Below are 57,671 nucleotides of genomic sequence, written 5' to 3'. Positions count from 1 at the left end.
GCCGCAAACGGAATTAAGCCGACTCCGAATATCACAGTGAATGAAGACGATGATGATATTGCAGGGTTTACGATCGTAGCCTATAATAAAATGGATGGTTCCACTTCGTTAATCCAAACTGCAAAATCAGCAACAACTGTGACCGGTTTTGCGACGGATGATAGTCATAATTTGGACCCGCAATCGTATTCCCGATGGACGATCAGATTAAGATCACAACCTCTTGCTACGGTGAATTTAAGCTTAACAACAAGTACAAGCGGAACCACTAATGATGGAACGCTAAATACCAATTCTCTCACTTTCACCACTGCCAATTGGGCCACTCCTCAAACAGTTTTTGTAACCGGCGCGTCCAATGGAGCCAATGAAGGAAACTTGGATTATTCTGTAAATGTTACGGCAACAGGTGATGATCTGTACGGAAACGGATCTTACGGATATAGAGATTCCGCACAAGTGGCACGTCCTGCATTCACTATTTACAGTTGTGATAATGATGTTGCCAACCAGATCATAGGTTGTAGACGATCCGGAACTTTCTCCACTACGGAAGGCGGAGGAACGGGGATATTTCATTTGATCACCCAATCCGATCCGGGATCGAGTGTGACTGTTCCTGTTTCCAGTAACAATCTTGCCGAAGGAACTGTTGGTTCCGCAACTGCTACGATTACAAGTGGAGGTAGCGGAAATTGGAAAACGATGACAACAAGTGCGTCCAATCAAATCACAGCAACCGGAGTTCAGGATGCCAACATTGACGGAAATATCGCATATACGATTGTTTTAGGGACTTCTTCGGGAGGTTTGACGATTGATCCTCCCGATATGACGATCTATAATATCGATGATGAATTGGTAGTGGAAGTGAGTGCGGGAAGTAATGATACTTCGGAAGACGGGACAACTGCAACCTTCGGAGTTCGTATCCGAAATACCGTGTCCCCTACAGCTAACGTGACTTTTACGATCGCATGTAAATCAGGTAGTACTGAATGTTCAAGCTTAAGCGCATCTTCTCTTACATTCACACCTGCAAATTTCAATACATACCAGACGATCACCGTGACACCAACGGACGATAGTAGAGCGGATAACACGCAAGCAGTTTGTGTACAATTCGGAACGGTGGTCAGTACGGATCTTGCTCTGAATGATTTTCAACCACCTGACAATTGTCCGATGAATAACCTCGACAATGATAAAATTATATTCGTCACAAACCAAAGTTTCAATCCGAACTTTAACGATTCGAATAACGATCTTACCGAGCAGGATGGGTTTTGCCAAACGGATACCAATAGACCTACCTGGGGAACTTACAAAGCTTTAATTTCAAATACAGTGTCGCGCGTAGCTACTACAACGGGAACGGACGCAACTGGACAAAACGCTTGGGTTTTAGCTGCAAGTAAAGGATATTATCTGGCGACAGGTTTCTCGGCGCCTTATACCAATAGGGTTTTCACTACCAATACAAATAAACTTTTTAGTTTTGGAAGTTTGACAACGGCGCTACCTGCAGGTACATATTGGACCGGTCTTAACAGCAACTGGACTACAGCCACAAACAATTGCGTAAATTGGTCTCAGAACGATCCCTCGGATCCGACTCCTGCCGGAGGTATTTATGAAACCACTTACGGATCAGGGAGCTCCACGACTTCTTCTTCCATAAGCGGCGGAGTTAGTAACTGTTTGACGACCACCACCCGCAAACTCATCTGCGTTCAACAATAAATACAATCGATGAATCTATATTCTATGCAAAACAAACTTAAAACAAAAGTAAGCTGGAAACTCGGCTTACTTTCCTTTCTTTTGATCTCAAATTGTGTTTCGGATCAAAAACCGCAATGGATGCAATCCAAAGCTTTCCAGAAGTTTTGCGGCTGTGCCGCACCCTTACCGGTTAGCAGTGCGAAGGCGGCAACCAGAGAAGAAGCGTTGGGAAGTCTTCCCGAAGGCGCCTTGGATGATATGGGCACACCCGATTATTTGGAACGGGTGTACTCCGGAATCAAAAACGATTTTGAATTCACCGGAACCCAATTCGAACAACATGTGGATGGGCTTGTGGCCAAAGGGGTGGAGCTCAAACGGATCGAAGAAGATAAAAAGTTAAGGGAGATTCTGATCGTGATAGACGGGGACGTTGCTTTTCCTTCCGGAAAATCCACAATGACTCCGAAAGCGGTAGAGATGATCGGCAAAATCTCCGATGCGGTTTCCCTCTATCCTGAAACGAATGTTAGGATCGGAGGACATACGGATTCTGCAGGTGCTTTTACCATGAACTTAAAACTCAGTAAAGCGAGAGCATTTGCGGTAAAAGCGGAGATGCAAAGAACTCACCAGATTGCAGAAGTTAGGTTTAAGGAAGTGGACGGGTATGCAGATTTAAGAAAAATCGTGGATACCATGGCGCCGGAACCGAAAAACAGACGAACAGAGGTTAGGGTAGGAACCGTTCGGATCGTATTATAACCAAATATATCTATGAATTTAAAATTATATTTCAAAAACATATCAGTCTTTGTTTTTTCTTTTTTGTTGTTTCCGGCGATTTTGTTTTCCGAAGATTTGAAAACCGATACGACCACTGAAACCGAAGTTCCCAAACAACCTTCCGTAGCGAAAGACGAACCGGTAAAACTCACTCCTATGGACAAATACGAAGGTGTCTTCGAACATAGATTGCAATTCAGAATGGGTATCGGATTCGGTAAATTATCTCCTGCTATTTTGAATGAAACAGGCCCCGCCTGGTTTATGAATTCGATTATGCGCCAAGCGAACGAGCCTACGGCGCCACTTGCCATTCCTTACAAAACCACAAAAGACCTGGACACTATCCCTCAATACAGAGATATCACTTACGGATGGAAAAACAAATTCGAAATCCAATATGCGGAAGACCGCACAATCGGAAAATACGATCGGGACAAACCTGCTTCGAATAATTTTTTCTCGCCTAGAACCAATAATTATTGGGCGTCCGCATTCGAAGGGAATCGTCTGCTTCGGTTCGAAGGAGAAAGCCAACATTTCCGGTTTTCTTACACTCATCCCATTACGGATCGTTTTATGATCGGACCTTCCATCAACTTCCACCGTTATACGGAGAAAAACAAGATCTCCTACGGATCATATTCTACAAGCAGACCCGAAGCACCGGTCCCCGACAAAGCCACCTGGTCTATCGGCGGAGACGCAAATGCGGAATATTCTATGAAAGGAATTTTGCCCGGTATTTACACTAAGGTAAAACTGAAAGATTGGTGGGAAGTAAGAGGAAGGATCGAACTACTCGATCGTAAAGGTGATTTTTCTGTTTTAGGATCTCAGATCATCCAAGAGACTTCTCAAAGTATAAATGCTTTAACTGCTGTTCTACCGGCTTACGGCGGAAAGGTGCATGACAAAGGAACTCTTTTGCAAATCGAATCGAGTTTTCGTTACTGCAGATTCAGTTTGGATATAGGAATGATCCGTCAGGATGTGCAGAGAAAATATTCCACATACTTGGGAGATACGATCGGATCCGTTGCCAAAGTGGATTATTCCGCGAGAAGCATCGGAATCGGTTTTTCGGAAATGTCCAGTAGCATCAAGCATACCGTCACTGAATTTTATATAATGCCAGGAGTATCTTTTATGTATGACCAAGAGGGCATCTATTAAAAAATAGGCCCGTATGAGTGAATCGAACCCGGAACGTCAAATTTATACTCCGCCTATGAATCCCCCCGGTCCCATACCGGGACTCGGAGAGCTTTGCCGGGAGTGGGGGGAAGAAGGGATTCGGGATTTGGTTTCCCGCTTTTACGACCGGATTCCGGATTCTAAAATCGGAAAGATGTTCCCTGAAAATCTAGATCTCGCCAAACAAAAGCAAGCTGACTTTATCATTCAGGTCACCGGTGGAAAACCTCATTATTCCCAGAACTACGGACCACCTAGGATGAGGATGCGTCATTTTCCATTCGTTATCGACGAAGAAGCGCGCCTTGAGTGGATTCGTTGTTATATGGAAGCATTGGACGAATCTGTTTTTTCCGAAGATTCCAAAAGGATCTTTTCGTCCTTTTTGGAAAGTTTCAGCAAATGGATGGTCAATTCGATTTGAATGTCCCGATCGAAAACAAAAGAAAATTTTTTTGAATCTTTATCTCAAACTATCCGCTTCTTTCGTAAGTTTTTCAATCTGATCCTGCAATTCTTTCGAATTTTCCGCAACCAACTGAATCGCCTGTTCGATCACTTGGATCGCTTTGGTGACTTCGTTGTTCCCCGATTTTTGTTCGCTTGCGACAACGGATAATTGGGAAGAAATATTTCCCAGCTCGCGTAAAGCCTCGATCATTCTGGAATTGAGTTCGTTCTGTTCCGAGACTTTCTTTTTCAATCCGTTTACATTCGAAAATATATCGTTTAACTCCCGTTCCTGGAAGGTGACCTTATCCGTTACCTGTTCCGCCGCATCATTCCCCGACTTCCTGAGCTACAACGGCGAATCCTCTTCCGTATTCACCGGCACGTGCAGCTTCAATAGATGCATTTAATGCGAGTAAGTTGGTTCTGTCCGCAATTTCTTTCATGATTTGATTGACTTCTTCCACTTTTTGAAACGAAGTTTTTACCTCGTCCATTGTCAGTTTGAGATCGACTACGGACGAAGTGACTTGGCGGGAGTAAGCGCTAGAAGTCTCGACTTGTTTTGTGATTTTATCCGTATCGTTTGCTACTTGTACTAGAATGGTTTCCAGAGTATCGCTTTCATGAATCAGTTGGCTGATGGTATTGTTTTGCGTATCCACAAGTTCGGAAGAACTATCGGTGCTTTGGGAAAGTTCCACAAGAGACGCACTGATCTCTTCAATGGAAGCTGCTTGCGTTTGTACTTGAGACGTCAATTCGTCTCCGAAACTTTTCAATCTTTCCGAACTATGAAGCAACTGTTCTCCCGTTTTCTGCATACTTTCTTTTTTTCTATCCACTTCATTGGCATGATGAATGGCTTCCTTTGCTTTTTCATCCGCAGCTTCTTTCATATCCTTGAGAAGATTTACCACCGACCCTACGATAAATGAAATGGAAATCAGGAAGATCACTTTTAAAAATTCGGTTTGGCTGCTCACATTTTCAATGACCCAACTTTCCGTATTTTTCTGTACAAAATGTACGCCAATTACATGAGCGGCGAACAAAAGCGTAATTGTATAAAGTGCCGCGGAATAAATTCCTAAAGTCAGACTGATTTTCCGGGAAATCAGAAAACCAGAATATATGATAAAAAAATAAAGTATACTGTACGTAGGCGAGGACTTGATTGCATAGGCTGCGTTGGGGACGCCCAAAATCATATTGCCCAAACTGAGAGAGAGGGTGAGTGTGACATCGCTGAAAAGAAAAAAGGGTGCGAGTCTTTCTCCCCAATGGCTTTTTTTGAATAAAAAATGTTGTAACAGGGCGAAAGCAATAAACAGAACAACTACGCTGACGTTGATTTTTAGAATCGTCGGGGTGTATGCTTTGAAGTTTCCCAATATGGAGATAAGAAAAACGGCACCTAAGCTAAAGCGGATTCGATTGATGAGTTCGGCACCTGTTTTTCTTATGTGATGGCCTTTTTTGGCTTTCGACATGTGGTTCTCCTGATTTTGGACATATAGGTTCATTCAGCATAATATTTGCTATCTTAAAATAGAATCAAAAATCTGTTCTTGACGATTCCTTATTTATCCTATAGTCTTTTAAGTCCGAACTTATGAATTTTGAACCAGAGTGGATTCCGCATAAAGGCAAACAGATTCGTTTCATCGATTATCGAAATCTTAACGAAGAAGAGATGATCGAGAGACTTCGCGCGTCTATGTCCGATTACCAGTCGGTAACTACGAAAATTTTGTGCCTTGTTGATTATTCCAATTCGTTCGTTTCTTCCAAGTATTTCAATATTTTATTATCCGAAGGTGCTGCGGAAATCCGAAAGGAAAAAATAGAAAAAACGGCACTCATCGGTCTCAATCTCGCCAAACTGGCGTACCTCGATATTTACAAAACACTTACGCATGACCAACGCATTCGCGTCTTCGAAAGAAAAGAAGAAGCTTTGGATTGGCTTACCGAATAAACGTTCGATGCTTCCGGCTCCTGTGTGCGTGACGTCCTGTCACGACACACGAGCTTCAGCCGTCCTGGCTCCGCCACCGCCGGAAGCATCTCACTTGCTTTTAAGAGTAGAATATTGAAATTTATTTCATTTATAGCTTGAATAAGGGTGGCGCCTCGGATTTGTTAGATGATAAAAATTCTTTCGAATTCCCGACCGGGCTCTTCCGCGACTTCGCCTTACGGCTTCGGTCCTTCGGACGGCGGCCTTTGGCCCCCTCGCTCCGATCCCTCGCGCGAAGAATCGATCTTAGCCGAAAATAAATTTTAAATTATCATCTCGAGATGTCGTAGTTGCAAAAAGGCGAACTTATTTGTAAAAAATTTCCGGTTAGGTGAGATTTGCTGGAAAGATCGTGCAGGATGTGCTATATAGGACTCATTGGGTGGCGGGTGGTTAACCCCACCCAATGTCGATAGGGCGGGGATGGTATACTAAAAACTTACGTCTTAAGCCTTCTCCAAAAGCTTCAATATCACCGCTTTTTGCGCATCCAATCGATTCTCGGCTTGCGTAAATATGATCGATCTTTCGTTTAACACGACTTCCCTTGTGATTTCGAAACCCGCGTGAATCGGCATATCGTGCATTACTTTTGCTTTCGTATGTTTTAGCAGTTCCGAATTGATCTGATACGGCATCATCAGTTCGATTCTTTCTTCCTTTTCCTTTTGAAACTTCGGGTCGTTGAAAAATTCCATATCCACCCAGGTGTCTGTGTAAACATAATCCGCATCCCGAACAGCGGTCTTAAGGTCTTTTTCCCAAGAAACGGTTCCTTTGGATTTTCCTCTTTCCACCACTTCCGCCACAATCGAATCGGGACTTGCAATTGGTGTTACAAGTGTTAAATGAATTCCCAGTGCAGCGGTAATCCCGATAAGAGAATTGACCACGTTATTATGGACACCTATATAACAGATTTTCGTTTTTTTCCAATCCTTCGGTCTGTCCATAACTATTGTTAGTATATCTGCGAGTGCTTGGCAGGGATGAAACAAATTGCAACAGCCGTTGATCACGGGAACTTTGGACCCGCTTTGTAAAATCAACAGATCCTCATTTCGTTTGAGCCTTGCCATAATGATGGAAACATTTCGGGAAAGATATTCCGCTTCAAAATCAATATCGGATAATAAAAAATTGGAAGACATCCAATCTAAAAAGATGGCATGACCTCCGAGTTCGGTCATCCCCGCTTCAAAGGAAACTCTGGTTCTTGTGGAAGTTTTTTGAAACAGCATTGCCATGGATCGACCGGCCATGTGACCTGAGAAAAATACTCTGTTTTGTTTTACGTATACGGCAAAGTCGATTAACTCTGCAATTTGGTCGTCAGACCAATCCTTCCAGGAAATGAGGTGGGTGAGTGTAGACATGATAATCGCCTACATTGATTATCGGTGCAAACCTTTGCAGTTTTAAAGAAAGAAAGGAAAAATTACCGGAGCTTTGATGAATCTTCCTGCTCCGGTTGCATTTTTCAATTAGGCGGCAGCCATGGAACGCGCAATCAGAACATCCGGAAGTAAAAATTCTTCTGAAAATTTCAGGCCGAATTCGGTTCCTTCGCTTGTTTCTCTGATCCAAACGATTTTGCCACTGTATTTAATCTTGGAACGAGTCAGCTCGCTTTCAATGAGACCAGTAAGGATATCTTTCTCTTTGATCTCAGATCCCATTTCTACTAGGCCGCTGACTCCGATCTCCGAGATGTCCCGGATGCTTGCAAGAAGGTACTCAGGAGTTTCGTTCTTTGAGTATACTTTTAATACGAAGTCATCCCAGGCGTTGGAAAAGATTCTTTGTTTTGCTCGAGATTCTAACATTTGATTTATCTCCTAGAATTACAATCTTACTAGTGCATAAATCGTGCCAGAACCGTGTTTAGCCAAAAGAAATCGTTACGAAACAAAAAAATCATAATCCTGACCTATTTTGCTCTTTGGTTGATCAAACTGACATAAAGCAAATTACAAAATGCTTAGAAATTAGACACTTTAGAATTATTCTAAAAATTTTCTATACGTAAGTCAACTCCTTCGAAATATGTCCTTATTACACTAACAGAGGACATGGTATGAAACAAATAAATAAAATTTATACTCCAATCGTTTTTCTTTGTTTTGCGGTCGCGGCCTGCGGTCCTTCCCAAGAAACAAAAGAACTGCAATTGAAAGCAAAAAAAATCATCGGCGCACTTCCGTCTAAAATGCCCGGATCGGAAAAAGATACACCGGAACTGGTTTCCCTTGGAAAAAAACTTTATTTCGAGAAAAAACTTTCCCAAAATAATACTCAATCTTGTAACTCTTGTCATAATATCGAAGGAAAAGGAGCCGGAGTGGATAACCTTCCTACTTCTCCCGGAGCTTTCGGCAAAAACGGAGATAGAAACTCTCCTACGGTTTTAAATGCCGGTTATCATTTTGCTCAATTCTGGGACGGACGTGCAGCGGATCTGAAAGCACAGGCCAAAGGACCCATTCTCAATCCGGTAGAGATGGCTATGCCTTCCGAAGCGGAAGTATTGAAACGATTGAATGAGGATTCCGAATACCCGGCATTATTTGCAAAAGCATTTCCTAATGAAAAGACAGCGGTAACTTATGATAACCTTGCCGAAGCAATTGCCTCATTCGAAAGAACACTTACGACTCCTTCCCGATTTGATGATTTTGTCAACGGAGATCATACCGCTTTGGCACAAGATGAACAAGACGGACTCTACACATTTATTTCCTCAGGATGTACGTCTTGCCATTCGGGAAATGCTCTTGGTGGAAATTCGTTTAGAAAACTGGGACAAGTCAATCCCTACGATACTACCGACTTCGGTCGTTTCAATGTTACTAAAAAAGCGGAGGACAAACATTTTTTCAAAGTTCCTTCTTTGCGTAACGTTAGTTTGACGGCACCGTATTTCCATGACGGAAAAGTGGCAACCTTGGAAGATGCCGTGAAAAAAATGGCATATCATCAGTTAGGTCAAAATCTTTCGGATGCCGATACGAATAAGATCGTAAAATTTTTAGGGACTCTTTCCGACAAATCCAGAACCAATTAATCCCTATTCTCTTTAAAAACCCTCGAATCTTTCTTTCGATTCCGGGGGTTTTTTTCTTTCCCCTAGACCTAGTATCCGTAATCGTTTCTAGTATGCAGACCAGTTTACGCGACCAATTGTTTCAGTGGATGAAAACCTATGCTTACAGATACTCTGAAACCGCATTTCGTTTAGCCAGCGGAATGGAATCCCATCATTATTTTAATTGTAAAGAACTCACCCTCCACCCGGAAAGATTGTCCGCACTTGCGGACTGTATGATTGAGGAACTCATTCCCAAGCTGCTCGGTGATTTTCAAGCAGTGGGAGGACTCACACTTGGTGCCGATCCGATCGCTTATGCGCTCTCTTTGGCTTATCAAAAGAAAGGTAAATTGATTTATCCTTTGGTGGTTCGCAAAGAAGCAAAAGGTCACGGAACCGGACAACAGATAGAAGGTTTTTGGAAAGACATTAAATCTTGTTTGGTGGTAGACGATGTGATCACTACGGGAGGTTCCACTTTGAAAGCCGTCGCGGCACTTAGGGAAGCGGGAATCGAAGTGACCAAAGGAATCTGCGTTTTGGACAGAGAAGAGGGCGGAAAGGAAGCTTTGGAGAAACAGGGAATCCGAATGGTTTCTTTATTCAAAAAAGCGGAGTTTATCGTATGAGTAAAAAAATCTTTTCTTATAATGTTGAATCGTTTCGAAAAAAACTAATCATTCGAACCAGTTTGGTTTTATCCATGTTCCTTTTGTTTTTGATTTATAATACGTTTCAATTGCCCGGATCGGAAAGAGGAAAGTTTCTTATGATCTTCGCTCCTTTGTTTTTTCTGCTTGTGTGGTTTATGAAAAAGAATTTCAGCAAACAAGTGGATATTCTAAAAAACGGGCGGGTGGAAATCGAAGGCGGTATGTTGAAACAATTCGATTCCGGAGGAAGTTGCGCCAGCATTCGTCTGAAAGATATTGAAAAGATCACTCACGACAAATTCAGATCTTATGATCGTTTGGTGATCGAAACCAAAGAAAAAATCTATCCAATCGTAAATATCAAAGACTTTAACGAGTTCAAAGAGACAATCGAATCAAATGCAAATTTGAAAGCGGAATTGGATGAAACGGAAATTAGTCTTTTTACAATGAGAACGGCTTTGTTTTTTGTTCCCAGTTTGGCCTTTGCCATCGTAACATATATCCCGGAACTTCGGATTCGATTTCCTTTTTTAAACAAAGAAACGGGAATGCTCTTTTTCAATGTCAATCTGATCATTTTCTTTTTGTATATGCCGGAAAAGAAAAACTATATTTTACCTGGGTTTTCCTTAAAGAGGAGGATGCTATTTATCAGTCTTATGGTATTCTTTTTTCAAGTTTACACCGCACTGAGTAAGGCGGGATTTTTCGACCGGGAGCCGAAGATTTAGTGATTTGTTTTTTGAATGATCCCTTGGCGCATCATATTCAATTTTGCCTGACAATATCTTCTTAATTCAATCATATCAGCTTCGTATCTTTTCAAAAGCCTGTCTTGGCCGGTTCTACCCTCCATCACTTGGAGGGTATCTCTTACCATTTTGATGTCTTTTTCTTCTTTCAGTTTTCCCGTCTGAATCAATTTTTTAATCACATCAAATTCATATTTGCGGAAATGCACACGAATCAAAAATTCCACGGAAAAAGCTTGTGTGGCTTTGACCCAGTTCTGATCGATCTTTTCTTTTGGTGCCTCACGAATCTGATCGATAGCACGTTTGCCCGCTTCCTGTTCTCTTGCATTCAGGTAAGGCGCCATCTCATCGACCGCGTTCATTTCATCACGATAAACTTCCTGTAACTGGTTTCTCTTCCATTGATCCGTATATTCAAAGTTAGCTGTATTTAGAATGCGGGAATATTCTTCCAACATCACGACCAAATTGATGGATCTGCCCAAAGGTGTGTTATTGTATTCCTTGATTTTAGGAAATAATTCTCTTGTGATTTGAAACGCGGATTTACGTTTGTAATTACTCGATTCATAGAGTTTCTCTAAAGTATCTTCCGCGGATTTTTTCAAATCATTGAGTATGGACAAATCGGCACAAAGATACGCTTCTTCTCCGTATACAAATAAGTTGGGATCGGGTGCTACTATATTGATGATGAAAATGTAATGGCTCTCCTTGAGAGAGTTAAGAATCTTGCGAATGTCTTCTTCCGATCTACTGAAATGTCCGGCCCAGATACGAAGGAAAGTTTCCGAAGTCGGAATTTTATCCTTTCCTTCCAAATTTTCCTTTTTAATCGCATCTGCAAGTTCGAGAGCAACTTTGATCGTTCCGGCCATGTTATCTGTTCTGGAGCAAAATCCTAATACTGTAAAGAATTATTCATAATTTAAACCCTTTCTAAGCGCCTTCCTACTGGCCTCTCTGTAGGGATAAAAGCTAACAAAAGCCGAGATCAGAGGAAGAGACAAAAATAAAATAAGAAGGGTGGAGCCGGGATAATAAAAGTCCAATACCCATCCGAATGCATTCCGGTTGATTCCATAGATTACGATGGGAGATAAGATGAAGCTGTTTACAATGCCTAAAACCGTTCCGAATCCGATCAGATAAAACGACTGGAAAAATACCATGGAAAATAATTGAAACCTACTGAGACCGATAGATCGTAAAACGGAGATTAAATGAGTTTTTTCCCTTAGATTATAAATTAGGGAAGATGTCATGGCAAGAATGGAGATAAAAACAGCCATCGATTTGAGACTGTCAAGTATGGAGAAAACGGTTTTCATTCCATTTAGATAAAGTTGTTTCAAACTGTCCTGATCCAAAACATCCAATTCTTTCGTTTCCGAGTTAAGAACGGATTTCAGAATTTTCATCTTTTTTTCATTCGTATCGTTCTCTTTGAATTTTACTCTTATTGAATTATAATTCGATACGGAAAACAATTCTTTGTACTGATCCAAATCCATCATCAATGTGCCTCTTTCCGAGAAAAAATGTTCTTTTTCTCCTTGGATACGAATTGCGATTTTTCCTTTTTTTTCGGTTAAAATTTCCAAATCGTCTCCCTTGCATAATTGTTCCAAAAAACAAAAATTGGAAGAAACCAGAACTTCTTCTTTGTTCCAATCCTTTGGAAAAGGGAAGGCATGGATGGTATAAAAATTATCACCTATTACGAATTTGGGACGAATGACAAAGGGTTGGATTTTTGAAAATAGATTTGATTCTTCTAATTTGGATTCCAAAGAGATGGGCACGCCCGGTTTGCCCATGGAAAGTTTGGAAGGATTTATGACGGAATATTCGAAATCGTTTTCTTCTTCCGTCCACCTTATCAGAGTTTTTTCATAACTTCCCGTCAGGCAAGTGAGTGTCAAAACCAAGGATACCGATAACATAACAGTAGCAGAAGTTAAACTATGTGTCCAAGGCTCCGATTTGATTTCTTCCCATGCGATCTTTAGGCTTGGAAAAAAATCAAACCGATCGATTATCCGAAAGAAAAAGGAAATCGTTTTTTGAATGAGAAAAGGAAATAAGGAAACAAAACCCAGGATGATGCATCCTATTCCCGAAATCCCTCTCCATAATGATTTGGGTGAGGAATATAAGCCTAAAAAAATACCCAAAAACACCAAAATGATTCCCGCTACCGGAATCAGATTCGTGCTTAGCAAAACCGATTTTTCGACCAGGTGCGATCTTTCCCTTAGCAGATCGATGGGGCGGATTCGATAGGATTTGAGAGAAGAAAGAATGCCTGAGACCAAAGCACCGAATACTCCTATCAATAGGGAAGTAAGAAGTATTTCATTCGGAACTTTCGTGTAACTTGTGATTTGTGAAGGGTCTGTAATCGTGCTTTTGCTTAACAGAAAGTCGGACCGGTTCAGTCCGTATCCGAATAAAATTCCAAGTAGGCTTCCTGATATTCCCAAGAGAAAAGATTGAGATAGAAAAAGAAACAGGTTTTGGAGTCGGGAGGTGCCTATGCTCAGCAAAATACCCAATTCCTTTTTGCGGGATAGATAAAGGCCGGTAAATGTATTTGCCACCATAAAAAAGGAAATGAGTACGGAGACCAAAGAAACAATCGTTAGGTTGATACGAAGGGACCCGAGCGCTTTTCCTGCCCTGTCTTTCACTTCTTCTTTGGACTCGAACACCCAACCTTTTTTTTCTATCGATTTTAATTGTTCTTTGTCCGGCCCGAAATTTTTCGGTGTGGCATTGTCTTTGAAATAAATTACGATCTGATCTATTTGTCCGGTAGCGCCGCATATCTTCTGAGCCTGAAGAATGTCCGTCAACACGAAGTTCCCTTCTTTATTGATAACGTATGTATTTTTTGCGCTCAGCTTTATCTTTTGATTGCAGAGAAAAACTTCCTTTGAGTCGTTTTCGTTTAATATTTGTTTTGCTAATGATCCGCTGACTCCGAAAGAAAAAGGACTGATCTTTCGGTTCGAATTTTTCTCCTCTGTTTTAGAGTATAAGGTAATCAGATCCTTACCTAAAAAAACGAATTGATGAAAATTATGATTTTGATCAAAATGATAACCTTCTCTTTGTATTTCGGGGTCCATTCCCAAAGAGTCGGGCAGGATTGCATTTATATCTTTCAGAATGAATTGGCTTTTTCCGCTTGATTCTCCCGAAGGAATGAAGTGTCCGTAAAAAGATTCACCGGGAAATCCCAACTGAAGATCAAGGACTGATTCTTCCGCTCTAAATGAATTAAGACTTGTAACGAAATACAGTGTGATCCCGAGAGAGATTCCCAGTAACGAAAAGAAAAATTTTGTTTTTTCTTCCTTTAGATAACCCCAAAGGAAAATCCGATAGAGTTGAATCATCTGATTTTCGTTTTACCGTCTAACATTTCTATTTGGGTGTTTCCCATTTTCCCCATTTCCGGATTATGGGTTACCATAAAAAGACTTAGTCCCAGATCTTTAACGCATTTATGAAATAATTCCATAATTTGCAGAGAGGACTTTGAATCCAGATTACCCGTCGGTTCGTCTGCTAAAACCAGTTTCGGTTTGTGAACGATTGCGCGTGCAATTGCCACTCTCTGTTTTTCTCCTCCGGAAAGTTCTTTGGGAGAAAATTTCAATCGATTCCCTAGTCCCACAAGATCCAAAACGGATTCGGCTTCTTTCTTGGCTCTCTTCTTGGACATTCCGTTTAAAAACAGAGGGAGTGCCACATTATCTGTCGCGGATAAATAGGGGAGTAAGTGAAAGAATTGAAATACGATTCCAATTGTGGTTCGTCTATATAGCGTTAGTTGATCTTCCGTTTTTCCGATCAATTCTTCTCCAAAAACCGAGATTTGTCCCGAATCCGCGGATTCGATTGCGGACAAAATGTTAAGTAATGTGGATTTTCCCGAACCGGACGGTCCCATTAGAGTGACTAGCTCATTCCCGGGAATGACTAGATTCAAATCTTCCAGGACAGGAATGTTTTCTTCTCCTTGCCTGTAAGATTTTGACAATCCTGAAATTTGAATATAGTTCGTGGAAGAATTCATAGATTTTTGATCGTCAGTTAAAAATATCTTTTCAATTTATAATTCAAATTTAGTTTGTACTGAGGAATAGAAAATATGGTATTTCGTTTAATTCTCATTATAGCGGTTACCCTCTTTTTTTCTAGTAAATCTCCTAGTCTCACCGTTGCCAATATGGAAATGGGTGAGGTCGAAATTCAAGAGACCTCAGAAGGGGAGTTTTTTCCCAAACTAGAGTCCAAGAACAATCTCGCCTACATTCCCATCCTTTACCTGCTTCTTTCCTCTTTGACATTCAACAGATTTCGTAGATCTGTTCTTTCCTTTCTCTATTTGATTTTTTTCTCCATCCACATGTTTCGTGGGCCCCCATCTCTCACTTTCGTTTAAATTTCGTATCTTTTTTTATACATTCATAGTGAGGTTTTATGGAAGTGAACCGAAAGTTCTCCCTCCTTAGTTTTATTCTGGTGGGGTTATCTGCCCTTCTACCGTTGGTCATCTTTTTGCAATCCGGCGCAAACCCGCTGGGAGATGACTTTCCTATTTTACTCGGTCTTCTGCTCCAGGTTTATATCGGCCTTTCCGCATTTATGTTGGTTCAATCTTACGAAACTGACAACAAAGGAAAGGTTGCCGTAGGGTATGCCATCTTTTGGGCTTCGCTTGGTGTTTGTTATCTGGCGGGGAAATCGATACTATTGCCGGTTGCTTTGGAGATAGCGTCCTTTTCCACGATTCTGATTTATTCGGGAACCGAATTCGGTAAAAAACAAATTGAAAGTTTGGGTTCACTGCTTCTCGCATCAGGAATATCCGCAATCTTTTTGGCTGCATGGGTATTTTTGCCCACGGGAGATACGAGAGGACTTATTTTTCTGACTATAGCGCTTCTTTTGAAGTCGGGATTTTCCGGATTTCATATCTGGTTGCCTAAGGTAAATGAAGGTGGACCCTCACACGCATTAGGTGCTTTTGCCGGGGCGTTGGAAATTTTTCCATTATTGCTTTTCTGCAGATATGTAATGCCTTATTGGGAAGATCCGATCTTGTATCAGATTTTATTTCCATTAGCCGCTTTGGGAGTATTTTTCGGAGGGATCACTTCCTTCTTTCACAAGGATCCGAAAAAAGCTTTGGCTTACAGTTCGATTGAATCGATCAATTTTCTTTGGCTTTGTCTTTCCATCTCGGGAATGTTTCAAGCCGCGGAAGATCAGGATCTTATTTTCTTAAGCAAATCCTTCTATTTGCTTTTTTTCATCAGTCTTTTGAATCATAGTTTCTCAAAAACATTTCAATTGTTCTCGGTGGGACTTGTGGCGAGGCTTAGAAATTCAAGCTCAACGGATGATATGAAAGGGATCGGGCGTTATATCGGAATTTCACCTTTGTGGATGGGACTTGGAACATTCAGTTATGCTGTGATTCCGGGAACGATCGGTTTTATTTCCGAATCCACTTACCTTTTTTTGAATGCCAAGATTTTGGATATGCCTCTCGGCAGATCCGTATTTCTTTTGCCCGCTATGATTTTTATCTTTTTCGGAATCATCTTGGGTGGCTTCACTCATATCAGACTTTATATGAGTTTGTTCCTTTCCAATCCTGATCCAAACACCCGTTTGCCGGAGTGGAACTCAACGAAACGGTTTTGGGTTTTGGCATCCGTAGGAAGTTTGGGGCTCATGATTTTTCTTTTGCCCGTTTTGCTCCCTTTCATTCTGATGTTGCCGCCTCTTGCTCCTTACGTAGATGAAAGTTTCAGAGAATGGATTACCAGTCTTGCTTTTGTTTCCGGCATCACATTAGTATTTATCGTTAGTTTGGTGGTATTCAAGTGGGCACATAAGATTAACAAAAGAAAGTTTTGGGACTGTGGAAACGGTTATTTGGGTTCGGAATTATCCATTCCTGCATCCGTTTTCTCGGAACCGCTTCGAAATTCGTTGGGAAGATATTTTTTAACCAAAGAAGGACGATCCATCATCGATCAGAACTTTTTAGACGGCTTTCATAAACTTTTGGATCTGGGGAAACATCTTGTGTCCAAAGAGGAAGAGGAAGACCACGAAATAAGCAAGTATCTTGCGATCTCTTCCGTCTTTCTGATAGCGATTCTGTCGTTATTGATTTTAGGGAATTGGGGGAAAATTTAATGAACCTGAATTCAGTTTATTTGATCATATATCAAATTTTCATATTTATCGCATTGCCCCTGCTTGCAGGCGGTATCGTAAGAAAGTTAAGAGCGAGAGCGCAAGGCAGAAGGGGACCGAAAGTCCTGCAAGTATTCTATGAAATAAGAAAGTTTTTGGCGAAAGAACCGATAGACAATCCCAACTCAGGTATCTTCTCCGAGATCTCTCCTATCGTTGCAGTGTTCGCAGGCCTTGTTATCTGGTCGATCGTAGTGTTTGAATGGGCGCCTTTCATCTTGATCCCTTTCTTTCTCGCCATGTATCGATTTGCGTTTGTTAGTTTTGCAATGGAAACGGGCACTTCATTCGGAGGTCTTGGTTCCGGTAGAGAGATTCTTCTCTCGGTTATGGCGGAACCGACGATCATTCTTATGATCCTTGTGGCGCAGTCCCATATCGAGATTTCCATGACTCCTGTCGGTGCCTTTATTGGTATCCTGTTTTTGGGATTGTCTTTCATTGCAATTCTTGCTGAACTCGCAAAACCTCCGTTTGATGATCCTAGAACGCATCTTGAATTGACGATGGTCCACGAAGCGATGATTCTAGAGGCATCGGGAAGAACGATGGGTTATTTGGAACTGGCAAGTCAGATCAAACTAGTGAGTTTACTTGCTTTCCTTATCAAACTTGCTTTGGAACATTCCAAACTGTTTCCTGTTTCGGAAATGGGACACTTTACCCGCGAATGTTTCGTTCTGCCGGGAGTGATCCTTCTTTCGGTCATACTGGGGCTTTGGGAAGCGAATTCGGTAAGAAGACGATGGACTTGGATCCCTGAGTTTATGGGGCTTGCTTTTCTTGCCATATTGATTCTCGGAACACTTGTTAAGTTGTCGTAGGAGCACATATGTTATACGATTTTATCTATTTATTACTCTTCCTTACCGGAATTGTTGTGCTCGTGGAAAACCGATTGCAACGAATCATTATTTTCTTAAGTATCCAGGGTTTTTTACTGATTTTTCCCGTTCTTCAAACTCATGAAGAGAATTGGAAACATTCCTTGAGTTTGATAACGCTTGTTGTCTTATTCAAAGGATTTTTAACCCCGTTTATTCTCAACTGGACCGCAAAAAAGTCCCAAATGAAGGAAAGCACAGCACCTAAATTCGGTTATTTGGCTACGTTGCTTTTTTTGGTCTTGGGATTGGTTGTTGCCGTAAGAATCACCCAAGGAACAAGTGATTGGCCCATTCCTATTCATAAAATCGGACTCATTTACGTGATCTTGATGATATACGTAGGAGTATTGTGTTTTATTGTTAGGCGGAATTGGCTTGCTTTGATTGCTGGGTTTTGCGTCTTTGAAAACGGAATCTTCGTTCTGACTTTGGTTTTGGACAAAGGGCTTCCGTTCGGATTGGAATTTGGATCTTTTTTGGATGCAGTCCTTGTAATCGTGTCTGCGGGGATTTTGCAACTTTCTCCGCATATGCATCGTAAAGGTAAACAAACATGAACGAATGTATATTTTATTTATCGGGGATTATTTCCTTCCTTGTAGTGTTCGGAATTTTTATCTTTGCTCCTACGAAAGGACAAACCCGGATTCTATTATGGTCGATCCTTAAGGTTTTGTTTTTCTCGGCATTATTCTCCTCCTGGTTTACCGAGAATATCGTTCTGAAATGGATTTTGATCGAAGCGTCCACTTTGTTCGGGGCTTTACTTATATCTTCCAGCGGAACTGAAAAATCCTTTCACGTAGGTTGGAAGTTTTTACTCATCAACTCTTACGGACTGGGGATCGCGTTTTTGGGAATAGTGATCCTGCTCTTTGTTTCCGCACCTTTGGAAACTTTGGATTTTTCCGCCTTAAAACAGGGGTTAACCGGTCAGTCTGGGCTTTTGATTGAAACAGGTCTATTGCTTTCCATTTACGGATACTCAGCGAAGCTTGGACTCGTTCCCAACCATTATTGGGTAGCGGATACTTATGCGGAAAGCCCGAGTCAGATTTCCTCTTTGATCGCTTCCTTTGTACCGGTGTCCGTTGCGCTTGCGCTGCGTCCTTTGGTTCAGTTCGAAAAAGCTCTCAACCCTTCGGTTTTCAATTCGGCAAACGGACTCTTGTTTATCGGGATACTCACGATTCTCTATTCCACTTGGGTTTTGCATCGTAGAGAGGATATTAGAAGACTTGCGGCGAAAGTAGCCCTTTTCCATACGGGAATGCTTGCCGTCTTTTTATGGTTAGATGTTTCCGATTCTGTTTTCTATTTCCTACTCGCGGCAACCTTACTAGTAAAGGTATTGGTTTTCGTTTCTATGGGAATACTTCGTATGGATTCGGGGCAAAGGATGATTCTCAATATCGCACAGAGTGATTCTCTTCATTCTGCATCCTTTTATTCCTACTTTGCCGCTTTGCTCGTTGCGTTTGTTTTTCCTTTGTCTCCTATTTTTCTTTTGGACTTGGAGATCATTCGAATCGGTTTGGAAAGAAATTCGATTTTACTTTTCGCATTTCCTATTCTCGGCTTGGTTTTTTTCTTTATCGCTTTGAACAAGATTTTACCGATCATCCGTCTTCCTCATCGGGATTTTAATGCTAATGTTCAGACGGTTCTTCGGATACGAATCTTTCTCTTTCTGATCAGCCTTATCGCTGCCTTGGCGTTAGGTGTTTATGGAATGATGACCTTAATCAACGGAGGTTTGGCAAATGCGTAAACCAACAGGTGTATTTTATTCTAATACGAGACAAAAATTCTATCATTTTCTAAGTGAAAACAATGTGATCACGATGGAAGAAGTTCCCGATAAAAAAAGTGCGATCGATTTTTTGATGGATGATTCTTACCCGATTTGGGTTTTGCGTCACTCTCTCGGAAAAGACATGGGACCCGAGGATTATTCTTCATTGTCGGAAGAAGAATACCTTACGGATAAACGAAGTAAGGTGCTCGGACTCCACCAAAAATCGGGAACTTTGAGGGATCCTTTTTTTCACGGATTAAAAGTTCCCTGTGCCAGCACTTCCTATTCTCATGCGGTAGGTCCGATACACGCAGGGATCATCGAGCCCGGTCATTTCCGATTCGTAGTGGAAGGAGAAACGATTCGTCACCTAACAATACGACTTGGTTTTCAACACAGGGGAATTCAGGAAAGAATCAAAGGTCAACCTCACTCGAAAGTTATGCATTTCTCCGAAACCATCTCGGGAGATTCCAGCGTCGCTTATGCGACCGCTTTCAGCAGAATCTATGAGGATGCAATGTCCATTCAGCCTTCCAAAGATGTTGAAATTTTTCGTTCATTACTCATCGAAACGGAAAGAATCGCCATCCATATAGGGGATTTGGGAGGACTTTCGGAAGATATCGGCTATTATCCGTTATTTGGGGTTTGTGCAACGGATAGGGGAGCAGGGCTCGGTCTTATGGAAAACTGGACGGGGAACCGTTTCGGAAAGGCTGCGGTTCGACCCGGTGGTGTGGTGGTAAATTCGAAACTGACGGCGAAAGATGCCAAGGCTGCATTCTATAACTTGAAAAAAATATTCAAAAAGAATGTGGAACCTCAAGTGCTGAGAGCTTTGGACGTTTCCACTATCAAGGAAAGATTACAAGGTTGCGGAAAAATCAATCCGGAAGATGTCGAAAAACAAGGGTTTGTTGGTCAAGTCGCCCGTATGGCGGGAGTTTTGCAGGACCAAAGGATAACCGATATAGGATATCCGGATTGGAAACCTCTGGCTCCGGCGGAAGATCCTTATCATTTTTCAGGAGATGCTTGGGCGAGATTTTATCTGCGTTATAAGGAGATTAAACAATCCCTTATTTGGATGGAAGCTCAAGTGGAAAAATTGGATTGGGATCACGTATGGTCAAGTTCTCCTAGCACGAAAACAAAGTCTGCAACTGTAAAACCGGGATTGTATTTCAAAACCGTGGAAGCATGGAGAGGTCCGGTTCTGGTTGCGTTGGATTTGGATGCGGAAGGGCATGTTACGGATTCTTATATCCGCGATCCTTCCGTTCTGAATTGGCATGCGCTGGAGCTTGCGGTTCGCGGAGAATTGATCGGAGACTTTCCGCTTAACAATAAATCGTTTAATCTAAGTTATGTGGGGTTTGACTTATGAGATCTTTACTCGAAATCAAAAATATTTTTTCACCTTCCCAAATCATTCATTGGAAAAAGGCTTCCCCTGTTCATCCAAAGAACAGAGGAATTCCGGTTCCTACATTGAAGATCAAGGAAGGAGGCTGTAACGAGTGTAAGGCATGTGAGACGGAATGTCCCACTCATTCGGTCAAAATTCTCTCCAATGAAAGCATTCGGTTCGATTATGGTGCTTGTTTGCAATGCGGTTCCTGTGTAACCGCATGCAGTAAGGATTATATAAAGAATTCGGGTTTTCTCTATGCATTCTCCAAAGATAGGGACAGTTTGCGGATTACTTACACAAATGGAGAATTCACTCCCGAGCCTGAACCCGCGGACACACCGGAAGTTGCGGCTTTTCGAAAGCTAACTCATACGAACGGATTTTTATACCGCGAAGTGGCCGCTGCAGGAAACAACTCCGTAGAATGCGAGTTAAATGCATCCTTCAACTCCGTTTTCGATTCGGAAAGAGAAGGGGTTCGTATCGTAGCAAGTCCCAAACATGCCGATGCGGTTGTGTTTTCGGGGCCTGTGTCGAAAGGAATGGAAGGCCCGCTATCGGACGCCTGGGAAGTGATGGCGGGACCCAAAGCATTGATTGCCTGCGGTACGGAAGCCGTGAGCGGAGGGCTCTATCCCAAAGGAAAACGCCCGAAAGAGCCGGATCTTTTCATCGGAGGAGATCCCCCTCGCCCGGATGTGGTTCTGCAGGCGTTTCGCTATTTAATGGGAAGATTTTCCTTTTCGTTTCAAGAGGCGCTTCACAAATTTATGCAATCTGAGAAATAAGGTATGTGGACTTAGAAAAAGAAGAAATCGTTCGCATACTTTATATAGAATCCAATAAACGTTCTTTCGATAAAATATCAGGTTTATTGAAAGAATGGTTTCAGGATTATATAGAGATTGTTTGGCGTTCCATCTATGAAAACGGATTGGAAGACTTAAAAAAAGGAAATTTTGATCTATTGATCAGTGAAATTTCTTTCCCGGAGACAGGGGTATCGGAAGAAGATACCCTGTCCGAACTTGCTGAAATTGCAGGTCCTTTGGAAATCCCCATTGTTGTTTTTTCCAGCCCTTCCGATAAAACTCTTCCCATCCAGGCCTTTCAGCTTGGTATCAATGAATTTTTTTCCAAAACGAGAATCAAAAAAACCATCTTGGAACATAGGTTCCGCAATTTGTTTCGGGATATTTATCGCAAAAAAGTAATCGGTCTGCAAATGGACGATAGTCTGAAGAGGTTCCAAGATTTATACGGGATGAACCAAACAGAAATCCAGGATTTGAATGCACTGATCCGTCAGTTCAAAAAAGATCTGGAAAACGAATACGCGGAAAAACTGAAGATAGAACACGAAAAGAAAAAGATGCAAAACGTATTCGGGATGTATGTAGACCCGATCGTAGTGGAAAGTATAATGAACAACTCTCTTTCCTTGGATCAGAAAGGAAAGGTTCAGGAAGTTTCCGTGCTTTTTTCAGATATCAGAGGTTATACGACACTTTCCGAAAAACAAGAACCCCATCAGGTTATTTCTTTTCTAAATGAATACTTTACCGCGATGACGGAAGTGATACTCGGTTACGGCGGCATGGTGGACAAATATATCGGTGACTCCATCATGTGTTTGTTTGGTGCTCCTGTTTTCCAGGAAGACCATAGACAGAACGCTTTGGACTGTGCCGTAGAGATGTTGCAGGTCTTCGAATTATGGCAGCCGAAATGGGAATCCATTTACGGATTTATTCCTCAAATCGGAATCGGTCTGGCCTCCGGTGGTGTGATTGTGGGGAACGTAGGGTCCTTTCAAAAACTTTCTTATACTGCCGTAGGAGATACTGTTAATATGGCAAGTAGGCTTGAATCAATGGCAAAGCCGATGCAAGTTCTGGTATCGGAAGGATTGTACAATCATTTACCGGATACCTACGCTACGAAATACAAATACGAAGAATTGGAACCTGTAAAAATCAAAGGGAAGGAAGGTCTTCATCGCATTTTGAGCGTGAAGACCTTATAAATTACAAAGTGGAGCAGAACTGATAGAGTTCGTTTGTTTTCAGTTTTTCTCCATAAACGTCTGTTAACGGAGGAGTTTGGTCTTTGTTCAAACCGAATATGGTTTGATAGGATTCGTAAATGGAAAGAGTATCCGGTTCTTTTTTACCGTGGCTCGTAATCCTGGCTACGATTCCTCCGAATCCGATGATCTGTCCGAGCACCGATTGTTCTTCCGGTTTTTTGGATTTGTCTTCAATTACTTCGATGATTTGGTCGGGTAGCTTCCAAAGTCTGGCCGCCGCCGCACCCATTTCCACCGAATCGACTCCGAAGGCTTCTTTTTCCAGATCGTACATGCTTTTGTCGGTGGTTTGGAATTCTCCCAAAACCTCTACGTATTTTGCCCGATCAATCGTATTCAAAACGATTTTGCCCAAGTCTTGCATGAGTCCGCAAGTAAGAGAAAGTTCCGCTTCTTTGCGCATTTTCTTTTCTTCGCATAAAAACTGAGCTAAGATCCCTTTTGCAATGGAATGATCCCAAACTTCATCTCTGAACTTTTTATAATTTCCTTGGCGAAAGAGCGAGTCAGTCATCGCCATTGCTACCATCGAGCGAACTGTCTTGAAACCAAGTCTTGTGATCACTTGTTTCATATTTGCTACGGAGTTTCCCCTGGAAAAGAAAGGTGAGTTGGCAAGTTTTAAGAGTCTCGCTACAAGTATTTGATCCGATTGGACTTTTTTTTCCAATTCTCCGAAGGAGAGCTCGTTGTCGTCTTCCAAAGATAGTATGGAAATAAGAACTGGTGGAACGATTGTCAGGTCTTTTATTTGTGTAAGGTATTCTGCTACAGAAGACATAGATGACCTCTAATGCCAGAATTTCCGAGAATCAAAACCAGTAAAATAAAAAAGCCCCTTTCGGAGCTTACTTACAATCGAAGAATAGTCACCAAACTTTAGTTTTGTGACATTCTGGCGAAATCCACACCTTTGTAATAATAGGATAGGATATCTTTGTAATCGATACTTTCCTTTGCCATTGCGTAACTTCCCCATTGGGACAATCCCACACCGTGGCCTGAGCCCAATCCTTTCACAAAAAAGGTTCCGTCAGGCTCTCTTCGAATCCCGAAGCGGGTGGATTTGAGTTTGGAAGCACCTAGCAATTTTCTAAGTTCGGTTGCTTTGATTCTTTTGGAGGATTTGGTTCCTATGATGTCGATTTCGTTGACTCTTGAGGAATTGAATCGGGAAGCCACGATCAGATCTTGGATTTCTCCTAGTCCCAAAGGAGATAAAAATTGATTCATTTGAGTTCCGGTAAGTTTGTCTTCCCAGGAATAATTATCGCCTTCTTTATCGTAATCAGATCTAACGCTTGCTAAATATTGAACCGGATTTCCCCAAACATTGATCGGATCTTCGGTGACTCCTCCGCTATTGGAATGAAAAAAACTTTGGATGGGACTTCCGTTGAAAACCAAAATCAATCCTGCCGTATCTTCCACTGCATGAGTGGTATTCGGATTTTCTTTTGTCATTCCTTTGTAAACTTGGGTGTTGGTTGTGGTATCCACATCATACACTTGTTTTTTGCGGGATAACATCTCTCGCACAACGTAGGTTCTTGCACAGACCGCTTGCGCTTTCAAAGCTTCTTTCGGCCAGGAAGCGGGAACTTCCGAAGGAACTACGGAAAACAGATACTGTTCCATAGGAACCACATTGATGATAAAAACTTTTCCATCCACCGGTTTCAATTGAATCTCTCCGCGATATTTGGCGCCTTTGTATTCAATATAACTACCGTTTGCCGTTAGTCGTATGGGAGCTTTTAGGGAAGTAGGATTGATGCTTAAAATTTCATAAGCTTTTTTGATGATCAGATCGTTTGCATCCAGCACTTCAATCGTAGAATCCGTTTTGAAAATTTCTTCTTCTGTACCTTGTCCGAGAAGCACTCTTACTTTTGAAAATTCTCTTGCGGAATCAGGGTGCGCCCAAGTTGAAACCACCATTGTCCGGCAGTTGAAACCGAAGATGATAAATAATAATATAGCAATGGACTTGGCGAAATTCATATTCCCTCTCTTTTGTTACTTTCGGAAGAAAAGAGAGTTTTCCACTTTATTTTTTGGATCTATTTTCTTTGAAAATGAATCACCGATTCGGTATGAGGAGTGTGGGGGTAAGGGTCGATTAGGATTCCGTCTTTTGCCGTATAGGATTCCAGAAAAACCTTTACGTCTTCTTTTTGGCTTTCCGGATTGCAGGAAACGTAAAACACATCGTTCGGACCGAAATCTCTGATCCATTCGGCCACCTTTTTTCCCGAACCTGCCCGGGGAGGATCCAAAATCAAAACCCCATCCCGGATTTTAGGCAAAAGGCCGGCATCCATAAATAGGTTCGCCACTTGTGCGTTGATTTCCGCATCCGGAAATTCGTTATTTAACAATTGTTTTGCTGTATCTATGGAAGAAGGTGTTAGTTCGAAACAATGGATGGAAGAAAATCCCTTTCCGAAGAGTAAGGAAAAAAATCCGTTTCCGCAAAAAAGATCGATCAGCGTTTGTTTGTTTTCGGGAAGCCTCGTCCGGATGAATTCCAGGATGGGAAGAAATCCTTCCGGGTTGGGTTGAAAAAAAGAATCAAAGGGAACAAAAAAGTTTTTGCCTTGGATGGTTTCCGTATGGCCGTCTTTCCCACGTAATACGACAGACCTTCCTTGTGCTGAAACTTCGGATTTTACTCTGTTGTAACAAAAGATGATATTATCGGAATGGAGATTCGTTTTTGTTTCTTCTAAAAACAAATCGTGATCTTCCTGTGTTTCAAATCCTTCGGTAAATGTAAAGATGATTGTTGACTCGTCGGTGAATTTTGCCTTTCGGATGGTAACGTATTTGAGTCCTCCTTTCTCATCCCTTCTGTCCCAGGGAAGGTTCGGAAATTTTTCTATAATGTTTCTTGTTCTTTGCAATTCCTCATTCGCCCATTCTGTTTGAATGGAACAGCGGAGAACATCCACTACATGGCGGAAATTTCCTTTCGCACGAAGTCCTATCTTTGGTCCCGGAAAAACGCTGAAATCCATTCTGGATCTGTAATGATAAATCGTATCTGCGGGAATGGACTTCAGATCGATCGAAACTTCTTTGGTAAAAGAAGACAGGATCGGCCCGAATTTGATCTCGGTTTGTTTATCGTATGATATATGTTGTGCGGAACAACCTCCGCAGGTGCCGAAGTGTTCGCAAAGCACACCTTCCCATTCGGCTCTTTGGATATATCCGAGTAGTCTGATTTTTTTTTGGCGTCTTCTTTTGGAAGTGATTTCAATTGCCAATTCATCTCCGGGGAGTGCATACGGGAAGGAAACCTTTTTTCCGTTAGGTGCAATTCCTTGTCCTAAAAAATCGGATGTGAGGCTATCTATAACAATTTTATCCAATGTTTTATTCTTGCCAGACCTTATTGATTTTTATATACTTTCGGACATGGTTTCACTGCAAAGGTTCTTTTTATCTTTTCTTGCATTCGGTTTTACGTCCTTGTTTGTTGCTCAGGGACTTTCCGCGCAGATAGTATTTACCGGCTCCATTCTCGATTTGAGATCGGAAAAAGCATTCGGACAACCGGGGCAAAAATGGTCTTTTCGACCCGGTGATTCCCAATTGATTTCGGAAAAACCGAAAACGGTAAACCAAAACGATATGGAACCGGAGTATGATTCCGCTGAATCCCTCCGATTTGCGAATGCGGAAAATTCTTTGGAAGGAGCTGCGCGGAGCGGATGGATTTCCGGCTTTGCCATCCAGACTTCCTGGGACAAAGTGAAAGACGGAGACGGAGAAATTTATTTTCCCGACTTCCGGGATTATTTCGAAAAGTACAAAGGGTACGGTTGGTATAGAACGGAAGTTGTTATCTCTAATGAAGATTTAAAATCAAAATTCCGTTCCCGTTATCTTACCGTTCGGTTGGGGCAGATCAGTCAGGCGGATGCGGTTTATTGGAATGGAAAGTTCATTGGAGGAACTGGACTTTATCTGGATACACCTCCCGATACCGTTTTGGAAGATAAATCCTTGTTTGCGGACAAGACAAGATTCTATAGAATTCCAGTCAATCAGGTGGATACCGATGCTCCGAATGTTTTGGCAATTCGTGTTTTCGCCAAATATCCGTTAAGTCCTGGTCTCTCTCATGATAAATTTTATATCTCCTCCCAAAGATATTCCGAACGGGCGGAATACTGGAATGATTTCAAAAAAATATTCGTAATCGTTCTGACTGTGATTTTGGGAAGTTTCTATCTGTATTGGCAGTTTTTATTCCGCAAGGACGAACATGCTACCATTTACTTTTCGTTAGGTTCTATTTTTATGGCGGTGAATACTTTGTTTCAAAGCCAAATCATCTATTCGATTGTAAACGACGGATTTTGGATTAAAAAGATAGAATACGCATCTTGGATATTACTCGTTCATTTTTTATTTAATTTTGTGGTTCAGTTTGCAAAAGTCCACAAAGGATGGATTCGCAAAGCGAATCGTATCGTGGATACACTAGGGATAGTTGCATTTTTCGTTTTGTTTGCACTCCCAAACCTTCATCTTCTGTCACAGTTCTTTTTTTACTGGTCCTTTGTAACTGTCCTTCTCGGACTTTCCCTGTGTTATATCATTTTCCTCGGTAGAAAGGTTCCCTCGATGGGGACCGTCTCCATCGGAATTTTGGTGATGGTCCTTTTGCTTTTGAATGATATCTTTGTGGAGATACAATGGGAATGGTATCCCAGCCAAACATTTGTAAAAGATTATGCGTTTGCAGGATTTTCCATTTCCGTAGGTCTTTCCATCATTCGCAATATGGTGGAGTCCCGTAAACTTGTGGAAAAACAAAAAGAAGAAAAGATGCGGCTCTCCCGTTATTTTTCACCTGCTGTGATGGAAACCATTGTGAACGATAGTATCAAGTTAGGTGGAGAGGAGAGGGACATTGCCACTTTATTTTCCGATATCGTAGGATTTACTACTTTCTCGGAACAAAATCCTCCCGCAGTCGTACTTGCCAATTTGAATACCATATTCGAATCTTTGTCCGAATTGATTTTCCATTATTCCGCCACCTTAGACAAGTTTATCGGGGATGCGATTATGGCATTCTGGGGAGCTCCTAAAAAAACGGATTTGGATGCTTATCATGCGATCGCTTGCGCAGTGGAAATGCAGAAGAGAATGATTAAAATCAACGAAGACTTGGGAGTTCCTCCCGGAACTTTTCGTCTCAGAATCGGTGTGAATTTCGGAGAAGCGATCGTAGGCAATATAGGATCCGTAAAGAGAATGGATTATACGGTGATTGGAGATGCGGTAAATACCGCGGCAAGACTGGAGAGCCATGGAGTGCCTGGAAAAGTTGCCGTTTCCGAGGCCGCCTATCTGGCCGCAGGTGGGGATCGTTATTTGAGATATGAAGAGAGTAGGGAACTCACTTTGAAAGGAAAAGCGGAGCCGGTAAAAGTTTTTTTTGTAACTGAGGTACTACCAAGGAGCTACTAGTCTTCCCGATTTAACCAGTTTTGCCTTTCTTTTTCCGGCAATTTTTCGATGGAATAACGAAGCATGGTTCTCGGCATCCGGGAGGCATGTTTCGTTAAAAACGAAATCAGCGTTTTTTTGTCTCTGTTCCCTATTTCCCGCAACATCCAACCGCTTGCTTTGTGAATCAAATCCTGTTTGTGATTTAAAAACAATTCACACATGACCAATGTATCTGCGAACTCTCCCTTTTTGATAAAGTGAAAAGTAGACATGATCCCGATTCTGTTTTTCCATAGGTCTTTTGTTTTGGTAAGATCATGCAGATATTTTGTATCTTTCCCGAAGTAATGAGGCCCGAGTATTTTTTCCGCACTTGAGTCCACCAAATCCCAGTTATTGACTCGAGAAAGATTTGATTTATAAAAGGAAACTATTTCCGATTTTTCTTTTTCCGATCCCGCGAGCTTTTCAAATCTTAAAACCAAAATGAATAGTCCCGTGAGCCTGGCTTCATGAAATTCGGAATCCAACAATGTTTGAATTTCTTTCAAATCCATCTCTTTATAATGTTTAAGTGCAATCTTCCTTTGAATGGGAACAGTCACTCCGATGAATTTGTCACCGTAGCCGTATTCTCCTTTTTCTGTTTTGAAAAATCTGGGAAAAAACGCTTCCTTCTTAGGATCTTTCGCGGAAAATAATTCTTGTAAAACGGGGTTTTCTTTTTTTTTCATATTCTAGCTATTTATGGAAACGGTTAGGTGTTCCGCGCTCAATTTCTCTGCGACCGTTTCACATTCTTCCAACGATCCGACAAAACAAATCGCTTTTCCGTTGTTATGTGCTTCAAGTGAGATTTTTTTCGCTTCTTTTTTCGATTTGAAGCAAATCTTCATAAGGCAGTCTTCCACATGGCCGAAATCATTGACCAAATCATTAAAAAGTATGACTTTGGAGAAATAAATATTCTGAAAACTTTCTTTGGTTTCGTCTTCAATGATTGTCTTTTCCGAAGGATTTTGATTCATGAAAATAAAAAACCCTCCTGATCCTCCAGTGAGTTCACATAATCCAAATAAGGTTTCATTTTGAATTTTTTGCGGGTGGAATCCGAAGACATATAACGAATATTTCCGAATACATTTCTTTCCGGAAACCAAGGTCTGTCAAACAATCCGAAACACCAAAGTATGCCTGTGTAGGAATTTGGATTTCGTCCGTCATAAGCATATTTATTGTTCAGATGTTCCAAAACATGAAATGCTTCTTCGTATGTCTTTGACCATTCGATCACTTTTTTTCCCCATAACATTCTCATATAATTATGCATTCTGCCGGTATGTTTCAACTCGGTTTGGGCGGCATTCCAAAGCTCATCATGAGTTCGACAAGACTCCCAATCCTTTAGGGTATATTGATAATCTCTCACATCCTTCCTGTGATGGGAAAGATTTTTTTGAACCCAATCCGGCAAAGAAGAAAGGTCCATCCGAAAAGAAGGTTTTTGCCAAAAAAACAAATAACCTATATCTCTCCAAGTGATGAGTTCATCTAAGTAGTGATTTGCAGAAACCGACTTCGAGTAAAAATTTTCCCGGTCTCCCGGCTTTTTTAAAATCAATTCTTCCGGGCTCCAGTCAGGATCCGTGTTTTGCAGAACGGAGAGAACGATTTCTTCCGCACTGATATGACCAAAGTGAAGATAGGCGGAAAGTCCGCTGACAGGTGTTTCCGGGAAAGACCGGGGAGAAGATCTTTCCGTATCGTAGAGATGTATTTTCTTTTTTAAAAAATCACTGAGTAAGCCAAGTGCTTTCGATCTGCCGCCGGATGTTTTCGGATCGGGCTTAACTTCATTTTCAAAACGAATCGTTTGTAAAAACCTAGGTAACTCCGGTTCGTTCAGTTCGAAATTTTCGAAAGGAGGAGTAGTTCCTTTGTTCAATCCTACGAAATCCTTTTTGGAATATTTCGGTTTTGCGAAATTGAAAAAAGAATCGGCAAAATTTTTATGGATCCATATTCTCAAAATCCGTGCGGCACTTGCCGCTTTCTCAAATTTCGAAAATGGGATGACCGAATTTCCATCCACCGCAATCACAGGACATTTTACTTTACTGGAGAGTTTTTCGGTTTGTTCCGGTATGATAAAACAGGGAAAGTCATCTGTAACGATAAGGCATGCTTTCTCTGAAATCTTTTTCAAAAGACCTTTTGCCGGATTCGTATCCGATTCCACATAACACCAATAATTCGCCCCCAGTTTTTTCGCTTCCTCTCTGTTTTCGATCATACCATGCAATATGAATTTGTGAATTCTTTCCGAGTTCCAAGGGTAGTCGATCCGAAGTCCTTCGTAAATGATGAGTTCTTTTTTTAATTTTTTGGCAAGCTCTACCGCATGATCCAAAGAGTGGTTGGATCCGAATCTTCTGTAAGCCTGCATCCAGTACAATACATAGTCTCCGTTTTCTCGGATCGAATGCGAATTTAAAGATCGGATTCTTGATTCAGGTGTCGGCATATCTACTTAGATTGTTTTGATTCGGGAAAAAGTTTGTTTGTAGTTTCATTTTCCGTTTTCAGAAATGATTTAAAGTAATCCGAGCCTGTAACGGACTTTAGATCTTCCTCTTCCATGATCTTTTTAATCCGGGGAGAAACTAGTATAAAACCCGCTTTATGACGTTTGGATGTTTCCACTCCCAGAAAAGAAATTTCAAAAACCAATTTTACGGAAACGGACAGCACGGGTCCGAATTTTTGAATTCGGTTACCATTGATAAAATCGTTCAAAAGATCTTCCTCTGTTTCCGTGAGATCGGGAGAAGGGATGGTTGTAATCTTAATCCATTCGTTTTTGTCACTCTTTCCCAGAAGTCCTAGATCCGTATAACAACCGATTGCTGTCGTTGATTTTTTTGCATAACCGAGTGCAAGTTTGCAAAGAAAAGGCTCTTGGGTAGGTTGCAGTGTTGGATTTCTGTTTGTTTTCCATTGTCGGATAAAGTCGAGAGTCTTTGTCGGAAACGAAATGGTTTTTCCGGGTAGGATCATTTTTAAAAACAGGATTCTTTCTTTTTCGGAGAGAGTCCAACAAGTGGACAATAAAGATTCTTTTTGTATGGTTTCATTTTTCGTAAAAAAAAGAGGGTCGATATATGTTTCCATCCACTCCTTCGGTTTTAGGCCTTTTGTTGTTTTGGGTTCGGGGAATAACAAACTTAAGTTTACTGAATCGTTTCCCACTCTCGTTTTGCATTCTTCTATAAGCCAATCGGGAAGTTCCAAAGATTTTGAAATCCAATTTCGAATCTTTGTGACGGGGAATTTGATTTTTTTTTCACTTAGTAAAATTTGAAACGCGATTTGAATCGTGTCTTTATCTTTTTTTTCCAGATATGGAAGTAAGATACTTTCCCATGCAATTGGATCCGTTGTTTGGATGAGATCGGAGCAAAGTTTTAGAAACTCTTTCATTTTTTAAATTTTGTAATTCGTCTCTGCAAATGTGCTCGCCAGCAAACCGGATTCGTTCAAATAACGAACCCAAGAATCGGTAAATCCGTGCATTACGATGATCCGACTAGCGTTTGTACTGCGAACTGCCGAATTGAGTCCTTTCCAGTCAGCATGATCGGACAATACGAATCCGTTTTTGGAAAAAGGGTTTTCCTTATTCGTTCGAATCCAACCCGAAGCAAGCCATGCATTGTATTTTCCTATCTGTTTTTTCCAAGGACTCAAATCCTTTCCCGGAGGAATGATGAGCAAAGGTTTGGGATCTTTCGCATTATAATTCGTGATTTCGGAAATCGACTTGTATTTTGGAAATTCCACGCCGCTCATTTCATAAGCTTGGGTCAGTTGATAACCTCCCTCATCCAGATAAACCGTTCCTATTTTTTCCTTTAGTCCGGATAAAATTCTTTGCGTTTTTCCGAGAGAGTATGCATATATAATCGATGTTAAATTGTTCTTGTTATTTGTTTCCCAGAATTCCAGGATCTCTTTGAAAATTTCGGAATCTTCCTTCCAGTGATAAATCGGCAATGCAAATGTGGATTCGGTAACGAACACATGACAGGGAACAGGTTCAAAGCCAGGGCAAGTTAAGTCCGGCAAAGTTTTGTAATCTCCGCTGATCACCCAGACTTCTCCTTTTACTTCAATTCGAATTTGCGAGGAACCGAGTATATGACCCGCAGGGTGAAAGGAGACAAGAGCATCGCCGATTCGTATTTTTTTTCCATATTCGGTTCCTTCATAATTCAAGTTCTCACCTAATCTGAGTTTGAGTATGCCTATGCTATCTTTATGGCACAGATAATTTTTGCTTCCTTTGCGGGCGTGATCCGAGTGTCCGTGCGTGATCAAAGCGCGGGAAACGGAACGCATGGGATCTATATAAAAATCTCCAGCAGGGCAATAGATACCTTCCTGTCTTTGGGTTAAAATTTCCATCCCGGACAAGTCTCAAATTCCATTGCGCCGAAAGCAAATTTGATTCCTAGAGAGAATGAATTTTACCTATTTTGTTTTCTTTCATCACAATGTGCCTATTAACTGTACGTTCTGGCTAGGGTTTGGTAGATTTGTGAATTGCGGATGAGTTCTTATTCCTTCATATTTAGGCAGAATGAGAGGTTTCTAAGCATTTTCAGGTTTTTTTGATTCGTTATGCTTATTTTTTAAAAACTAGGTACCAATCTTGCACTTAAGACATCGAATTATCACGCAAAGGATGAATGGCAATATGAAAAAACATTTCAAAAAAATAGCCCTCCTGCTGCTGGTTGTCCCGATGTTCCTTTTTGCAGATGAACCTGCAAAAGCCGCGGATCCAGTCGCAGAAAAATTAGCAGCTATAGATACACTTACCGTTGGACTAGACACTTTATGGGTGTTAGTTGCGGGTATGCTGGTGTTCTTTATGAATGCAGGGTTTGCACTTGTGGAATCCGGATTCTGTCAGTCAAAGAACACAGTTAACATTTTAGCAAAAAACTTTATCGTTTTTGCCGCAGCTACTTTCTCGTTTTGGGCAATCGGTTGGGGATTGATGTTCGGTAACGGAAGCACTCCTTATTTAGCAACAGAAGGGCTTTTCTTCTTGAGCGGTGCGGATAACTCTCCTGCGATCGGAGATGCTTATCAAGGCGCTTATGCTTCCATGAATTGGACCGGAGTCCCTTTGAATGCAAAATTTTTCTTCCAATTGGTTTTTGCCGCAACTGCTGCAACAATTGTATCGGGAGCGGTTGCAGAAAGAATCAAGTTTCACTCCTTCCTTATTTTCTCTTTTCTTTTAGTAGCTTTCATCTATCCATTTACCGGTCACTGGGTATGGGGTGGCGGATGGCTCGCAGGCTTGGGATTTCATGACTTTGCCGGATCCACAGTAGTTCACTCTGCAGGTGGTTGGGCGGCTCTTGCAGGTGCCCTTGTTCTAGGTGCTCGTAAAGGTAAATTTCTTCCTGACGGTCGTATCAAACCGATCCTCGGACATAACATGACTTCTGCGGCTCTAGGAACTTTAATTCTATGGTTGGGTTGGTTTGGATTTAACCCTGGTTCTACGATGGGTGTAGGCGACGGTTCCACTATGGCTCACGTAATCGTAACTACAAATATTTCCGCGGCTATGGGTGCACTTGCGGCGACCGTGACTGCTTGGGTTATTTTGAAAAAACCTGATCTAGGTATGATTTTAAACGGAACTTTGGCAGGACTTGTAGGTATCACTGCACCATGTGCGATCGTTAGCCCTGCTTCCGCTGCCATCATCGGCGCTATTTCGGGTGCTCTTGTTGTGGTTTCCGTACTTGGTTTTGACAAACTCAAAATTGATGACCCGGTCGGTGCAACTTCCGTTCACCTTGTATGCGGTATTTGGGGAACTTTAGCGGTTGCTATTTTCGGTTACGAAGGTTCTCCGGCGGGTGTTGCCGTTCCTTCCATCCTGACTCAAGTGTATGGAATTCTTGCTTTCGGTGGTTTTGTCTTTACAGTGTCGTTCATATTATGGTATGTATTGAAACTGGCTGGTGGAATCAGAGTGGGTGAAGAAGAAGAAGTATCCGGTCTCGATCTCGGCGAGCATGGAGCAGAAGCGTATCCAGATTTCAGTATCCGAGTACGTGGTTAATTGGTAAGGAGCTAAAAAACTATGAAAATGATCATTGCAATTATCCAGCCGCACAAACTTGAAGAAGTAAAAGCGGAACTAACTAAAAATGAAATCTACCGCCTTACGGTTTCGGATGTTCAAGGTTATGGCCAACAAAAAGGAAAAACGGAAGTTTTTCGCGGTCATGAATATACAGTGAACCTCCTCCGTAAAGTGAGATTGGAAATCGCTGTAAATGACGAGTTCGTAAAACCAACAGTAGACGCCATTTTAAAGGCTGCGAAAAGTGGAGACGGAAAAATCGGGGATGGAAAAATTTTCATCACTCCTTTGGAAGACGTAATCCGAATTCGCACCGGCGAAAAAGGTAAAAACGCGATCTAAGTAAAACGTTCCTTTTAAAGGATCAATCGGAAACGCGGAAAGTGGCTTTTGTCCTTTCCGCGTTTTTTTTTGCCCAAATCATTCAATCATCCGGATTTGCTATTTTTAGCAAAATATCTCCTTTTTTTGTAAAAACTAATTGCATTAGTTAATAAAGCTAATATGATTAGTTTTATTATTGGAGGAATGTATGAAACGATGCGGTCTTATTATTTTGGGGTTATTTTTCGTTCCCAGTTTGCTTTTTGCTACGAGTTTTTCCTTTCCCGGCAATGAAGGCGCTATTTCTTATTTTAAAATGGGTTCCGGTGCGAGAAATATCATACTCGTTCCGGGGATCGGGGATACGAAAGAAAATTATCTGGAGTTGGCACAGATATTGGCAAAGGATGCGACCGTTTACGGAATGGATCTTCGCGGCATGGGTGGTTCGGACACCGGTTTTTCTTCTTATGGACCGGAGGAAACCGGAAAAGATATCGTTCGATTTATCGAAGAAAATCATTTAACCCGCGTTACTGTTATTTCCAATTCCATGAGCGCGGCTTCCGCAGTATATTCCGCTGCCGAATTGCCGAAACAAATTGAAGCTATCGTATTAACCGGACCATTTGTTCGGGACGGAGAAGGGATAGGTTGGTTTATGAAGTTGATTATCGGAGGGATGTTTCGTGGGCCTTGGGGAGCAGGGGCTTGGAAATCCTATTACCAAAGTCTTTATCCTAAAAACAAACCGGTCGATCTGGAAGAACACTCCGAATTTTTAAAATCCAATTTGAAAGAAGAAGGACGACTCTCCGCACTCAGATCCATGTTATTTGCGGGAAAAGGGGATTGTGAAAAACGAATCGCCAATGTAAAATCCAAGGTATTGGTCATTATGGGAACCGATGATCCTGACTTTGAAGATCCGGAAAAAGAAGCAAAATGGATCGCAGAACAGATGAAAGCCGAGTATGTAATGTTTGAAAACGCAGGACATTATCCTTATAAAGAAGATCCGGAAAGAACAGCAGGTTTGGTAAAAGCAATTTGGCAAAAAAAATAAAACATAAAACGGGAAGACCAAAAGGAACAGGACGGGTGCTTGATCGAGAATCCGTTTTGGAGGTAGCTTGGGATTTGGCCAATAGGGAAGGAATTGAAAATATAAGCATCAAACGGATCGCAGACGAGCTGGAAATCCGATCTCCTTCCCTTTATAATCATATCAAGGATCTTTCCGATATCATGAGCGAAGTCGCAGCTAGGACCGCGAATTTATTCGCAGATAGTTTAGAAAAAATTATGGCAGATGCAGAACCGGTTAAGAATCGAAAAGAAGGGCTTCGTAAATTTATTTTGGAATATAGAAACTTTGCGCACCGGCACAAAGGAGTTTATCATTTGCTTGTATCCGCTCCTTCGGAAAATGAAAACCATCGATTGGCAAGCGAACGTATTTTGAAGGTATGTTTGACTGCCTTATCTTTGAAAGTTTTGAACCCGGAAGCTATCCACCAAATTCGTATTTTGCGATCTGTGTTGCATGGGTTCGTAAGTCTGGAGAGAGGAAATGGATTCGGATTGCCTGAGTCCGTAGACGAAAGTTTTCAGATATTAACAAAGGGTCTTGTGGAAGGGGATTTATTTGGGTAGGTGTTGAGTTTTTTGAATATTATCCCCGCCCTATCGACATTGGGTGGGGTTAACCACCCGCCACCCAATGCGTCCCGTTTAACATAGAAACGGTTTATTTTCCAGAGGGATTTCGGTTTTGGAAAAAATTATCTTCAAAAGTTCGCCTTTTTGACCTGCCTTCTTTCGAAGATTTAAAGGAAATATCCCAAAAATTATCTAGATATCTTTTCCGAAACAAACAATATCGTTCCGAAATGAAGGAAGAAAATTTACTCCGGGAACGTTGGCTTCCGGCTCTGACAGTGATGATGGGTACTGCCGCCATGGTGATGTCTTCTACCATTTTGAATGTTGCCATTCCCCATATCATGAAAGCATTTCAAATGGGTCATGAAGAGGTGCAATGGATTTCCACCGGATTTCTCGCGGCAATGACAATCGCGATGCTTTCCACTTCCTGGATGGTTCTTCGTTTCGGTCAAAAACAAACGCATATCATCGCTCTGGTTTTGTTTTTGTTCGCTTCGCTTTTGGGAGGTTTCAGTCCCGATTCCCAAACACTGTTTCTCGCGCGGATTTTGCAAGGTGTCGCTGCGGGAATCATCCAACCACTTTCTATGATTACCATCTTTCAGGTATTTCCGGCGGAGATGCGCGGAAAAGCGATGGGAATTTACGGATTGGGAGTGATACTTGCCCCATCCGTCAGCCCGGCATTAGGCGGTATTCTCGTGGACTTGTACAGTTGGCGCCTCGTTTTTTTTATGGCACTTCCTTTTTGTTTGGCCGCCTTCGGTTTGTCTTTTTTCTATCTACCTGGAAAGGAAAAACCCACTCTCGGATCGGATTCGAAATTAAAATTTGATTGGTTGGGTATCATTCTATTATCTTTTTCCATTTTATTATTGTTAGACGGATTGTCGCAAGGCAGAAACCGGGGTTGGATGTCTTTGCCCATTCTGCTCAGGTTGGGTTTTGCTTTTATTTTTGCGTCTTTGTTTTTGTTAAGAGAATCTAAAATAGTTTACCCTCTTTTGGACTTAGGTATCTTTAAAAATAAAAGATTTGTTTCGGCCTGCATCGTTTCCTTTTTTTACGGAGCAGGTCTTTATGGTTCGGTTTATCTGGTTCCTTTGTTTGTTCAATTGGTGGCCGGATTTACAGCAGCCCAAGCCGGAATGCTTTTGATTCCGGGAGGATTTGCGCTCGGAGTGATTATGCTCGTTGCGGGAAGACTTACAGATATGTATCAGTCCTACAAAATTATAATCGTTGGTTTGTCTTTATTTGCGATTTCTTTTTTCGGGCTTTATCTTTTGAGAGACAGCACTTATTTTCTATTGATAGGAATTTTAGTCACTGCAAGTCGTGCAGCGCTCGGATTTGTCATTCCTGCATTGAATGCCGGCGCCATACAAGTGTTATCCAGGGAGTTTATCGCTAAGGGTTCGGGAACGGTCAACTTCATCCGGACTTTAGGATCTTCATTCGGTGTAAATGTTTTTGCTTCTCTTTTGGATTGGAGGGAAGAGTTGAGAGGCGGTGCCAATTTGAACGCCTTTCAAGATGTGTTTTTGATTGTAGCACTTGTATTTACATTATCCATCATTCCTTGTTTTTTTATGAAACAAAAGGAGGAAATTCATGTATAAGAAAATTTTAATGGCTTACGACGGAACGATTTCCGGAAAAAAAGCTCTCTTGGAATCAGCTGTACTCGGTTCCGCTTTTCATTCGGAAATCAAATTGCTGGCAGTGATTTCCATCCCGTCCGGATTGTACTTAGTCGAATCCTATGTTCCTGAAACGATTGTAAACAAAGAGGAAGAAGAGGCAAAACTTCTTTTGGAAAAAGGAATCCAATTCCTGAAAGAGAAAGGATTTCATGCAATCGGTGAACTGGCATATGGCGAACCGGTCGATCAGATTGCCAAGGCCGCTTCGGATTGGAAGGCGGATCTAGTGGTTTTAGGACATGCCAAACGCAAAGGATTCGGGGCAAGATGGTGGAAGGGATCGGTAAGTACATCTTTATTGGATCTACTTTCCTGCAGTGTGCTGATTACGATTTCCGAAGACTGAGCATTTTCTTTCCGTTTCTTACTTTTCCTCTGCGCTATTTCCTAAAACACTGACTTTAGTTATGGCTCAAATTACACTTACATTGCCCGACGGATCGAAAAAAGAACTCGAATCCGGTAAATCCCTATCCGACTTTATCCAGTCTCAGCTTCCTTTTCTCAAAGAAAAGGCTTTGGCAGCAGTGACGGGTGACGGTCGTACGGTGGATTTGAGCTTTGAGCCCAAAGAAGATACTCATATTCAATTTTTAACATTCGATGACAAGGAAGGGAAAGAAGTGTTTCATCATTCCTCCGCTCACTTGCTTGGAATGGCAACACAAAGATTATGGCCTCACGCTCGTTTGACGGTAGGTCCTGTGATCGAAAATGGACCCGGTTTTTTCTTTTACGATATTGATTTCGGGGATACTATTTTGTCTCCCGAGGATCTACCCAAAATCGAAGCGGAGATGGGGAAAATCGTAAAAGAAGATCTCACCGTAAAAAGATGGGAGCTTTCCCGCGTCGAAGCAATCGAAAAGTTCAAAAAGGAAAACGAGCCTTATAAGGTGGAACTGATCCAAGGATTCGAGTCCGATTCTGTTTCGTTATACGGACAGGGAGAATGGTATGACCTTTGCCGGGGGCCTCATGTTCCTCGCACCGGTCTACTCAAAGCGTTCAAGTTGACCGCTATCTCCGGCGCCTATTGGAAAGGAGATTCCAAAAATAAACAGCTCACTCGTATTTACGGAGTTTCTTTTCCCAACAAAAAGCTGTTAGACGAATATCTTTTTCTTATTGAAGAAGCTAAAAAAAGAGATCATAGAAAATTAGGAAAGGAGCTGGATCTATTCAGCTTTCAGGACGAAGCACCCGGCTTTCCTTTTTGGCATCCGAAAGGAACTCTTTTGTGGAATACTCTCGCGAATTACATCAGACAGGAATGTTTCAGGAGAGGGTATCATGAAATCAAAACACCTACGATTTTAAATTCTTCCCTTTGGAAAAGATCGGGTCACTGGGACAACTTCAAAGAAAATATGTACTTCACCGATATTGACGAAGCCGACTTCGCAGTGAAGCCTATGAATTGTCCCGGTTGTTGTTTGATTTACAAATACCATATGCATTCCTATCGCGAATTACCATTGCGTTATATGGAGCTCGGGACTGTGCATAGACATGAAATGTCCGGAGTTTTACACGGGCTTTTTCGGGTAAGAGCTTTTACACAAGATGATGCGCATATTTATGCACCGCTTGAGAAAGTTGAATCGGAAGTGGAAGACATCATCGATTTTACTTTTGATGTGTACAAAAAGTTCGGATTCACCGAGTTTAAAACTTTCATCGCAACAAGGCCGGAAAAATCCCAAGGAAGTGACGAAGACTGGGATCTCGCAACACGAGCGTTACATGATGCATTAAAAAAGAAAGGGATCGAATACGGGATCAAAGAAGGAGACGGGGCTTTTTACGGACCAAAGATTGAATTCAATATCAAGGATTCGTTGGGAAGACTCTGGCAATGCGGAACGGTTCAGATCGATTTTTCCATGCCCAATCGTTTCGAGTTGGATTTCACTTCTTCGGACGGAAAAAAACATGCTCCGGTTATGATTCATAGAGCGATCTACGGATCTTTGGAAAGATTTATAGGAATCTTGATCGAACACTTTGAAGGAAAGTTTCCTCTTTGGTTGAACCCGACGCAGATCCGAATCGTGACTGTTGCCGAAGCACATAACGACTATGCTACGACCGTTTATAACGATTTGCATTCTCAAGATTTTAGAGTGGAATTGGACATTCGAAATGAAAAGATCGGTTCTAAAATCAGAGATTCCATCTTGAAACGTGCGAGTTTTACAGTGATCTTGGGTGACAAGGAAAAGGAATCCGATTCCGTTTCCATTCGCCGTTTGGGAGAAGAAAAAACGGAAACCATTTCCAGAGATGGATTTCTTGCTCTATTGAAAGGAGAATTGTAAATTTATTTACAATCTTTTTTCTATCGAATTACAATAAGATAATGTAGGCAATCCGCCTACATTATCTCTTCGCATTACTCCTCAAACGAGTGATGAAAATGCTCACGAAATTTCTTGACAAACCCTGATTTTTGCTACCAATTGATGGACAATGTTTGGATTTTTCCTTTCGTTCCTTTATTATCTATCACTTGTTTGGGTTTTCGGACTTTCCTGGGATCTTGCCTTACCCGGCCCCGCAAAGTTTTTATTTTTCTGGAATCTATTTTTCTCATCTTTATTCATTTGCTTTATTCTCGCTCTGTTTATGGGATTATTAACCATTCTGATCCGGTTTCCATTTTTAGGTACTCTCGTGTCACCTTTCTCGGAGTTAGTCGGTAAGTTTGGATTTCGCATTTTATTTTCTCGGACCAGCTTGTTTTGGGTGCTGGGGCTTGCCTGTGTTTTATCGGGCAGTTATATATTGGCATATACTGAAAATATAAATCCGCTTCTCTCCAATCAGACAGGTTTGTTTATACTTTTGAGCGGAGTATTCTTTCGGAGATTGCACAGAAAGAACTTAAAAATGAATTCAAAGTTCTTTGTCCGTAAAAAAACGAAAATCGATTCGGATCGAAATGAAAAGGAAGTGAGGTCGGATCAAAATTCGATTTCAAAAGATAGCTCCAGGATGTACTGGTTTGAACAGGAGATTCACCCTCCCCATAAAGAGGAAATCTCCATTGATGCGATCGCAGTAAGAAATATCGATTGGGTAGAGGGATTGATTTTAGGCTGGCGTCTTGTGCCTGTTAGTTTTCCTTCCGCAGGATCGGATATCAGCTTGAGTTGCCCCGGAGTGGTCGTCACAGGAAACAAAAATGATTCTGCGAAAATCTTGCACAGCCTTGTCTCTTTTGCATTTTATGATAAGGAAGGAAGACTTCTGTGCGGGCATACTCAGGAAGACGAAACCGGGCCGGGTGATTGTATCGGACTTTCTTACTTATGGGCAAGATATCCTTTCGATATCGGTTTGATTTCTTCTTTGCAAGTTAACTTGGTTTTCGGATACGAGCGTGCCGGAAAACTGAAACAAATACAGTCGTTAGGTGGCGATCTTAAGGGTAAGAAATCTTTTGAAATTTTCTCTGAACCGAAAATCAGCTTTTTAGACGGAGTGATTTGGACACATCTTCGTAAGTCAACGCAAGTGTTTACCGATTCCGTTTCGATTTCCGGTTTGGAAAAACACCGTTTTGGTAAAATTTGTCCCGTTTCTTTGGAATTGAAATTTTCCAGTTTTGCCAATAATACGATCATTAGGTGGTCTATGCATTTGGAGAAAAATCCGAGTGCACCGGTTTATTATTTGGCATTTTATGCACTTTATGACGGAGACGGAAAATTAAGGCATTCGGGAAATATGGATGGAGTGATCGAGAAAGACGGTAATTTCGCGATGGAACCTTGGTTTGACATTCCTTCAAATCTTCTTTCGGGAGAAATTTCCTATTTCGAAGTTTCTTATTACGAATCTGAAAAACCAGTCCTTTGAGGCAGCCGAACTTCCCCCGATGGATTTCCCAAAATAGGGCAATAACCCGAACTAATTTTTAAAATTTTCAGTTTTTCCGGGAACGCATTTGCTTTTTTTCCCGGCAAATGCTAGTTGGAACTCATTGGGTGGCGGGTGGTTAACCCCACCCTAAATCGGGCGGGGATACTAGTACCCACACCCCAATCCGCTTCCCCTCCACCGGCACCTTGAAGAAATGTACTTGATCCAGCTATTCCTGATCAAATCATGGAGGTTTTAAAGAAATTTCGGAGACTGAATGCAGAAAAGGCCCAACCCGCGAGGGAACCCCAACCAGGATAAATTCGCCCACATTAGAATTAACGAACAAATTACCAATGTATCATCGATTCGCCTCGTTTCAGACGAAGGATCGGATATCGTTACGTTGGATGAGGCACTTCGTCGGGCACGTGAAGCGAACTTGGATTTGGTGGAAGTTTCTGGAGACCAAGATGTTCATGTCTGTAAGTTGATCGACTTTGGAAAATACAAATTCGAACTCTTAAAGAAAACGAAAGAAGCGAAAAAGAAACAACACATTGTTACGGTTAAGGAAATTAAGATCCGTCCGCGGATTGATAACCATGACTTTGAGATTAAGAAGCGTCATGCTTTGGAGTTTTTGCAAAAAGGCGACAAGGTAAAAGTGACACTTCGATTCCGAGGCAGAGAGATGGTTCACTCTGAAATTGGAATGAATATTATTAACCGGTTTGTCGAGGACCTAAAAGAGCAAGCCTCTCCCGAAAAAATGCCGGTACACGACGGAAAGACCATAGTGGTCGTGTTGAACCCAGCGAATGCAAAAGTCTGAAAGGAAAAACAACTATGTACAAACTCAAAACAAATCGTGCAGCAGCCAAACGTTTCAAGTTTACCAAGAACGGTAAAATCAAACGTGGCCATGCTTTCAAAAGACATATTTTGGAAAAAAAATCTCCAAAAATGAAACACCAAAGTCGCGGAATGGTAGTCATTCATGACACCGATTACAATAGGGTAGAAAAATTGCTACCTTACGGAGGTTAAGCGATGCCACGTGCCGTAAACGGAACAATTCATAAGAATCGTCGTAAGAAAGTTTTAGAAAAAGCAAAAGGTTTTCGTGGTGGAAGATCTAAACTTTTCAGAACGGCAAAATCTGCCGTAATGAAGGCCGGTCAATGGGCTTACCGTGACCGTAGAAAGAAAAAATCCGAATTCAGAAAACTTTGGATCACCCGTATCAATGCAGCTGTTCGTGAAAATGGAATGTCTTATTCCAAATTCATCCATGCATTGAAGACTCATGGGATTGATTTGGATCGTAAGACACTTGCTGACCTCGCGTACAATCACAAAGACGTTTTCAACGCTTTGATTGAAAAAACAAAAGTCGCAAAATAATTTAGTGCTTGATTGGAATAGAATAGTTACTCTATTCTATTCCATCGGAATATTATTATCATGTTGAAACTCGAAACCATTGAAGAACTGGAAAGTAAAGTAGTTAAGGCTCTGGAGTTGATCCAGGACCTTCGCACGGAAAACAGCCGTTTGGAGACCGAAAACGAGTCTTTGCGCGCTGAAAATGACCAGATGAAACTCGCAATGGAGGAGAAAGAGCGTGAGCTTAAGTCCCTCAAAAACCAGTTACAGACGGCGAATCAAGAACTAAGTGAATTAAAAGCCAGAGAAGAAAAACTGGAAACCAAAGTTCATTCCCTTTTGGGAAGACTGGATGGCATTCCTGCTAGTGGTAACCTTAGCAGCGGTTCAGGAGCTTCTCCTGCTCCTAAAGATGTTCCTCCTCCTGCCGCTCCTGTTGCAGCAGCAGTCGAACCGACACCTCCTTCTGCACCTGCAGTTGCTTCCCCCCCAAGTCCTAATTTTACAGCTTCCGTTGTGGAAGAAGATGATGAAATCATCCTGCTAGACGATGAAGAATCCGATTTTGCTCCGGAAGAATCTTTGGAAAAACCTCCTGCACTTGCTTCCCTTCCGCAAGAAGAGGTGGTGCTTGCTTCCGATGATTCCGATATCCCAACAGTTGAGTTGGACGACGAAGACGACATTATCATCGATGATGACGATGACACGATCAGTGTTTTTGATGCAGACGATGACGATGACTTCTTGATACTGGAAGACGACCCGAAGTAAAATGGCAGACTCTGCCTCATCCCCCCAAAGAATCACAAAACAGATCTTCGGTGAGACTTATATCATTATAGGTGAAGCCTCACCGGAATATATATCGGGTATTGCCGAATTTGTGGAAGATCGTTTGAAAGAAATCGCTACTTCCTTACCCAACGCTTCCAAAACCAAAGTGGCAGTTCTTTGTGCACTCAATCTGGCGGATGAACTTTTTCAAATGAAAGAAAAAGGAATGCCTTCGGAAGTAACCAAAGAAATCGAAGACAGAACCAAAAAAATCATCTCTCTTTTGGAAGAGGGGATTATAGGGGACATTTATTGAACCTGTTCTCCAAGGAAGAGGCAAGAAACCGACTAAAAGCCCACTTGCCGAATCTTCCCCAAAGAGAAGAATTTGAATTCAATATAATCAAAAAATTATTTCCGCTACTTTCCGGAAAAAAGAAAATTATTTCATATGTCCCGGATTTGAATTTGGAAGTGGACGTTTTGCCCGTAACCGAATCCTGCCCTTTGCCAAGATCCGTATCTTTTATTGAATTTCGTCACAGCGCCCTGTGGTATTTTCCAAAAGTTCAAAATAATGATTTGGTTTTTATTCGTCCTATGGAATGGGAGAAAGGGAGATTCGGGCTTTGGGAGCCGAAGGGAACGGAAGAGGTCACCGTGGAAGAAGCGGATTTGATCTTAGTTCCTTCACTGGGTTTTGATAAGGACGGGTTTCGTTTGGGACGAGGCGGCGGTTATTATGATCGGGTTTTGTCCGGTAAAGAAGTGTTGGGAAAAACCATCGGATTTACTTTTTCTAAGTTTTTTCCGGTACCTTTTCTGCCCGAAACACACGACTGTAAATTAGGAAAAATAATTACAGAATCTGGTGTTCACTCATTTTTAGATTGAATCGGTGGGTTCGATAAATACTAATAAGGATAGTTATGGATCAAGAAAAACTTCTGACCTCACTTGCGGAAAAAACCAAATCGGAAGCTGAAGCCGATTTAGGTGATATCGAACAATTTCTCACTTTCACAATTGAAAAAGAGTATTTTGGGATCCGATTGCTTCTTGTTCATGAAATTCTCAAGCCGGTGCTGATTACCAGAATCCCGAACGTAGATGAACACATTCTGGGAGTGATCAATCTTCGCGGCGAAATCATTCCTATCATAGATCTCAAAAAGAATTTCCACCAAACCGACACTGAAATATTTCCCGCTTCCCGTATAGTTGTTGTTATGCTGAATGAGAAAAGATGCGGAATCCTCGTGGACGAGGTGAAACAAGTGGTAAAGGTAAATCGGGAATTTATCAGTTATACCACAGACGATTTATCGCTTAATTACAGTAAGATGGTTGAATCCGTATCCCGTCATGATGAACATCTCATTTTAAATTTGGATCTGGAACAGATCGTTGATTTTTTTGCATTAAATAAATAAAGGGAGGCTTTAAAAGTGGCAGGAATCCTCGGCGAATACACAGAAGTCTTCCTTGAAGAATCGGAAGACCAAATCGAAGAACTGAATGCGAATTTGGTTCGATTGGAAAAAGATCATAGCAATCCTGAAATTATTAATGATATTTTCAGAGCGGCGCATTCCTTAAAAAGTTCCTCCGCATTTGTCGGGCTTTATAACCTTTCCGATCTCTCTCATAAAATGGAGAACTTGCTTCAAAAGATCAGAGAAGGTTCTTTGGAGATCAATGTAACCCTTGTTAACCTTTTGTTCGAATGTTTTGATCTGATCAAACACGTGATCGAAAGCGTTGCTCACGGAGTGAAAGTGGAAACTCCTTTCACTTCCATGATCCAAAAATTAATGGATTATGAAAACGACCATTCTCCGAAAGGAGACGCACCCGCGCCTGAAAAAAAGCCCGAAGTCGCAAGTCCAAAACCACAGGCATCCGCTCCGGTGGTGGAAAACTTGGATTTAAGCGATGAAGACTGGAGTGATATCAAAGGTATTTTGAGTGAATCTCCCGGTTCTTTTATCTATCAAGTGAGCTTACAATTAAAAGCTGATACTCCGATGCAGAACTTACGGCTGTTACTGATTCTTCAGGCTGTGAAACAAGCAGGCACGGTGATTATTTCCACTCCCGAAGAAGAAGCATTGGATCGGGGAGAAGGCGGACTTTCTTTGAGTTTCGTCACCGTTACCAAACAATCAAAAGATGAATTATACGCTCTTTGTAATATTGATATGGTTGAGGTTTTATCCGTGGTAGCGATCACTCCCCCAGTTTCTGAAATGGAGGCATTGCCTGTGACTGTAGAAGAAAAAATTTCACCCTCGGAATCGAAACTCGAGACAAACGGGAATGGTCAGTCCGGTCCGGCAAATAACTTTGAAAAGGCGGTTTCCGACTCCAAAGTGATCATGCGCACGATCAAAGTGTCTTCGGACAAACTGGACCAGTTGATGAATAATGTCGGAGAATTGGTAATCACCAACTCCGGCTTTCAAAAAATCTATGATGATCTTGTAACTCAATTCGGTGAAGATTCTTTATTCAACGAACTGAAAGGTAAAATCGATCAAATCAATCGGATTTCCAAAGACCTCCAAACCGGAATTATGAATATCCGTATGGTTCCGATCGGATCCGTATTCAATCGTTTCACGAGATTGGTTCGTGATCTTTCCTTGGAAACCGGCAAACAGGTAAACCTTGTTTTGCGAGGTGAAAACACCGAGCTTGATAAAAAAGTAATCGATGCCATCGGGGAACCTCTCATCCATCTCATCCGTAACTCTGTAGATCATGGAATTGAAAATCCTAAGGACAGAAAAGCTGCGGGCAAACCGGAAGAAGGAATTGTGGAACTCAACGCTTACCAAGGCGGTTCCAATATTCTTGTGGAGATCAGAGATGATGGAAAAGGTTTGAATAAGGAAAAAATTCTTAAGAAGGCAATCGAAAGAGGTCTTGTCTCCGAGTCCGACGCTGGTAACCTTACTGAATCCGAAATCTATCAGTTTATTTTCGCGCCGGGTTTTTCCACTGCGGACAAAGTGTCCGATATTTCCGGCCGTGGTGTGGGAATGAATGTAGTGAATAAACTCATTGAAGAGTTTAAAGGAAAAATCCTGATCCATTCCGAAGAAGGCAAAGGCTCCGCTTTTACCCTTTCTTTCCCTCAAGCACTTGCCATCATTCCTTCTATCCTTGTCACAATGGAAGAAGAAGTTTACGCATTCCCTCTTTCGGAAGTTTCCGAAACAATCAAAGTGAACGTGGATCAAATTACAACTTTGGAAGGCCATGAGATCATCAACCTTCGCGGGGAAGTATTGCCGATATACCGTCTGAACCGAATCCTCGGGCTTGCGGATAGAAACGAATTAACGGAAGTTCCGGTTGTCATCGTAAATTATAAAACGAGAAAACTCGGATTTATCGTGGATGATTTGATCGGCAAACATGAAACTGTAATCAAATCTCTTGGTAAAAATTACAAAGATGTACAAGGGTTAACCGGTGCTACCATTATGGGAGACGGAACCATTATACTTGTATTGGATATTCCCGGTCTTGTCGAAATTGCAGCGGAGAAAATCAACAGGGAAGAAAACTCTTCAAGTGTCGTGGGAGAAATGATGAAACGTTCTTCTTCCATCCGGTCTTTGGAAATGAGCGATTCGGATCTTGTATTCAAATCCAAACTTTCCACTAACGCGTACAATGCGAAACTTATGGAAATGCGTTCCAAAGAAAAAACAAGGCTGAAAAAAGACAGATCCCGTGAAAAACATGTGATCGTTCCCAAAGAAGAAATCTTTGCGGAAGAAGTTACAGTAAACAAAAAAGTCACAACTTCCGAATCTCAAACTTATACGAACGGAAACGGATCAACTATCACCGCTGTTACGGAAACACCGACTTCCGAATTGGTGATTGATCCTCACCAGGAAGAAGAAGTACATCGACTTGCCGATAAAGCAAGGTTAGATGCTACTACTTCCAAAGAAAGAGACCAGGCTGCGCAAATCATAAAAGGATTTGTAGAACAAAAGGAAGCCAGACTTCAACAAGTCACTACCAATTCCAGAGATATATCCCAACTCATGTCGACGAAAGATATTAAGAAACTGGAAAACATTGTGAATACCGGGATGATGAATGCCGGTGTGGTTCTTTCCCAACTGGTCGGCAAGGAAGTCGAGTTGTTCATCCCCGAAATCATTCTTACCGATCGAGAGGGACTTGCCCGCGAATTTCGTTTTTCCCATGACGATTTTTTCGGTGTTAAAATCCGTATGACCGGAGACCTGAACGGAAATCTTTTGATGATGTTTTCCGAAGAAAACGGAGTGGAGATTGCCAAGGAACTACTCGGATCGGCGGAAGCTCGTTACTCCTCGGAAAGCTCCAAAGTATTGTCCGAAGATATGGTTTCCGTATTATCTGAAATATCAAATATCGTTTGTTCGAGTGTGATGAATTCATTATCAAACAAAATGAAAAAGGAAATTTTACCTTCCGTTCCCGAAATGATTACAGGAAGTTTTTTGGATGTAATTGATATTGTTAAACCGGAAAGAACCAAGTTCTTATCCATGCACACTGAATTCAATCATCAAGGAAGTAATCTCTTGGGTGTTTTAGTCTTTCTTCCTGACTTTGATGAGTTGGTTGAGTTGATCCAGAAATCCTAATGAGCTCTCCTAAAATTGTAATCGTTGATGATTCCATGCTTGTGAGGAATATCTTAAGTGATGTTCTCGAAAAGAAGGAAGGGTTTCAAATTATCGCAACTGGAAAAACCGGTGTCGATTGTGTGGAGCTCGCGGAAAAGCTGCGTCCCGATTTTATCATCTTAGATATTGAAATGCCGATTATGGATGGTCTTTCCGCGCTGGCAGAGATCAAAAAGAAAAGGCTTCCTACGGCAGTGATCATGCTTTCCGTTTTGACCCAACACGGAGCGGATGCTACTTTTCGTGCTTTGGAACTTGGTGCGATTGATTTTGTTCCTAAGCCTTCTAGTGGAAATCAATTTTCTCCGGAAGAAATTGCGGAGGTGCTTGCAGGAAAGATAAAGGGTTACCTGGACTCCAAGCTCAGTGTCCCGCTTGCAAAAACTCCCGACAAAATCGCCAGACCTTCTTCACCAACTCAGATAAATAAAAGTTTTCAAAAACCAGTCTCAGTCCAGGCTATCGGAATAGGGACTTCTACTGGAGGACCTAAGGCACTTCAGACTCTTTTCAGTGCGATCCCAGCGGACTTTTCGAAGCCTATTTTGGTAGTTCAACATATGCCTCCCGGGTTCACTAAAGCATTTGCGGAACGCCTGAATTCATTGAGTAAAATAAGCGTAAAAGAAGCGGAAAACGGAGATATTGTAGAGCCGGGAAAAGCTTACATTGCTCCGGGAGATTACCAAATGAAGGTAGTCTCGAAAAATGGTTCCAAAGTAATCGAGCTAGAACAAACCACAACTGTAAATGGACATAGACCTTCCATAGAAGTTTTGTTTAATTCCATGTCGGAAGTTTACGGCGGGAACCACCTATTGTCTGTTATAATGACTGGTATGGGGAGAGACGGTTCTCAATCCATTACCAATATTCATAACCAAGGAGGAGTCACTCTTGCACAAGATGAGGCTTCTTCCGTTGTATATGGAATGAACCGAGTTGCAGTTGAGCTCGGAGGAATTGATTTAGTTTTACCTTTGGAAGATATTATTCCAAAAATGATAGAAATACTCAAAACGAGAGGGAATTGAGATGGCAAGAATACTAGTAGTAGACGATGCGAAATTTATGCGAACACTTGTTAAAGACGCATTGGTTGGCGCGGGACACGAGATCGTTGGTGAAGCTGAAAACGGCAATATTGCGGTTGAACAGTATAAAAGTTTGAAGCCTGATTTGGTAACGATGGATATCACTATGCGTGAAAAAGACGGAATCGAAGCTACTAAAGAGATCATTAAATTCGATGCTGCAGCAAAGATCATTATGGTAACCGCTCTAGGTCAGGAAGACCTTTTGGCGAAAGCGATCAAGATGGGTGTAAAAGATTTCGTAGTGAAACCTTTTCCTCCGGAAAGATTGCAACAGGCTGCCGCAAAAGCATTAGGTATTTAGTTTCGGTGACCAAAGACCAGGAACAATCATTTGTAGTCCGTTGGAATAACCAGGACGGAGGATTGACCGAAGGGCCGATCAACGTTCTTTGGACTTTAATTGATAGTTATAAGGTTGATATTTTTGAGATTTCTCTCTCTCGCATCACTTCGGACTTCATTCAATTTTTAAGAACTAGCCAATCTCTTTCGATTGAACTTTCTTCCGAGTTTGCCGTAATGGCGGCTCATTTAGTGTATCTGAAATCCAAAGCACTCTTGCCCGACCCTGGTTTTGAAGAAGAGGATTATGATCCTCCTCTCCCGAAAGAATTGGTAGATAAGCTACTAGAACATAAAAAATTCCAAATCGCAGGGAGAAAACTCGCCGAATTAGATCGTTTAACGGCTGGTATGTTTACTCGTGAAACCAACCAGGTTTTGGAAGAAGAAGATTCTTGGTTGGATGTCAGTCTTGTCGATTTGATTTCCGCATTCAATTCCATTTTGGAAAAAGAATCTTCCAATGAAGAAGAAGCTCCTTTGTTCGAAGGTCACGGCCAATTTTCAGTAGAAGATAAAATGGAATACCTACAACGATTGTTAGATGAAAAAGGTGAAATTCATTTTGCCGATATTTTTTCATCTACTTCACCGGACAAAAAAGAAGTCGTAGCAGGGTTTTTAGCTGTGCTCGAAACAGTAAAGATTCGGATTTGTAAGGTTGTGCAACATAAAGTATTCGGCGAAATTAAAATCATTCGGGTTGCTTAAGTCTTGGAAGATCGTAAATACATCAAAGGCCTGCTTGAGGCTCTTCTCTTTTTGTCCTCCGAACCGATCAAACTTTCCTCACTTGCTAAGTCCTCCGGGATAGAAAAAACAGAGGCCCGTGAGTTATTGGATGAATTGATCCTGGACTATCAGGAAAAAGAGGGCGGATTTTTATTACGTGAAATCGCCGGCGGTTATCAATTCATCACCAACCAATTATATTCCGATGCCTTATCCAATATTTTTAAAGATAAAAAACGCGAGACCTTATCCAGGGGAACTCTAGATACTTTGGCTATCGTTGCTTATAAGCAACCGATCACATTAACCGAGTTAGATGAGATTAGGGGAGTATCTTCCCGTGCCATGGTGGCAAGTCTCATTTCCAAAAAACTTGTCAAAGCAGTTGGACAAAAAGAAGTTCCAGGTAGACCGACTTTATACGGTACTACGAACGATTTTTTATTACATTTCGGGCTTAGCAAACTTGCAGATCTACCTACCCCTGTGGAAGTGAAAGAATTAAAATTCGAAGATTTCAATCCGGAAACGATTTCCATTACCGAAGACGGAGACGAATTGAATCCTGACTTTGATACGAAGTTATTGCCGGAAGAGTTGCAGGTTCATGATGAACTTGAAGCTCCGCTTGCTGAATCTGTTTCCGATCCTTCCGAAGTTTTAGAGGATAAATCACTATGAGTTCCACGGAAGAAGATTTAAAAAAACTTAGAATTCAAATCGATTCTTTGGATGAAAACATCATCGACCTCATCCAAAAACGAGCGGAGTTTGCTTCCGAGATCGGACGCATCAAAAGAAATTCAAGTGATCCTATTTACAGACCCGATCGGGAAAGAGATGTATACGAAAAAGTTTCGGGCAAATCCAAGGGACCTCTTCCTGCATCCGTAATCCGCGCAATATACCGTGAGATCATGTCGGGAACGATTGCTTTGGAACATCCGTTAGAGATCGGTTATTTGGGACCGGAGGGTTCTTTTTCCCATGAAGCATTGCGATCCAAATTCGGAACCACGCTTACCAGCGTGGGAATGCCTACGATTCCCGATGTATTTCGTTCCACCGCGTCCGGCAAAATCGATTACGGAGTGGTGCCTGTTGAAAATTCCACCGAAGGCCAGGTGAGTTCCACTCTGGATATGCTTTTGGATTCGGATGTTACCATTTACTCCGAGTTATATCAAAGAATTCGTTTTTCCCTTTTGGGTTTCGAAACCGATCTGACAAAGATCAAAAAAATCTACGGAATTCGAATTGGAAACGAACAATGTCGAAATTGGATTTCAGCTAACCTCTCTCATGCGGAAATCATCGAAACTTCTTCCACTGCTATGGCGGCAAAAATCGTATCTGAAAAAAAAGACGGAGCTGCCATCGCATCGAATATTGCTGCGGAGATTTACGGCTTACAAGTGATCCATGACGGAATCGAGGATTTTTCAGGGAACACTACCCGTTTTCTGGTGATAGGAAAAACGGAATGTCCAAAAACCGAAAAAGACAAAACTTCACTCGTTTTTTCCGTTCCGAATAGAACCGGTGCATTATATACCATCTTACAAAAGTTTCATGAACGATCCATTAACATGTCAAAGATCGAATCCAGACCGCTCAAACGCAATCTCTGGGAGTATAATTTTTTCATAGACTTCCTAGGTCATAAGGATGATCCGAAAATCAAAGAATTGTTAAAAGAAACGGAAAAAGAATGTTCTTCCTTTAAAATTCTCGGCTCATACCCGCTTGCGGAACAGAATTTATGAACGATTGGAAAAACATCCTGATTTTCGGGATGGGTTTGATGGGAGGTTCTCTTTCTCTTGCTATTAAGAAAAAGTTTCCGAATGCCCGTGTTACGGGCGTTGTGCGTTCCGAAAATTCAAAAAAAACGATTCAAAAAAAAAATATTTCTCATGATGTTTTAACCGAATCTGAATTTTATCAAACCAAAACATTCTCCGACTTCGATTTTGTCGTTTTTTCCACGCCCGTCAAATCCGTGATTGAAACGATTCTGAAACTTCCGAAAATCGGGACGACCGTTTATACTGATTTGGGCTCTACAAAAGAAACCATACTCACTGCAGTGAATTCCCATTTTGATACGGCTCATCAGTACATTTCTTCCCATCCTATGTGCGGTTCGGAACATTCCGGGCCGGAAGCGGCAAAAGAAGATCTCTATCAGGACAAATTGTGTATCGTGACCAAACCGGAAAAAGCAAAACGGGAAACTGTGGATTTGGTTCGGAACTTCTGGGAAACCATCGGTTCATGGACTTTGGAGATGGGGGAAAAGGAACATGATGAAACATTATCTTATTTATCGCATCTTCCCCATATCCTATCGACCTTACTGGTAAACACAGCAATTGCGAACCCTGTTGCGAAAAAACAAATAGAAGAGAGCACCAAACCGATCACAGGCGGTGGTTTTCGTGATATGTCAAGGATCGCAGGCTCAAATCCGGAGATGTGGTTGTCTATCTTTGAAGAAAACAGATCTTATGTTTTCAATTCACTGAGTGATTATAAATCCGCTTTAGAAGAAGTGATCGAAATTTTTAATCCAGATAACCGTAGTTTGGATTTGGAAAAGATCAAGGCTATTTGGGAAAAATCCATTTTAGCAAAAGAAATCATTCAAAAAAATAAATGAAGTTTATAAAAAATCTTAAAAAACTCTCAGGTTGCAGTGCGGGAATTCTAACCAACCAAAGTGCGTTCGGTTGGAATAAAAATTATCATTTTATTTCTTTTGGCGAAGATATTAAAATCGATACTTTGTTTTTACCGGAACACGGCCTTTTTGCGGAATTACAAGACCAGGTAAGCGGTTCCGAACTTGGTTACATGTTTGGTGATTGCAATATAGTAAACCTTTACGGTGACAACGAAGAAAGTCTTGTTCCTCCGCGTGATGTACTGCAAAGATTGGACATCATCGTCATTGATATCAGGGATGTCGGTTCCAGGTATTATACTTTTTTAACTACTGCCTATTATATTTTGGAAGGTGTTTCCAAACTGAAAAAAGAAACGGGCAAAGCCCCTCTTTTTATCGTAGTCGATTCTCCGAATCCAATCGGAGACAAAGTGGAGGGCAGTCCCCTTGCGGCGGAGTTCGAATCATTTGTGGGAGTTCGTTCCGTTCCGCACAGGCACGGATTAAGTCCTGCCGGGCTTCTCAATTATTATAACGAAACGTTTGATTTGAAAGTGGAGATTGCAGGCATCCCGATCGGAGTGTATCATCCAAAGTCGTATCAAACTTTGTTGTGGGTTCCTCCTTCACCGAACATACCTACACAAAATACTTGTTATGTGTATCCCGGGCAATGCCTTTTGGAAGGAACCAATCTTTCCGAAGGAAGAGGCACCACCAAGCCGTTTGAAACTTTCGGAGCTCCTTATTTGAAAGGAAAAGCGAAAGATGAGTTGGACAAACGTTTGAAAGCTCACCAAACAACTACTGTTATACTGAGGCCTCTTAGATTTTTGCCTACATTTCATAAATTCAAAGATCAAATATGCGAAGGTTATCAACTACTGATTGAAAATCCTAAAAAGTTTCATTCTTTGTATTTCACTTTGTTTTTTTTAAAAAACCTGAAAGAACTTTTTCCGGATGAATTTCAATATTTGAAAGGGGTATATGAATTTCGTTCCGACAAACCCGCGATTGAACTCCTCGCCGGGGATACCAAATTGCTCCAATATTTGGATGGGGGCATTCCCGATTCGGAATTGGTTTCCTATTTGGAAAATGAGGAAAAAAACTGGTTTTTGGCTACGAAACGATTCCGATATTAATTTTTTTTCCGAATTTCACTTGCACCTACTCTAACTATTAGGTAAACACATTCTATGATTAAACAGATTCGACGATTTTCGATTGTTCTTCTCTTTGTATCCCTTCTTACTAACTGCGGTTATAATAAAATCCAGGAATTGGACGAAGAAGTGACTGCGGCTTGGGCTGAAGTTCTCAACCAATACAAAAGACGTTCTGATCTAATTCCCAATTTGGAAGCGGCTGTGAAAGGTTTCGCAAAACAAGAAAAAGAAATCATACAAGGTATTGCAGATGCCCGTTCCAAATTAGGTTCCATTCAAGCAACACCGGAATTGATTAACGATCCTGAGGCATTTGCCAAATTCAATCAAGCTCAAGGACAATTGGGCTCCGCTATTTCCCGATTGCTTGTTGTTCAGGAGAATTATCCTGAGTTGAAATCAAGTGAACGATTCGGAGATTTGATGGCGCAATTGGAAGGTACGGAAAACCGTGTAACAGTTGCTCGTAACCGCTTTATCAAAGCAACTAAAGAGTATAATGTTTATATTCGTCAGTTTCCTGCTGTTCTAACTGCAAAAGCATTCGGCTATGAAGGCAAACCTACATTCACTGTTGAAGATGTGAAAGCGGTGGAAAACGCTCCTAAAGTTCAATTCTAGTTTCGTTAAACGAAAAAATAAGACCCGGGTTCCGATTTTATTCGCCCGGGTTTTTTATGTACTAAGAATGTTTTTGTTTTTTATCTGCTAACAACTAAAACTGAAAGTATAGGAAAGGACTGGATACCGTTACGCTATAGATGAGAAATGCGGTGATATACATAACGGAACAGATAGTGTATAAAAACAGAGGACGTTCCGTGATAAAATCGAAATAGTCTTCTTTGTTATTCTGAACTATATCAACGAAGAATAAGAATCCGATTACTAAAATTAACGAAATAGGAAGATCCAACATGAGTCCTTCCGGCAATGTGAAAGCCCTACCTAACATCAGAAAGGAAACATCCACTGCATTGGGATAGGCGGGTGTTGGTCTTGCGCGGAAGAAAAATATTGTCACTATAAAAACAAAAAACGGATAAATCGGTTGGATGGCACGAGGAACCGAATCCCAGGCATTTTTTATAGCTTTGAATTTGAATGCAAATCTTTCTACAACCATCACTGCTGCGTGTACAGCTCCCCATATGATATAAGTCCAATCCGCCCCATGCCAAATTCCGGATACGAAAGTGGTAATGAATAGATTGATATAAGTTGTAATTTCTCCGCGTTTGCTTCCTCCCAGAAAAATATAAACATACTCTCTTAACCAACTGGAGAAGGAAATATGCCATCTTCGCCAAAGTTCGCCGAGTGTTCCCGATAGAAAAGGTCTGTCGAAGTTTTTGGGAATATGAAATCCTAAAATTCTGGCAGTTCCGATCGCAATATCGGAGTAACCGGAAAAATCACAATATACTTGAACTCCGAACAGGATTCCGGAAACCCAGATGGCTGCTCCGCTGTAGCTACTCGGGTCTGCGAAAACAGGATCGATGGCGTAGGATACTGGGTCTGCAATAAATGTTTTTTTGAAAACACCCCAAAACAGTTGTTTGAGTCCCTTGACCAGGTTTTCTTTTTGAAATTCTTTCGGTTCCAAAAACTGACTCAATACGTCCGTTGCTCTGAGAATCGGGCCTGCTACCAATTGCGGGAAAAAAGAAATAAACAAACCGAAATGGAAGATGGACTTCGCCGGCTGAACTACTCCTCTGAATACATCCACCGCATAAGATACAGCTTGAAGAGTAAAAAAGCTGATTCCCATAGGGAGAATGATTCCCAAAGAGGAAACAAAACCCGGATCGCATTCTTTTAGCCCAAAGAGACTGTTCCAGGCGGAAATGGAAAAATCTAAATATTTAAAAACAAACAGAAGACCGAGATTACTCCAGATGGATACGTTCAACCAGAATATTTTAGAACCTCTTTTGTCAGTCCGTTCCATTGCATCTACTGCCAATTTGGTGACTACGAAGGAAAAGATCAGTAGAAGTAAAAAAGGAACCCTGAATATCGCATAAAAATACAAACTTACGACAAACAACCAAAGTGTTTGAAATCTTTTCGGAAAAACAAAATAGAATAAAATTACGATCGGTGCAAAAATAAAATAATGAGCGGAATTGAATAACATTAACGAATACCTTTTTTTAATTCTTCCTTAAGCGCATCTGAAACCCATCGGTTTCCTATTTTTGTTAGGTGGCCATCTCCGGGTATAAAATAATCCTTTATACCTGCTTTTCCCATCTCTCCGGTCTTTTTTTGAAACGGAGCTCCGCACATTTTTTTTACATAAGGTAAGAGTTTGATTGTATCGACTTTTTTCTTTTCCCAAAAGGATTCCGCTTGGATGGAATAATTTCCCAAAGGACTATATTTGCCTTGAGCATAACAAAAAATTTCTTCCATTTGCA

56 protein-coding genes and 1 pseudogene (2 of these 57 cut by a window edge) are annotated in these 57,671 nt (G+C 41.5%); 40 read left to right on the top strand and 17 right to left on the bottom strand.

From position 1 onward, the window contains the following. The 4 genes in view from DI077_RS12780 to DI077_RS12765 are tightly spaced (at most 13 nt apart) and all read left to right on the top strand, a layout consistent with a single transcriptional unit that may run on beyond the window. Positions 1 to 1,743, top strand: partial view of a DUF1554 domain-containing protein gene (locus DI077_RS12780; RefSeq protein WP_109019014.1) — the 3' portion only. 1,503 nt of this gene lie to the left of the window's left edge; the window shows 1,743 of its 3,246 coding nt (coding positions 1,504-3,246); its start codon lies off the left edge, out of view; the stop codon is at positions 1,741 to 1,743. 9 nt (positions 1,744 to 1,752) lie between these two features. Further along, entirely contained in the window at positions 1,753 to 2,490 is a 738-nt protein-coding gene (locus DI077_RS12775; RefSeq protein ID WP_242935190.1) for an OmpA family protein, read from the top strand. A 12-nt stretch (positions 2,491 to 2,502) separates the two neighbouring features. Continuing rightward, positions 2,503 to 3,687 (top strand): hypothetical protein, encoded by a 1,185-nt coding sequence (locus tag DI077_RS12770; protein WP_109019015.1) that lies wholly within the window; start codon positions 2,503 to 2,505, stop codon positions 3,685 to 3,687. Positions 3,688 to 3,700: 13 nt separating this feature from the next. Further along, positions 3,701 to 4,132, top strand: coding sequence for a globin domain-containing protein (locus DI077_RS12765; RefSeq protein WP_109019016.1), 432 nt, complete (start codon positions 3,701 to 3,703; stop codon positions 4,130 to 4,132). A 39-nt stretch (positions 4,133 to 4,171) separates the two neighbouring features. Here the strand turns inward: DI077_RS12765 and DI077_RS12760 are convergent, their stop codons facing one another. Together DI077_RS12760 and DI077_RS12755 are read right to left on the bottom strand one after the other, a co-directional pair. Next, on the bottom strand, positions 4,172 to 4,411 hold the full coding sequence (locus DI077_RS12760) for a hypothetical protein (protein WP_109019017.1): 240 nt from the start codon (positions 4,409 to 4,411) through the stop codon (positions 4,172 to 4,174). Positions 4,412 to 4,487: 76 nt separating this feature from the next. Next, entirely contained in the window at positions 4,488 to 5,651 is a 1,164-nt protein-coding gene (locus tag DI077_RS12755) for a methyl-accepting chemotaxis protein (protein ID WP_167837096.1), read from the bottom strand. 122 nt (positions 5,652 to 5,773) lie between these two features. Between DI077_RS12755 and DI077_RS12750 the strand changes: the two genes are divergently transcribed. After that, complete coding sequence (locus DI077_RS12750) at positions 5,774 to 6,139, top strand: hypothetical protein (RefSeq protein ID WP_109019019.1); 366 nt, start codon at positions 5,774 to 5,776, stop codon at positions 6,137 to 6,139. A 488-nt stretch (positions 6,140 to 6,627) separates the two neighbouring features. Here the strand turns inward: DI077_RS12750 and DI077_RS12745 are convergent, their stop codons facing one another. Next, the gene (locus DI077_RS12745; RefSeq protein WP_109019020.1) at positions 6,628 to 7,557 is read right to left on the bottom strand and encodes an ornithine carbamoyltransferase; all 930 of its coding nucleotides are present in this window, start codon (positions 7,555 to 7,557) and stop codon (positions 6,628 to 6,630) included. Positions 7,558 to 7,665: 108 nt separating this feature from the next. Beyond that, complete coding sequence (locus DI077_RS12740; protein ID WP_109019021.1) at positions 7,666 to 8,007, bottom strand: LEPBI_I2431 family sigma-54 regulated protein; 342 nt, start codon at positions 8,005 to 8,007, stop codon at positions 7,666 to 7,668. A gap of 251 nt (positions 8,008 to 8,258) precedes the next feature. Here DI077_RS12740 and DI077_RS12735 point away from each other — a divergent pair, with 251 nt between their 5' ends. The 3 genes from DI077_RS12735 (at position 8,259) to DI077_RS12725 (ending at position 10,656) form a co-directional block, all read left to right on the top strand. After that, entirely contained in the window at positions 8,259 to 9,245 is a 987-nt protein-coding gene (locus DI077_RS12735; RefSeq protein ID WP_109019022.1) for a cytochrome-c peroxidase, read from the top strand. Between the two features lie 92 nt (positions 9,246 to 9,337). Continuing rightward, positions 9,338 to 9,898, top strand: coding sequence for an orotate phosphoribosyltransferase (gene pyrE, locus DI077_RS12730; RefSeq protein WP_109019023.1), 561 nt, complete (start codon positions 9,338 to 9,340; stop codon positions 9,896 to 9,898). Further along, complete coding sequence (locus DI077_RS12725) at positions 9,895 to 10,656, top strand: hypothetical protein (RefSeq protein ID WP_109019024.1); 762 nt, start codon at positions 9,895 to 9,897, stop codon at positions 10,654 to 10,656. The genes pyrE and DI077_RS12725 overlap by 4 nt, the downstream gene beginning before the upstream one ends. On the opposite strand, the gene DI077_RS12720 is transcribed toward DI077_RS12725, so the two are convergent. From DI077_RS12720 to DI077_RS12710, 3 genes are read right to left on the bottom strand one after another with little or no spacing between them, the layout of a single operon-like run. Beyond that, positions 10,653 to 11,558: a hypothetical protein gene (locus DI077_RS12720; RefSeq protein WP_109019025.1), complete on the bottom strand. Its 906-nt coding sequence runs from the start codon at positions 11,556 to 11,558 to the stop codon at positions 10,653 to 10,655. The genes DI077_RS12725 and DI077_RS12720 overlap by 4 nt on opposite strands. 39 nt (positions 11,559 to 11,597) lie before the next feature. Further along, on the bottom strand, positions 11,598 to 14,084 hold the full coding sequence (locus DI077_RS12715; RefSeq protein ID WP_109019026.1) for an ABC transporter permease: 2,487 nt from the start codon (positions 14,082 to 14,084) through the stop codon (positions 11,598 to 11,600). Next, positions 14,081 to 14,767: an ABC transporter ATP-binding protein gene (locus DI077_RS12710; protein ID WP_109019027.1), complete on the bottom strand. Its 687-nt coding sequence runs from the start codon at positions 14,765 to 14,767 to the stop codon at positions 14,081 to 14,083. The genes DI077_RS12715 and DI077_RS12710 overlap by 4 nt, the downstream gene beginning before the upstream one ends. A gap of 407 nt (positions 14,768 to 15,174) precedes the next feature. On the opposite strand from DI077_RS12710, the gene DI077_RS12705 reads away from it, so the two are divergent. Genes DI077_RS12705 through DI077_RS12675 form a run of 7 tightly spaced genes read left to right on the top strand, consistent with a single transcriptional unit; the run spans position 15,175 to position 23,093 of the window. After that, positions 15,175 to 16,905, top strand: coding sequence for a proton-conducting transporter transmembrane domain-containing protein (locus DI077_RS12705; RefSeq protein ID WP_109019029.1), 1,731 nt, complete (start codon positions 15,175 to 15,177; stop codon positions 16,903 to 16,905). A 5-nt stretch (positions 16,906 to 16,910) separates the two neighbouring features. Continuing rightward, on the top strand, positions 16,911 to 17,789 hold the full coding sequence (locus DI077_RS12700) for a respiratory chain complex I subunit 1 family protein (protein WP_423241793.1): 879 nt from the start codon (positions 16,911 to 16,913) through the stop codon (positions 17,787 to 17,789). Between the two features lie 8 nt (positions 17,790 to 17,797). Further along, on the top strand, positions 17,798 to 18,409 hold the full coding sequence (locus tag DI077_RS12695) for a formate hydrogenase (protein WP_109019031.1): 612 nt from the start codon (positions 17,798 to 17,800) through the stop codon (positions 18,407 to 18,409). Continuing rightward, the gene (locus DI077_RS12690) at positions 18,406 to 19,623 is read left to right on the top strand and encodes a proton-conducting transporter transmembrane domain-containing protein (RefSeq protein ID WP_109019032.1); all 1,218 of its coding nucleotides are present in this window, start codon (positions 18,406 to 18,408) and stop codon (positions 19,621 to 19,623) included. Before DI077_RS12695 ends, DI077_RS12690 begins: the two co-directional genes overlap by 4 nt. Further along, positions 19,616 to 21,040: a hydrogenase large subunit gene (locus tag DI077_RS12685; protein WP_109019033.1), complete on the top strand. Its 1,425-nt coding sequence runs from the start codon at positions 19,616 to 19,618 to the stop codon at positions 21,038 to 21,040. Before DI077_RS12690 ends, DI077_RS12685 begins: the two co-directional genes overlap by 8 nt. After that, entirely contained in the window at positions 21,037 to 21,855 is an 819-nt protein-coding gene (locus DI077_RS12680) for an NADH-quinone oxidoreductase subunit B family protein (RefSeq protein ID WP_109019034.1), read from the top strand. Before DI077_RS12685 ends, DI077_RS12680 begins: the two co-directional genes overlap by 4 nt. A gap of 5 nt (positions 21,856 to 21,860) precedes the next feature. Then, positions 21,861 to 23,093 (top strand): adenylate/guanylate cyclase domain-containing protein, encoded by a 1,233-nt coding sequence (locus tag DI077_RS12675; RefSeq protein ID WP_109019035.1) that lies wholly within the window; start codon positions 21,861 to 21,863, stop codon positions 23,091 to 23,093. A gap of 1 nt (position 23,094) precedes the next feature. Here DI077_RS12675 and DI077_RS12670 read toward each other — a convergent pair whose 3' ends face one another. The 3 genes from DI077_RS12670 to DI077_RS12660 form a co-directional block, all read right to left on the bottom strand. Further along, positions 23,095 to 23,937, bottom strand: a complete 843-nt coding sequence (locus DI077_RS12670; protein WP_109019036.1) for an HDOD domain-containing protein — start codon at positions 23,935 to 23,937, stop codon at positions 23,095 to 23,097. A 98-nt stretch (positions 23,938 to 24,035) separates the two neighbouring features. Further along, positions 24,036 to 25,160, bottom strand: coding sequence for a SpoIID/LytB domain-containing protein (locus DI077_RS12665; RefSeq protein ID WP_109019037.1), 1,125 nt, complete (start codon positions 25,158 to 25,160; stop codon positions 24,036 to 24,038). Between the two features lie 59 nt (positions 25,161 to 25,219). Continuing rightward, positions 25,220 to 26,533, bottom strand: a complete 1,314-nt coding sequence (locus DI077_RS12660; protein WP_109019038.1) for a class I SAM-dependent RNA methyltransferase — start codon at positions 26,531 to 26,533, stop codon at positions 25,220 to 25,222. Positions 26,534 to 26,579: 46 nt separating this feature from the next. Here DI077_RS12660 and DI077_RS12655 point away from each other — a divergent pair, with 46 nt between their 5' ends. Continuing rightward, the gene (locus tag DI077_RS12655; protein WP_109019039.1) at positions 26,580 to 28,646 is read left to right on the top strand and encodes an adenylate/guanylate cyclase domain-containing protein; all 2,067 of its coding nucleotides are present in this window, start codon (positions 26,580 to 26,582) and stop codon (positions 28,644 to 28,646) included. Here the strand turns inward: DI077_RS12655 and DI077_RS12650 are convergent. The 5 genes from DI077_RS12650 to DI077_RS12630 are packed head-to-tail and all read right to left on the bottom strand — an operon-like array spanning position 28,643 to position 33,092. Continuing rightward, positions 28,643 to 29,362: a DNA alkylation repair protein gene (locus DI077_RS12650; RefSeq protein ID WP_109019040.1), complete on the bottom strand. Its 720-nt coding sequence runs from the start codon at positions 29,360 to 29,362 to the stop codon at positions 28,643 to 28,645. The genes DI077_RS12655 and DI077_RS12650 overlap by 4 nt on opposite strands. Positions 29,363 to 29,365: 3 nt before the next feature. After that, positions 29,366 to 29,656 (bottom strand): ATP-dependent Clp protease adaptor ClpS, encoded by a 291-nt coding sequence (locus DI077_RS12645; protein WP_109019041.1) that lies wholly within the window; start codon positions 29,654 to 29,656, stop codon positions 29,366 to 29,368. Beyond that, positions 29,653 to 31,152 (bottom strand): cryptochrome/DNA photolyase family protein, encoded by a 1,500-nt coding sequence (locus DI077_RS12640; protein WP_109019042.1) that lies wholly within the window; start codon positions 31,150 to 31,152, stop codon positions 29,653 to 29,655. Before DI077_RS12640 ends, DI077_RS12645 begins: the two co-directional genes overlap by 4 nt. A gap of 2 nt (positions 31,153 to 31,154) precedes the next feature. Next, positions 31,155 to 32,108, bottom strand: coding sequence for a hypothetical protein (locus DI077_RS12635; protein WP_109019043.1), 954 nt, complete (start codon positions 32,106 to 32,108; stop codon positions 31,155 to 31,157). A gap of 3 nt (positions 32,109 to 32,111) precedes the next feature. Beyond that, positions 32,112 to 33,092, bottom strand: coding sequence for a ligase-associated DNA damage response exonuclease (locus DI077_RS12630; protein ID WP_135354835.1), 981 nt, complete (start codon positions 33,090 to 33,092; stop codon positions 32,112 to 32,114). Between the two features lie 292 nt (positions 33,093 to 33,384). Between DI077_RS12630 and DI077_RS12625 the strand changes: the two genes are divergently transcribed. From DI077_RS12625 to DI077_RS12510, 24 genes and pseudogenes are all read left to right on the top strand, one after another. Beyond that, positions 33,385 to 34,776, top strand: a complete 1,392-nt coding sequence (locus DI077_RS12625) for an ammonium transporter (protein ID WP_109019045.1) — start codon at positions 33,385 to 33,387, stop codon at positions 34,774 to 34,776. Between the two features lie 21 nt (positions 34,777 to 34,797). Beyond that, positions 34,798 to 35,142, top strand: a complete 345-nt coding sequence (locus tag DI077_RS12620) for a P-II family nitrogen regulator (RefSeq protein ID WP_100727428.1) — start codon at positions 34,798 to 34,800, stop codon at positions 35,140 to 35,142. 190 nt (positions 35,143 to 35,332) lie between these two features. After that, positions 35,333 to 36,190 carry an alpha/beta fold hydrolase gene (locus DI077_RS12615; protein WP_109019046.1) on the top strand — a complete coding sequence of 286 codons (858 nt, stop codon included), beginning with the start codon at positions 35,333 to 35,335 and terminating at the stop codon, positions 36,188 to 36,190. Then, entirely contained in the window at positions 36,175 to 36,780 is a 606-nt protein-coding gene (locus DI077_RS12610; protein ID WP_109019047.1) for a TetR/AcrR family transcriptional regulator, read from the top strand. The genes DI077_RS12615 and DI077_RS12610 overlap by 16 nt, the downstream gene beginning before the upstream one ends. A 236-nt stretch (positions 36,781 to 37,016) precedes the next feature. Next, entirely contained in the window at positions 37,017 to 38,414 is a 1,398-nt protein-coding gene (locus DI077_RS12605; RefSeq protein ID WP_109019048.1) for a DHA2 family efflux MFS transporter permease subunit, read from the top strand. Next, positions 38,407 to 38,844, top strand: a complete 438-nt coding sequence (locus tag DI077_RS12600; protein WP_109019049.1) for a universal stress protein — start codon at positions 38,407 to 38,409, stop codon at positions 38,842 to 38,844. The genes DI077_RS12605 and DI077_RS12600 overlap by 8 nt, the downstream gene beginning before the upstream one ends. 61 nt (positions 38,845 to 38,905) lie before the next feature. Continuing rightward, complete coding sequence (gene thrS, locus DI077_RS12595) at positions 38,906 to 40,819, top strand: threonine--tRNA ligase (protein ID WP_109019050.1); 1,914 nt, start codon at positions 38,906 to 38,908, stop codon at positions 40,817 to 40,819. 151 nt (positions 40,820 to 40,970) lie between these two features. Continuing rightward, a complete protein-coding gene (locus DI077_RS12590; protein WP_109019051.1) occupies positions 40,971 to 42,362 on the top strand; it encodes a hypothetical protein in 1,392 nt (463 codons plus the stop codon). A 280-nt stretch (positions 42,363 to 42,642) separates the two neighbouring features. Further along, positions 42,643 to 43,200 carry a translation initiation factor IF-3 gene (gene infC, locus DI077_RS12585; protein WP_109019052.1) on the top strand — a complete coding sequence of 186 codons (558 nt, stop codon included), beginning with the start codon at positions 42,643 to 42,645 and terminating at the stop codon, positions 43,198 to 43,200. A gap of 14 nt (positions 43,201 to 43,214) precedes the next feature. Continuing rightward, positions 43,215 to 43,415, top strand: coding sequence for a 50S ribosomal protein L35 (gene rpmI, locus DI077_RS12580; protein WP_109019053.1), 201 nt, complete (start codon positions 43,215 to 43,217; stop codon positions 43,413 to 43,415). Between the two features lie 3 nt (positions 43,416 to 43,418). Continuing rightward, positions 43,419 to 43,772: a 50S ribosomal protein L20 gene (gene rplT, locus DI077_RS12575; RefSeq protein WP_109019054.1), complete on the top strand. Its 354-nt coding sequence runs from the start codon at positions 43,419 to 43,421 to the stop codon at positions 43,770 to 43,772. A gap of 60 nt (positions 43,773 to 43,832) precedes the next feature. Beyond that, positions 43,833 to 44,528, top strand: coding sequence for a hypothetical protein (locus DI077_RS12570; protein ID WP_109019055.1), 696 nt, complete (start codon positions 43,833 to 43,835; stop codon positions 44,526 to 44,528). A gap of 1 nt (position 44,529) precedes the next feature. Continuing rightward, positions 44,530 to 44,847: a cell division protein ZapA gene (locus DI077_RS12565; protein WP_109019056.1), complete on the top strand. Its 318-nt coding sequence runs from the start codon at positions 44,530 to 44,532 to the stop codon at positions 44,845 to 44,847. Further along, on the top strand, positions 44,844 to 45,425 hold the full coding sequence (locus DI077_RS12560) for a 5-formyltetrahydrofolate cyclo-ligase (protein WP_109019057.1): 582 nt from the start codon (positions 44,844 to 44,846) through the stop codon (positions 45,423 to 45,425). The genes DI077_RS12565 and DI077_RS12560 overlap by 4 nt, the downstream gene beginning before the upstream one ends. A 35-nt stretch (positions 45,426 to 45,460) precedes the next feature. Then, positions 45,461 to 45,964: a chemotaxis protein CheW gene (locus tag DI077_RS12555; RefSeq protein ID WP_109019058.1), complete on the top strand. Its 504-nt coding sequence runs from the start codon at positions 45,461 to 45,463 to the stop codon at positions 45,962 to 45,964. A gap of 15 nt (positions 45,965 to 45,979) precedes the next feature. Then, complete coding sequence (locus DI077_RS12550) at positions 45,980 to 49,189, top strand: chemotaxis protein CheW (RefSeq protein ID WP_109019059.1); 3,210 nt, start codon at positions 45,980 to 45,982, stop codon at positions 49,187 to 49,189. Next, entirely contained in the window at positions 49,189 to 50,265 is a 1,077-nt protein-coding gene (locus DI077_RS12545; protein ID WP_109019060.1) for a protein-glutamate methylesterase/protein-glutamine glutaminase, read from the top strand. Before DI077_RS12550 ends, DI077_RS12545 begins: the two co-directional genes overlap by 1 nt. A gap of 1 nt (position 50,266) precedes the next feature. Beyond that, on the top strand, positions 50,267 to 50,629 hold the full coding sequence (locus DI077_RS12540; protein WP_109019061.1) for a response regulator: 363 nt from the start codon (positions 50,267 to 50,269) through the stop codon (positions 50,627 to 50,629). Positions 50,630 to 50,634: 5 nt separating this feature from the next. Continuing rightward, positions 50,635 to 51,381: a segregation and condensation protein A gene (locus DI077_RS12535; protein ID WP_174705617.1), complete on the top strand. Its 747-nt coding sequence runs from the start codon at positions 50,635 to 50,637 to the stop codon at positions 51,379 to 51,381. A 30-nt stretch (positions 51,382 to 51,411) separates the two neighbouring features. Further along, positions 51,412 to 51,924: pseudogene (gene scpB / locus DI077_RS12530) on the top strand (SMC-Scp complex subunit ScpB); the annotation flags it as partial. Positions 51,925 to 52,079: 155 nt separating this feature from the next. Then, complete coding sequence (gene pheA / locus DI077_RS12525; RefSeq protein WP_109019063.1) at positions 52,080 to 53,168, top strand: prephenate dehydratase; 1,089 nt, start codon at positions 52,080 to 52,082, stop codon at positions 53,166 to 53,168. Continuing rightward, positions 53,165 to 54,064 carry a prephenate dehydrogenase gene (locus DI077_RS12520; RefSeq protein ID WP_109019064.1) on the top strand — a complete coding sequence of 300 codons (900 nt, stop codon included), beginning with the start codon at positions 53,165 to 53,167 and terminating at the stop codon, positions 54,062 to 54,064. The genes pheA and DI077_RS12520 overlap by 4 nt, the downstream gene beginning before the upstream one ends. After that, entirely contained in the window at positions 54,061 to 55,218 is a 1,158-nt protein-coding gene (locus DI077_RS12515) for a DUF1343 domain-containing protein (RefSeq protein WP_109019065.1), read from the top strand. Before DI077_RS12520 ends, DI077_RS12515 begins: the two co-directional genes overlap by 4 nt. Before the next feature lie 54 nt (positions 55,219 to 55,272). Further along, positions 55,273 to 55,863 carry a LemA family protein gene (locus DI077_RS12510; protein WP_109019066.1) on the top strand — a complete coding sequence of 197 codons (591 nt, stop codon included), beginning with the start codon at positions 55,273 to 55,275 and terminating at the stop codon, positions 55,861 to 55,863. Positions 55,864 to 55,957: 94 nt separating this feature from the next. Here the strand turns inward: DI077_RS12510 and DI077_RS12505 are convergent, their stop codons facing one another. Both DI077_RS12505 and DI077_RS12500 read right to left on the bottom strand, forming a co-directional pair. After that, on the bottom strand, positions 55,958 to 57,388 hold the full coding sequence (locus DI077_RS12505; RefSeq protein WP_109019067.1) for an MBOAT family O-acyltransferase: 1,431 nt from the start codon (positions 57,386 to 57,388) through the stop codon (positions 55,958 to 55,960). Further along, positions 57,388 to 57,671: the 3' end of an LA_2490 family SGNH/GDSL-type esterase gene (locus DI077_RS12500; protein ID WP_109019068.1), read on the bottom strand. Its footprint extends 973 nt past the window's final position; the window shows 284 of its 1,257 coding nt (coding positions 974-1,257); its start codon lies off the right edge, out of view; the stop codon is at positions 57,388 to 57,390. The genes DI077_RS12505 and DI077_RS12500 overlap by 1 nt, the downstream gene beginning before the upstream one ends.

Source organism: Leptospira kobayashii, assembly GCF_003114835.2.
GTDB classification, from domain to species: Bacteria; Spirochaetota; Leptospiria; order Leptospirales; family Leptospiraceae; genus Leptospira_A; species Leptospira_A kobayashii.
The sequence above is the reverse complement of the archived record's forward strand: the minus strand, read 5'-3'. Positions and strand labels throughout refer to the sequence as shown.

Excerpts from the sequence above, each read along its gene's own strand:
- DI077_RS12770 (WP_109019015.1), top strand. The coding sequence starts at position 2,503 with ATGAATTTAAAATTATATTTCAAAAACATATCAGTCTTTGTTTTTTCT.
- DI077_RS12745 (WP_109019020.1), bottom strand. The coding sequence starts at position 7,557 with ATGTCTACACTCACCCACCTCATTTCCTGGAAGGATTGGTCTGACGAC.
- DI077_RS12755 (WP_167837096.1), bottom strand. The coding sequence starts at position 5,651 with ATGTCGAAAGCCAAAAAAGGCCATCACATAAGAAAAACAGGTGCCGAA.
- DI077_RS12540 (WP_109019061.1), top strand. The coding sequence starts at position 50,267 with ATGGCAAGAATACTAGTAGTAGACGATGCGAAATTTATGCGAACACTT.
- DI077_RS12695 (WP_109019031.1), top strand. The coding sequence starts at position 17,798 with ATGTTATACGATTTTATCTATTTATTACTCTTCCTTACCGGAATTGTT.
- DI077_RS12570 (WP_109019055.1), top strand. The coding sequence starts at position 43,833 with ATGTTGAAACTCGAAACCATTGAAGAACTGGAAAGTAAAGTAGTTAAG.
- DI077_RS12505 (WP_109019067.1), bottom strand. The coding sequence starts at position 57,388 with ATGTTATTCAATTCCGCTCATTATTTTATTTTTGCACCGATCGTAATT.
- DI077_RS12520 (WP_109019064.1), top strand. The coding sequence starts at position 53,165 with ATGAACGATTGGAAAAACATCCTGATTTTCGGGATGGGTTTGATGGGA.
- DI077_RS12765 (WP_109019016.1), top strand. The coding sequence starts at position 3,701 with ATGAGTGAATCGAACCCGGAACGTCAAATTTATACTCCGCCTATGAAT.
- DI077_RS12685 (WP_109019033.1), top strand. The coding sequence starts at position 19,616 with ATGCGTAAACCAACAGGTGTATTTTATTCTAATACGAGACAAAAATTC.
- DI077_RS12510 (WP_109019066.1), top strand. The coding sequence starts at position 55,273 with ATGATTAAACAGATTCGACGATTTTCGATTGTTCTTCTCTTTGTATCC.
- DI077_RS12720 (WP_109019025.1), bottom strand. The coding sequence starts at position 11,558 with ATGGCCGGAACGATCAAAGTTGCTCTCGAACTTGCAGATGCGATTAAA.
- infC (WP_109019052.1), top strand. The coding sequence starts at position 42,643 with ATGCAGAAAAGGCCCAACCCGCGAGGGAACCCCAACCAGGATAAATTC.
- pheA (WP_109019063.1), top strand. The coding sequence starts at position 52,080 with ATGAGTTCCACGGAAGAAGATTTAAAAAAACTTAGAATTCAAATCGAT.
- DI077_RS12515 (WP_109019065.1), top strand. The coding sequence starts at position 54,061 with ATGAAGTTTATAAAAAATCTTAAAAAACTCTCAGGTTGCAGTGCGGGA.
- DI077_RS12740 (WP_109019021.1), bottom strand. The coding sequence starts at position 8,007 with ATGTTAGAATCTCGAGCAAAACAAAGAATCTTTTCCAACGCCTGGGAT.
- DI077_RS12665 (WP_109019037.1), bottom strand. The coding sequence starts at position 25,160 with ATGAATTTCGCCAAGTCCATTGCTATATTATTATTTATCATCTTCGGT.
- DI077_RS12725 (WP_109019024.1), top strand. The coding sequence starts at position 9,895 with ATGAGTAAAAAAATCTTTTCTTATAATGTTGAATCGTTTCGAAAAAAA.
- DI077_RS12775 (WP_242935190.1), top strand. The coding sequence starts at position 1,753 with ATGAATCTATATTCTATGCAAAACAAACTTAAAACAAAAGTAAGCTGG.
- DI077_RS12600 (WP_109019049.1), top strand. The coding sequence starts at position 38,407 with ATGTATAAGAAAATTTTAATGGCTTACGACGGAACGATTTCCGGAAAA.
- DI077_RS12615 (WP_109019046.1), top strand. The coding sequence starts at position 35,333 with ATGAAACGATGCGGTCTTATTATTTTGGGGTTATTTTTCGTTCCCAGT.
- DI077_RS12645 (WP_109019041.1), bottom strand. The coding sequence starts at position 29,656 with ATGAATCAAAATCCTTCGGAAAAGACAATCATTGAAGACGAAACCAAA.
- pyrE (WP_109019023.1), top strand. The coding sequence starts at position 9,338 with ATGCAGACCAGTTTACGCGACCAATTGTTTCAGTGGATGAAAACCTAT.
- DI077_RS12735 (WP_109019022.1), top strand. The coding sequence starts at position 8,259 with ATGAAACAAATAAATAAAATTTATACTCCAATCGTTTTTCTTTGTTTT.
- thrS (WP_109019050.1), top strand. The coding sequence starts at position 38,906 with ATGGCTCAAATTACACTTACATTGCCCGACGGATCGAAAAAAGAACTC.
- DI077_RS12605 (WP_109019048.1), top strand. The coding sequence starts at position 37,017 with ATGAAGGAAGAAAATTTACTCCGGGAACGTTGGCTTCCGGCTCTGACA.
- DI077_RS12640 (WP_109019042.1), bottom strand. The coding sequence starts at position 31,152 with ATGCCGACACCTGAATCAAGAATCCGATCTTTAAATTCGCATTCGATC.
- DI077_RS12545 (WP_109019060.1), top strand. The coding sequence starts at position 49,189 with ATGAGCTCTCCTAAAATTGTAATCGTTGATGATTCCATGCTTGTGAGG.
- DI077_RS12750 (WP_109019019.1), top strand. The coding sequence starts at position 5,774 with ATGAATTTTGAACCAGAGTGGATTCCGCATAAAGGCAAACAGATTCGT.
- DI077_RS12590 (WP_109019051.1), top strand. The coding sequence starts at position 40,971 with ATGTTTGGATTTTTCCTTTCGTTCCTTTATTATCTATCACTTGTTTGG.
- DI077_RS12705 (WP_109019029.1), top strand. The coding sequence starts at position 15,175 with ATGGAAGTGAACCGAAAGTTCTCCCTCCTTAGTTTTATTCTGGTGGGG.
- DI077_RS12565 (WP_109019056.1), top strand. The coding sequence starts at position 44,530 with ATGGCAGACTCTGCCTCATCCCCCCAAAGAATCACAAAACAGATCTTC.
- rpmI (WP_109019053.1), top strand. The coding sequence starts at position 43,215 with ATGTACAAACTCAAAACAAATCGTGCAGCAGCCAAACGTTTCAAGTTT.
- DI077_RS12625 (WP_109019045.1), top strand. The coding sequence starts at position 33,385 with ATGAAAAAACATTTCAAAAAAATAGCCCTCCTGCTGCTGGTTGTCCCG.
- DI077_RS12710 (WP_109019027.1), bottom strand. The coding sequence starts at position 14,767 with ATGAATTCTTCCACGAACTATATTCAAATTTCAGGATTGTCAAAATCT.
- DI077_RS12630 (WP_135354835.1), bottom strand. The coding sequence starts at position 33,092 with ATGGAAATTTTAACCCAAAGACAGGAAGGTATCTATTGCCCTGCTGGA.
- DI077_RS12680 (WP_109019034.1), top strand. The coding sequence starts at position 21,037 with ATGAGATCTTTACTCGAAATCAAAAATATTTTTTCACCTTCCCAAATC.
- DI077_RS12555 (WP_109019058.1), top strand. The coding sequence starts at position 45,461 with ATGGATCAAGAAAAACTTCTGACCTCACTTGCGGAAAAAACCAAATCG.
- DI077_RS12635 (WP_109019043.1), bottom strand. The coding sequence starts at position 32,108 with ATGAAAGAGTTTCTAAAACTTTGCTCCGATCTCATCCAAACAACGGAT.
- rplT (WP_109019054.1), top strand. The coding sequence starts at position 43,419 with ATGCCACGTGCCGTAAACGGAACAATTCATAAGAATCGTCGTAAGAAA.
- DI077_RS12620 (WP_100727428.1), top strand. The coding sequence starts at position 34,798 with ATGAAAATGATCATTGCAATTATCCAGCCGCACAAACTTGAAGAAGTA.
- DI077_RS12690 (WP_109019032.1), top strand. The coding sequence starts at position 18,406 with ATGAACGAATGTATATTTTATTTATCGGGGATTATTTCCTTCCTTGTA.
- DI077_RS12715 (WP_109019026.1), bottom strand. The coding sequence starts at position 14,084 with ATGATTCAACTCTATCGGATTTTCCTTTGGGGTTATCTAAAGGAAGAA.
- DI077_RS12670 (WP_109019036.1), bottom strand. The coding sequence starts at position 23,937 with ATGTCTTCTGTAGCAGAATACCTTACACAAATAAAAGACCTGACAATC.
- DI077_RS12655 (WP_109019039.1), top strand. The coding sequence starts at position 26,580 with ATGGTTTCACTGCAAAGGTTCTTTTTATCTTTTCTTGCATTCGGTTTT.
- DI077_RS12650 (WP_109019040.1), bottom strand. The coding sequence starts at position 29,362 with ATGAAAAAAAAAGAAAACCCCGTTTTACAAGAATTATTTTCCGCGAAA.